The organism is Streptomyces iranensis (genome assembly GCF_017874715.1).
Lineage (GTDB): Bacteria > Actinomycetota > Actinomycetes > Streptomycetales > Streptomycetaceae > Streptomyces > Streptomyces iranensis.
On the sequence record NZ_JAGGLR010000017.1, the window covers coordinates 1 to 55860 of the forward strand.

The following is a 55860-nucleotide window of genomic DNA, read 5'->3' on the forward strand; positions in this document are numbered from 1 at the left end:
CAGCCCACTGCCCGTCAGAAAGATCCCCTCGTCCCACACCGAGATCATCACGATGCGGGACGAGGAACAGAGCCGACCTTCAAAACACGGCCTAGGCGATGGACGCCGTGTGACACCTCACCGAGGCGAGGCCGTCACACGGCGTCCGCGCACTCCATCCCGGGCAAGGGCCGACGCCCAACACCCCTACGCCCCGCCCTCCACGGGATAGGCGAACCGGGTCAGCAGATCCTTCAGCCGCTCGGCCTCATCGGACCCCAGCTCGCCGACCAGCCGCTCGGCCAGCGGCTCCGCCGCCACATGGGCCGCGTCGAAGAGCTCAAGCCCCTGAGGCGTGATCTCCACCGCCCGCACCCGCCGGTCCCCCGGCACGGCCTTGCGCACAACCAGCCCCTTGCGCTCCAGGTCGTCCACGACGCGCATGATCCCCGCCTTGTCCGACCCCGTCGCCGCCGCCAGGTCCCGCTGCACCGTGGGCCCGCAGTCGACCAGCACGATCAGCACGGCGAAGTGCCGCAACTCGATGCCGAGCGGCCGAAGCGCCTCCGTCATCACCGCCGCCGCCCGCCAGTGCGCCCGACGCAGCAGCAAGCCGAGCGCGAAGGGCGAGGTGTCCCCGGCACGGCCGGTCGCCCGCGAGGCGGTGGTGTGGTGAGGGAGGTCGGCGCTCATGGGGCCACGTTACCGCCATTCATTCGTTCGATACGGTATCAATTGAAACCAAATCCTCGTGGCCCCCAGCACAAGCACACGCCCTCGCGACCCGGTCCAACGGCAACTTCCGACCCGCCTGCCGGCCCGCAGACTCCACACCGGGTAGCGCCCGGCCCCGGTCCATGCCGGGTCTCGTCCCGCTCAGGTGGCGGGTGGCGTGGTGCGGTCCTGTTCGCCGGGCAGGTGGAGAGCCGTGATGCCGGTGAGGACGAGGTCGACCCCGGCGAGGAACTGCTCGCGGTCGTCGTGCTCGCGCATCTGGGCCGCGACGGCACGGATGAACGGGTAGTCGTCGGGGTCGAGCTCTCCCCATGCCTTCGACGCGGCGTCGAGGAACTCTTCGCGGTCCACGTCGGGCGCGAGGGTGCGGGCGCTCGCGGTGTTCGCGGCGTTCGCGGCGTTCGCGGCGTTCTGGCCGGTGGCGCCGAGGATGTAGTGCACCAGCGCCGAGGTCGCCGTGAACCAGTGACCCTCGGGCACGCCCAGCGCGCGGACCTGACGGCCGATGCCTTCGAAGATCTGCGGCGTCACCGACCCCCAGGGGCTGCGGGAGAGCTGGAGGGCGAGCTGCGTGGGGAGCCACGGATGGTCCTCGATCGCGTCGAACAGGCCGAACGCGATGGCGCGGATCTTGTCCTGCGGCGAGTCCGGGGATTCGGCGGGCTTGGCCAGCTCGGCCGCCTCAGCGTGCGTCGCCGGTTCAACGGCCAGTGCGGCGGCGACTACCGCGCCGGTCGCGGCGTCGAGCAGCTCGTCCTTGTCCGCCACATGCCAATAGATCGCCCCGGGCCCGGTGGCGAGGCGCTCGGTCAGCGCCCGGAAGGTCAGCCCGCTCTCGCCGGCCGTGTCGAGCAGTTCGACGGCGGCCTCGACGATGCGCTCGCGGGAGAGCGCCTCTGTGCGCCGCTGTGACCGGCGTGTCCGTGGTGCCATGCCGCCATTTTGACATAATTGGAGCGTTGTTCCAACATGGAGCGACGTTCCACTATGGAGCGGTGTTCCAATACTGGAATGGCATACCAGCGAGGTCGGCCGGGCTGGCACCGGGCGGTCTCGATTCCGAAGGTTCCGAAGGAGTAGTCACGATGCGCACTCCCGTCACGATCATCGGCGCCGGACTCGGCGGGCTCACGCTCGCCCGCGTCCTGCACGTCCACGGCTTCCCGGCCACTGTCTACGAGGCGGAGGCCTCCCCGATGGCGCGTCCGCAGGGCGGGATGCTCGACATCCACGACTACAACGGCCAACTGGCCGTGCGGGCCGCCGACCTGATGGACGGGTTCCGCGGCCTCGTTCTGGAGGGGCGCCAGGCGATGCGGGCCCTCGACCGGGAAGGGACCGTGCTGTTCGAGAAAGCCGACGACGGCACGGGCGGACGCCCCGAGGTGCAACGGGGCGAGTTGCGGCAGATGCTGCTCGACTCGCTCCCGGCCGGGACCGTCCGGTGGGGGCACAAGGTCAGCGGGGCGCGTGCCCTCGGTGAGGGCCGCCATGAGGTGACGTTCGCCGACGGCGGCACCGTCGTCACGAACCTGCTGGTCGGCGCGGACGGTGCGTGGTCACGGGTCCGGCCGCTGCTGTCCACCGCCATACCCGAGTACACCGGCCTGTCGTACGTCGAGACGTACCTGTACGACGCCGACACCCGGCACCCCGCCGCCGCCAAAGCGGTCGGCGGCGGGTCGATGATGGCGCACGCGCCGGGCAGCGCGATCCACGCGCACCGGGAAAGCGGCGACACCCTGCACACCTACGTACTGCTCCCCAGGCCGCAGGACTGGTTCGCCGCCATCGACTTCACCGATGCCGCCGCGGCCACCGCGCGGATCGCGCGGGAATTCGACGGCTGGGCACCGGAGCTCATCGCGCTGATCACCGACGGCGACACCCCGCCGGTCCCGCGCCCCCACTACGCCCTGCCGATCGAGCACCGGTGGGACCGGGTGCCGGGGGTGACCCTGGTCGGCGACGCCGCCCATCTCACGGCCCCGAACGGCGAAGGCGCCAATCTGGCCATGCTCGACGGCGCCGAACTCGGCAAGGCCCTCGCCGCGCACCCCGACGACGTCGAGGCCGCGCTCGCCGAGTACGAGCGGACCATGTTCCCCCGCAGCGCCGAGGTCGCCGCCGAAGGTGTCGGCAGCGACGAGCTCATGTTCGGCGACGACGCGCCCCACGGCCTGGTCAGCGTGTTCAGCGAGTTCATCGGAAACGATCACGCCAAATGACCCCGTGACCGCGGAAGCGTTCGGCCGCGGTCGCGCTCCGGACGGCCGGTCCGGCTATGAGCTCCTGTGTGACCGGGTGACCGGGTGACCGGGTGACCGGGTGACCGGAAGCAGGCGCGTACTGGACCTCGCCTTCGCCGACGACAGCTTCGACGCCTGCGTTTCCCATATGGCGCTGATGCTGATGGGCGAGATCGAGCAGGTCGCGGCCGAGGTCGCCCGAGTGCCGTGTCCCGGAGGGGTTCTGGCGTGTGTGGTGGGGGGCGGGGCCGTCGGCGGCGAGTCGTACGACCGGTTCCTCGGGCTGCTGCGGAGGACGATCGATGAGGTGCCCGCCGCGCGGCGCATCCCCGCACTGGGCGACAGTAGGACGCGCAGCCGCGACGGGCTCGACGAAGTGCTCGGGCCGGCGGGCTTCGGCGCGGTGGGCTGGGAGACCGTTCCCATCGATCTGAGCGGCCAGGTGGAAGACGTATGGGCTGCCGTCTCCGGCCTGTATGACCTTGGCCCGCTCGATGGCGCGGCATAGCCGCGCCGCCGGGCGGAGGAGTCATATGAAGCGTATCGTCGTATGCGGACCTTCGGAGGGGTGGCTGTCCCTCTGCGCCGCCCTCGATATCGGGACCGGCAGGCGGAGCATCTGGCGTGTTGCCGACCAGACTTCCGGATCCCGGCGGCATCTGGACAATTTTCCGGCTTCGGCCAATTCCTCAACTGGTTAACCCTGTCGCCATGCGGACAGTCACCAAGTCACCAGAGAGGTCAGGGATGGTCATGGCTACGATAAGCAGCGTCCGGTACGTTTCCCCCTTCTCCTGGGTCGCTCTCAATACGAACGAGGCGCTGGAGGTCTTCGCCCGCGGTTCCGACGGCACCCTTCAGCACAACTGGCAGACGGCCCCCAGCCGCAACGAATGGTCGGGGTGGTCCTCGCTCGGCGGCAGTCTGGAAAGCGACCCGGTCGTGGCCACGAACCTCGATGGCCGAATGGAGGCTTTCATCCGCGACACCGACGGCGCTATCCGGCACGCCTGGCAAACCACCCCTCACAGCGGCTCATGGTCGAGTTGGGGATCGCTCGGCGGCTTCGGCGACAGCAGACCGGCGGGCACCCCGACCGTCGCCAGGAACTTCGATGGCCGACTGGAGGTTTTCGTCCGCGCCTCGGACGGTTCCGTCCAGCACGTCTGGCAAACCGCCCCGAACAATGGATGGGAACGCGAGTGGAAAGCTCTCTTTGACGACCAAGTGATAGGCGACGTGGCCGTCATACCGGACGCCGATGGCCGACTGGAGGCTTTCGCCCGCGCATACTCATACGAAGGGGCGCTCACCGTTCTGCATGCCTATCAGCGTCCCCACGTCAGCGGATGGGCCTTCGGCCAGCTCGAAGGCACCCCGCAGGGTGACCCGACCGCCGTCTTGAACACCTCCGGCCAGCAGGAGGTCTTCGCCATCGGTCCGGACGACTCCGTCGAGCACATCTGGCAGACCAAACCCGGTAACGGCTGGGCCCCGGGCTGGCGGTCGATCGGCGGCGACACTCCGGTAGGCACCCCTGCCATCGGCGTGAACCCCGATGGCCGACTGGATGTCTTCGCCCGTCAGGAAGGCGGCACCCTCGAGCACAAGTGGCAGACCAACCCCGCCCCCGACGGCAAATGGTCCTCCTCTTGGGTATCGCTCTACAGCGGCAGCCCGCTCCTGATCGGCGACCCGGTGGTCGCCTCGAACGCCGATGGCCGCCTGGAGGTCTTCGCCCTCTTCGGCGACGGCACCATCAGGTGCGCCTGGCAGAATGTCGCGGGCAACGACAACGACTGGTCGGCCTGGCATTCCCTCGGCGTACCCGAAAGCTCGCAGGGTGGGTGAGCCCGAGGCCCTGCGCTGAGGGGCCGCCGTGAAGAGTACGTTGCTCGCATTGCCCGCGTTGCCCGCGCGTCGGCGAATGACGCGCGGGCAAGGCCATGTGGCGATTACTCCCTACTCCCCCATTCCCTTACTCCTCTACTCCCCCTCGGCTTCGAAATCCTCCACGAAGTAGCTGTCGTGCCGGATCCGAAAGCGCTTGAGTTCCTCGCCACCGCGCTGCGACATCTCCGCGACCCGCTCGAAGTATTCCTCGCGTGGAGCGCCCGGGGAGAAGAGCAGGAGCATGGACATGGGCTCGTCGGTCACATTCTTGAAGGCGTGCAGTCCGCCGACCGGTACATACAGGAAATCGCCCTCGCGGCCCGTGACCCACCTCTCGCCGTTGAAGAGCTCCAGCTCGCCGGAGAGAATGTAGAAGGACTCCGACATCGCCTTGTGGAAGTGCGTCTTCGCTCCGGCGGCCCGCGCACCCAACTCCAGCTTGTACAGGCCGAATTCACCACCCGTCGACTCATTCGTGGCGAGGTAGTGCGTAGAGCTGCCGCCGGGCGAGGAGATGTCGGGCGGGGTACGGGCCGGGCGAAAGGCCGCGTTCACCTCGCCCTTGTCACCGTGGTAGCGGGGCTCCGGGTATTCGAGGAATTCCGGGTACGACATGATGCGCTCCTCTTCGCAGGTCTCCACCAGCATGGTGGCTCCCGCCTCGGGAACGCGGCATCGGACCCACGAACGATCTCGGGTCGGCCCGAGCGGAGGGCTGCGGACCTAGGACGCGCTACGATCGCCATCGGACGTTCCACCGTCGCCGCGTTCGCCCTGCGGCTGGCCGTGGATGTGGACCACGACCTCAACTCCGGGTGGTGGGACTGGGACGACGAGAGGCCACCGCTCGGCGAAAACGCCTTTTGCGGATGGACGACGGGGCCTGCTTCTACGGGTCCAGAGAACCCAGCACAGTGAGCCGTTGAGCCCTGCCGCCACCGTCAACATAAATGTTGAGACGAGACCGGACCGAGCCCATAGGGTCCACCCATGGTGATTGCGACTGTCCGCGAGTGGAGCGATGAGGAGGGGTGGGGCGTGCTCGATTCCCCCGAGACTCCCGGCGGCTGCTTCGGCCACTTCTCCGACATTCAGGTGACCGGATACCGCACGCTGTCGCCCGGACAGCAGGTGGACCTCACATGGGAAGCCCCCGGCTTCAAACAGGACGGGTACGACTACCGCGCGATCAGCATCGTGCCCCGGCCCGCCGACCGCTGACTCGCCCACGGGCCACGGGCCACGGGCCACGGAATGCCGACAAGCCGGATCGGGTGTCAGCGGCGGGTTTCGATCTTCAGATCGCCTTGGGTCACATTGCGGATGTGGTCACTGGCGAGCAGCCCGTGCGGGGCGCCGAGTTCGATCGCGCTGGCCTCGTCGAGGCGGGCCGGTTGGGAGGCGGTGAAGTCGACCTCCAGGGCACCCAGATTGCTCTCCAGCTGCGCGGGGATGCGTGCGCCGATGATCGGTGCTGTCACGCTCGGGTTCCGCAGGGTCCAGGCCAGCCCGACCTGGGCGGGTGTGTGGCCCAGTTCCGTGGCGACCTCCTTCAGCACATCAGCGATGGCGAGGTTACGTTCGGTGAGCGTGCCCAAGGTGAAGTTGAAGCTCTTGCGGGTGCCGTCGCCTGATGCGACGTTCGTCGCGGTCAGGTCGTCGTGGCTGTACTTGCCGGTGAGCACCCCGCCGGCCAGCGGTGAATACGGGACCACGCCCAGCCCCATCTCGCGTGCCATGGGGATCAGGTCACGTTCCCCGGTGCGCTCGATCAGGTTGTATTCGATCTGCAGCGCGACCAGCGGCGACCAGCCGCGCAGGTCGGCGATCGCCTGCATGCGCGACACCTGCCAGGCCGGGGCGTTGGAGATCGCCACGTACAGGACCTTGCCCTGCCGGACCAGATCGTCCATGCCGCGCAGGATCTCCTCGACCGGCGTCGTGAAATCCCACACGTGCAGATAGAGCAGATCGATGTAGTCCGTATTCAGCTGTCGCAGGCTGGCTTTCACCGACGCGAACAGGCTCTTGCGGTGCGGTCCTCCGGAATTCGGATCGCCGGGCCGGCGCAGCGTCGAGTACTTCGTTGCCAGCACCAGGCTTTCGCGGTTGTCGCGGGTGAATTCACCCAGCATGCGCTCGGAGCTGCCATTGGTGTAGGTGGTGACGGTGTCGATGAAATTGCCGCCGCGCTCGACGTAGCTGTCGAACAGCTTGCGCGCCTCGTCCCGCTCGGCGCCCCAGCCCCACTCGGTGCCGAAGGTCGCCGCGCCCAGCGCCAGCGGTGAGACCCGTAGCCCGGAGCGGCCCAGCAGCCGCTAGGTGTCGAGGGTGAGCGACATCGTGTCCTCCTGAAGTTCCTGGGAACACCAGTCCTACCCTGACTGTTGGATCGAACATGACGACCCGCACCGTGGACGCGACACAGGAGCTGGCCGCGTTTTTGCGGACCCGGCGCGAACGCCTGAACCCGGACGATTTCGGCCTGCCGTCGCGTCGGCAGTCCCGGCGGACCCCGGGGCTGCGCCGCGAAGAGGTAGCCGAACTGGCCGGGGTCAGCATCGACTACGTCGTGCGGCTGGAACAGGGCCGCGGGCTGCGGCCCTCAGCGGACGTGGTGGAGGCGCTGTCCCGGGCGCTGCGCCTGGGCCCCGACGAGCGCGTCTACCTCTTCGACCTGGCCCAGCAGCGGCGCCCCCGCAACGCCGACAGCCCCGCCACCACCGCGGTGCCGCCGCTGGCTCAGCTGGTCGCCGACCTGTCGCCGCTGCCGGCCATGCTGATGAACCACCGCTACGACATCCTGGCCTGGAACGGCGAAATGGCGAGGCTGCTCCTGGATTTCGGCACCCTCCCGCCGTCGCAGCGCAATTCGATGTGGCTGTGCCTGATGCATCCGCGGATACGCGAGTTCTATGTCGACCGTGAACTCGTCGTGCGGCAGGGGATCGCCCATCTGCGTGCCGCGTGGGCCGCGCATCCGGAGGACAAGGCGCTGACCGACCTCATCACCGAATTCACCACTCATGACGAGGAATTCGCGCGCTTGTGGGCCGAGCGAGACGTCAAGGTCAACGGCCGCGGACACAAGGTGATACGGCATCCTGACGTCGGTGTGCTCGCACTGCGATTCGAAGTACTGATGCCACTTCAAGATCCGGACCAGCGGTTGCTGATCTACCGTGCCGCGGACGATGAGAGCCAGTCGGCATTGAACCGGTTGTACGCACGGTGATGTCGAATCGTCCATTCGCGCACTGAGTCGAGCCGACGTTCCGGCGTATTTCAGGGGGTGGTCACGGTGCGGCGGAAGTCGCTTGGGTTGACGCCTCGGACCCGTTTGAACGCCGCGCTGAACCCGAACGGGTCGGAGTAGCCCACGGTGCGGGCGATGTCCGCGACGGTCGCGGCCTCCCGCTCGACCAGGAGGTCCGCCGCGAGCGTCATGCGCCAGCGGGTGAGGTAGGTCAGCGGGGGTTCGCCGACCAGGTCGGCGAACCGCTTGGCCAGCGTCGAACGCGACACCCCGGTGCGCTCGGCGAGCGCGGCGACCGTCCAGGGTGCCGCCGGTTCGGCGTGCAGCAGCCGCAGGGCGTGGCCGACCACCGGGTCCCGCTGGGCGGCCCACCAGGCCGGGGGCTCGCCACCGGGCCGGTCGAACCACTCGCGCAGCGTGCAGACCAGCATCCAGTCCAGCAGCCGGTCGAGGACGACCTGCTGGCCCGGCGTGTCGACGGCGACCTCGGCGGCGAGGTGGTCCAGCACGGGGTCGGCCGTGCCCCCGGCGTCCACGCGCAACACGATGGGCAGCGCGTCCAGCAGTCGGCGGCTGATCTCGCCGCGTACGGGGTAGGCGCCGACGATCAGCGTCGTCGCACCCTCGCCGTCGCTGTCCTTCCCGCTGCTGCCGTTCCCGCTGCTCTCGTTCCCGTCGCTGTCGTTCCCGCTGCGGTCATTCCCGCCACCGGCGTCCCCGCCGTCGTCGTGCCAGCCACGCCGATGCCTGGTCCCGCCCTGCTCGGGCGTGGCGCAGTGCTCACCGCAGGCGATCGGTTCGGCCCGGGTGCCGACCTCGTCGACGAAGGTGAACGTCCCAGGGCCGCGTACGACGATCGTCTCGCGGGCGCGGAGCGGCTCGGGCGGACAGTGCTCCGGCACGATCCAGCCCGACCCGGTGAGGACGGTGCACAGGGTCAGCGGCGCGCCGTCCACGAAGTGGAGTGCCCAGGGCGGGGACAGGGTCGAGCTGCCGAACAACGAGCCGTGGGCTCGCACCCCGCGGATCAGGTCACTGAACGCGTCCACCTCAGTGAGTTTAGACGAATACACAGGTGATCCAGCTCTTCACCTATGGGGTCGTCCGAACCGGCCGTGTTCAATCGGCGTCATGAGCAACGACACCACTCTCGTCCTCGGCGCGACCGGCAAGACCGGCCGGCGGGTCGCCGCCCGGTTGCGGCTGGGCGGCACGCCGGTGCGTGCCGCCTCCCGGTCGAGCCGGATCCGGTTCGACTGGTCCGACCCCGGCAGCTGGGACGCGGCCCTGCGGGACATCGCCGTCGCCTACGTGGTGGCCCCGCGCGTGCCGGGCCCGGTGCACGAGTTCGTGGCCCGGTCCGAGGCCGCCGGGGTGCGGCGGCTGGTGCTGCTCTCCGGGCGCGGCGCCGACACCTGGGGCGACTCCACGTTCGGACTGGACATGCGCTCGGCCGAGGATGCCGTGCGCGGCTCGGCGCTGGAGTGGACCGTCCTTCGGTCGTCGAACTTCGCCCAGAACTTCGACGAGGACGTCTTCCACGCCCCGCTGGTCGCCGGGGAGCTGGCGCTCCCGGCCGGCGCGGTACCCGAGCCGTTCATCGACGTCGAGGACGTCGCCGACGCCGCGGCCGCGGTGCTGACCGAGCCCGGTCGGCACGCCGGACGGGTCTACGAGCTGACCGGACCGCGTGCTCTCACCTTCGGTGAGGCCGTCGAGCTGATCTCCCGGGCGTCCGGGCGGCCCCTCACCTACCGGCAGGTCTCCCCCGCCGAGTACGCCGCGGCGCTGGTCGAGGAGGGCGTGAGCGAGGACGACGCCCACCACGTCGCCGAGATGTTCGTACTGATGGAACGCGGGCTGCTCGCCGGGACGACTGATGACCTCGCCACCGTACTGGGACGGGCACCCCGGTCCTTCGAGGACTACGTCGTACGGGCCGCGGCGTCGGGAGCTTGGCGGCGCCCCGACAGCGGTTGACCGAGCCGCTTGACCATCGTCCTCCGTCCTCGGAACGGCCCCGTTCCGCCGTTCCCTCTCACCTGTTGCACCTATCGGAAGGGTCGTGATGAGCACCGACGCCAGTTCGCTGACCGCCCAGGACCTCGAGTTCCTCCGCCGCCCCCTGCACGGGTTCCTGTCCGTGGCCGACGGACCGATCCCGCCACAGCCCCGGCCGGTGTGGTTCGAGGCCACTGCCGAGGGCACGATCCAGCTGTTCACGGCCCCGGACTCGCTCAAGGTGCGGCGCCTGCGCCGCGACCCCCGCGCCTCGATCGTCGTCGCCGCCCCCGTGGGTGAACGCGAGCGCTGGCTGTCGGTCGCCGGCCGCACCACGGTGGAGTCCGGCGGAGCACCCGAGCTGTGCGCCCGGCTGGCCGCTCGCTACTGGGACCTCGACGACCCGGCCCGCGCCGATGACCTCGCCGAGATCCTGGCCACGGAGCAGATCCGGCTCGTCATCCACCCGGAGACCGTGAGTCGCTTCGCGTACTGACCTCCGCGACGGCCTGTTGGGGCCACGACGCCATGTCGGGCGTCGTATCGGAGACCGTGTCAGGGGCCGTGTCAGGGGCCGTCAGGGGCCGTGTCAGGGGCCGTCAGGGGCCGTGTCAGGGGCGTGACAGGCGGGTGTCAGGCCCGGCCGGGACCGTGTTGGGCATGAAGAGTTCGGCAATCGCAGTTTCCGGGCTGCGCAAGGCATATGGCGACAAAGTCGTGCTCGACGGCATCGACTTCGAGGTCGCCGCGGGATCGGTTTTCTCCATGCTCGGCCCGAATGGGGCGGGCAAGACCACGACCGTGAACGTCCTGACGACGTTGATGAAGGCCGACGCCGGGACGGTGCGGGTCGCCGGGCACGACGTGGTGACCGGGATCAAGGAGGTGCGCGCGGTCATCGGCGTGACCGGTCAGTTCGCCGCCGTGGACGAGCTGCTGTCGGGCCGGGAGAACCTGCAGCTGATGGCGGACCTGAAGCGCGTGCGCTCCGGCGACCAGGTGGTCGGGCGGCTGCTGGAGCGGTTCGACCTGGTGGAGTCGGCGGACAAGATGGCGGCGACCTACTCCGGCGGTATGCGCCGGAAGCTGGACCTGGCGATGACGCTGGTCGGCAACCCTCGGATCATCTTCCTGGACGAGCCGACGACCGGTCTTGACCCGCGCAGCAGGCGCGCGATGTGGGGGATCGTCCGCGAGTTGGTGGCCGACGGCACCACCATCTTCCTCACCACCCAGTACCTCGACGAAGCCGATCAGCTCGCCGACCGGATCGCGGTGCTCGACCAGGGCCGCCTGGTCGCCCAGGGCACCTCCGAGGAGCTCAAGCGCCAGGTCCCCGGCACGCATGTCCGGCTCCGGTTCGCCGGTCTCCGCGAACTCAACGCGGCGGCGCAGGCCCTGCCCGGATCCACGTGGGACGACCAGGAGCTGACCCTGAGGGTGCCCAGCAACGGCGACTCGAAGTCGCTGCGGGCCCTGCTGGACAAGCTCGATGAGCAGGCGATCACCGCAGAGGAGTTCTCGGTGCACACACCGGACCTCGATGACGTCTTCTTCGCCCTGACCGGTCACGCCACACAGACCTCGGACACCACACGGGCCGCGGACACCACACGGGCCGCAGACACCACACACGCCACCACGGAGGCGATCGCGGAATGAGCACTGTCTCGACGTCGTTCGGCGACGCGGCGATCATGCTGCGTCGCAACTTCAAGCACACGGTCAGGAATCCGGTCACGGTCTTCCAGGCGGTCCTGTTCCCCGTCGTGATGATGCTGATGTTCGTCTACGTCTTCGGCGGCGCCTTCAAGGTCACCGGCGAGTACGTCGATTACGCGGTGCCCGGCCTGACCGTCATGGCCATCACGTACGGGTTGGGCCCGACCGCTGCGGCCGTGAACGGCGACATGACGAAGGGCATCAACAACCGGTTCAAGGCCATGGACGTCTCCCACGGCGCCGTGCTGGCCGGTTATGTCGTCTCCACCACGGTGCGCAGTCTGATCGCCGACGCGGTCATCATCGGCGTCGGCTTCGCGATGGGGTTCCGTCCGCACGCCGGCCTCCTCCAGTGGCTCGCCGTGATCGGCCTCATGCTGTTGCTCGCCTTCGCGACCAGCTGGCTCACGGTCGCCATGGGCCTGGCCGCGAAGACCGTGGAGTCGGCGGGCATGGCCACCGTGCCGCTGATCATGCTGCCGTTCCTGAGCAGCGCGTTCGTGCCCGCGGACACGATGGGGGCTGGTGTGCGGCAGTTCGCGGAGTACCAGCCCTTCACCCCGATCATCGAGACGCTGCGCGGGCTGCTGTCGGGCGGCCACCCGTCGACCGGCGACGCGTTCGCGGCCGTCGCCTGGTGCGTCGGGTTCGCGCTCGTCGGGTACGTGTGGGCGATCGCCACGTTCAGGAAGCGAGCGTGACCTCGACCAGCTGGGACCAACTGGTGCGCGTCCCGTCCCGAGTCGCCTCGGCGAACTTCGCGTCGCCGAGGCGGCACCGCGCGGCCCGCTCGATCCGGGCCAGGTCCGGGTGAGCGCGGTCCCGCAGCCCGCGTACGCCCGCGCTCGCCGCGAGCAGCCGCGCGGCCTGCTCGTGCTCGTCGCGGCGCAGTGCCAGGTCCGCGACCCCGACGAGCACATGCGCGATCACCAGCGCGTGTCCCACCTCGGACGCCGCCTCGCAGGCCGCCGCGCGGTGCGCCCGGACCTCGTCGAGGTCGTCGGCGAGGTAGCCGAGCAGATCGTGCGTCACCGCGCGGACGTCCGCCCGCTCCGCCTCGTCGCCCAGCATGGCCGTCGCGAGGCCGAGTTGCCGGTGCGCCTCCTCGGCGTCGCCGTCCCACCGGGCGAGTTCCGCCCTCGAGAAAGCCAGTTCGGCCAGCGCGTCCGGCCAGGTGACCCGGTCCGCGCACCGCTGCGCCTCGGCGATGGCGGCCGCACCGGCGTCCTTCTCGCCCAGCAGCCAGTACAGCTGCGCCTGCCGCGACCGCATCCGGATGACGTCCTCGGTGGCACCGACCTCGCTGACGACCGCGATCGCCTGCTCGTAGCGCTCGCACGCACCGGCGAAGTCGCCGCGTATGGCGAGCAGGTTCGCCAGCTCGGTCAGGGCGAGCGAGATCCCGTACCGCTCGCCGAGCGCCCGGAACTCGGCGAGCGCCGCCTCCAGGTGAGCCTCCGCGGCCGGGCCGTCCTGGCCGTCGTGCCCGCCCCGCCCGAACACGATCCGCATCTTGCCCATGTGCCACCGGGCCAGCGCGCGCACCCAGGGGTCCTCGTCGTCCAGCAGCGGTGCGAACGCGGTCAGGGCCACTTCGGGCGCGTGCAGCATGCGTTCCAGGACCGCGATGAACTTCACCCCCGGGTGGGGGTGGCCGTGCCGGCTGAGCCGGTGCGCCTCGTGGATCCACTCCGCGGCCTGGCGCTCGTCGCTCCGCCCGGAGGTCACGAAGTGCACGATCAGCGCGTACACCATGGCCCGTACGTCGTCGGGCACCTCCCCGGGCGTCCTGGTGGCCGCGGTGATCAGCTCCAGGCCCTCGGTCCTGCGCCCGCCGAGCCACCAGTACCAGCCCGCGCCCGCCGCGAGCCGCATCGCCGCCCACGCCTCGCCCGCCGCGAGCGCGCCGCGCATCGCCGCACCGATGTTGTCGTGCTCGGCCTCGAGCGTGGCCAGCCACTCCACCTGCTCGGCGCGGCGCAGACGCGGCTCCGCGGTCTCGGTGAGCTCGGTGAAGTGGGCGAGATGCGCATGGCGCGCCAGGTCCGACTCCCCCGCCTCCGCGAGCCGGTGCCCGGCGTACTCCTTGATCGTGCCGATCATGCGATAGCGCGGGGCGCTGCCGCCCTCGGCGACCAGCAGCGACTTCTCGGTCAGCGCGGTGAGCAGCTCCAGCACCTGCTCCTGTTCGACTCCGCCGCCCGCGCAGACCCGTTCGGCGGCGTCCAGGCTCGCCCCGCCCGAGAACACCGAGAGTCTCCGCAACACCATCCGTTCGGCGTCGGTGAGCAGCTCCCAGCTCCAGTCGACCACCGCGCGCAGCGTCTTGTGCCGCGGCAACGCGGTACGGCTGCCGCTGGTCAGCAGGCGGAACCGGTCGTCGAGCCGGTGGGCGAGCTGGTCGATGGACATGGTGCGCAACCGGGCCGCGGCCAGTTCGATCGCCAGCGGCATCCCGTCCAGCGCCCGGCAGACGCGGACCATCGTCGCCAGCGTGTGGGCGTCCGCCGCGAGGCCCCGGCGCACCGCCCCGGCCCGGTCCCGTAGCAGCTGGACAGCGGGCGCGGACCCGATCCCGTCCGGGCCCGCGTCCCCCTCCGGCAGGGCCAGCGGCTCGACCGGCCACAGCGCCTCCCCGGTGATGCCGAGCGGTTCCCGGCTCGTCGCCAGGATCCGCAGCCGCCGGCACTCCCCGAGCACCCGGTGGGCGAACATCGCCGCGGACTCGATCACATGCTCGCAGTTGTCCAGGATCAGCAGCGCCTCCCGCTCGCGGACTGCGGCGATGAGCCGGTCGGTCAGCTCCGCGTTCGGGGCCGCGCCGAGCAGGGCGTCCCGGAGGCCGAGCCCGGTGAGCGCGGGCTGCGCCACGTCGCCGTCCGCGCCGATGGCGGCGAGCTCCACCAGCCAGGCCCCGTCCGGCAGTTCGCCGAGCAGCGTGCGCGCGGTCTCCGTGGCCAGCCTGGTCTTTCCCGCGCCGCCCGGCCCGATCACGGTGGTGAGCCGGTGCTCGGCGATGAGCCCACGGACCGCGGCGACATCGGCGCCTCTGCCGACGAAGCTGGTCAGCTCGGCGCGCAGGTTGCTCTTACGGTTGGTCTCCCCACGCCCCAGCTCGCCACGGCCCAGCTCGCCGCGCCCCAGCTCGCCCCGCAACAGCGCGATGTGCAACGCGGCCAGCTCCGGCGAGGGGTCGACGCCCAGCGCGTCGGCCAGCGCGTCCCGCGCGCGCTGGTACACCTGCAGCGCCTCGCTGTCCCGACCGGCCGCGACGAGGGCCCGCATCAGCGCGCCGACGAGCCGCTCCCGCACCGGGTGCGCGGCCACCAGGTCGGTCAGCTCCGCCACCAGCTCCGCACCCCGACCGAGGGTGACCTCCACCTCGGCCCGCTCCTCCGTGGCGGTCAGCCGCAACCCCTCGAGCCGTACGACCGCGGCCTCGAAAGCGGCGCTGTCCCGCAGACCGACGTCCTGCATGGCCGCACCGCGCCACAGCTCGAGGCCCTCGCGCAACAGCCGCGCCCGCCGGGCCCCGTCCCCGGCACGGGCGGCCTGACCCGCGGCGACGAGCCGTTCGAACCGCACGGCATCCACGGCATCGGGGGCCACCATCAGCCGATAGCCGTCCGTCTGCCCCTCGATCACCCCGCCCGGCAGCGCCTTCCGCAGCCGGGAAACCAAACGCTGCAGGGCGTTCGCCGCATCGGCGGGCGGCTGCTCACCCCAGATCCAGTCGACGAGCGACGCCTTCGGGACCACCTGCCCCGGCCTGAGCGCAAGGGCGACCAGCAGTCCGCGCAACCGCGCCCCCGGCACGTCGGCCGAGCCGCCGTCGTCCGTGCGAACCTCGAGTGGCCCCAGCATCCCGATCTGCACCCGCTGATTTTGCCACGGGCGTGTCGCGAGGCATCTCGGGCCGCCGACGGGCTTGAGGAGGCAGCCTGATAGTTCGCGCACATGGGAGGATCGGGCCATGTGCCCACCGCCGCCGTTCGGGGAGAAGCTGCGGGCCGAACTGGGTTCGCCCCGCCGGGCCCGCAGACTGGACAGCAGTCCGCGATCGCAGGTATGGCGGGCCGAGCTGTCCGGCACACCGGTAGTGGTCAAGCAGCTCATCGAAGGCCCGGAGGCCGCCGGGAGATACGCCCGCGAGGTGGCCGCGTTACGGCTCGCGTCCCGGGTCGACCCGCCCGTCGCGCCACGGCTCCTCGGCACCGACCCCGACGAACGGGTGCTGGTCCTGGAGGACTTGGGCGATCAACCGCCGGCCGACGACTGGGTGATCGGCTACGCCGAGGCGCTGGCCCGGCTCCACGCGGCCACCAGCCCCGACGACGTCGGCCTCCTCCCCGCCTGGTCCGGCCCCGCGAGAGAGGACATCGGCTCCTTCCTCGGGCTCGCCCAGACCCTCGGCCGCACGGTGCCATCCGTTGTACGGACCGAGCTGGACGACCTCGTGAACCGCCTGACCCACGCACCCGGTCACGCCCTGCTGCACGGCGACCCCTGCCCCGGCAACGACATCCACACCGGCGACGGGGTCAGGTTCATCGACTTCGAACAGGCCGCGCTCGGCAACGGGCTCATGGAACTCGCCTACCTGCGCATCGGCTTCCCGACCTGCTGGTGCGCCACAGCCCCGGCCCCACCACTGCTGGACGCGGCGGAGGCCGCCTACCGCACGGCCTGGCGCCATGCGACAGGCGCCGACGTCCAGGACGATCTCACCGACGCGTGCGCGGGCTGGCTGCTGCGCGGCGACGCGCTCGTCGAGCGGGCTCACCGGGGAATCGCCGACCACCTGTCCAAGGTCCCCCACAAGGACTGGCGGTGGGGCACGGCGACGGCCCGCCAGCGGCTCGTCCACCGCCTCGGGACCGTCGGCCGGATGACCACGAGCGGCGGCGAACTCGAGCATCTGGGCCGGCTCGCCATGGCCATGCGCGCCGCGATGCTCACCCGTTGGCCCGCGCTCCAGCCACTACCCTCGCGGCGGCCCTAGCGCGGCGCGGTCAGCCGGGTACGTCCACGCGCCGCGTGCCGATCACCGACAGCAGCCGCAGAACCTCCTCCACCGGGGAGCCGGGTCGGCCGTGTAGCTCACGACTCGCTGGTCCCGGGCGTGATCGACCAGCTCAACGCCCACACCCCGCTGCGCCGCGCCGCCGAGCCCGAGGAGGTCGCCGAGACCGCCGCCTGGCTGCTGAGCGACCGCGCCTCCTACGTCACCGGAGTGGTCCTCCCCGTCGACGGCGGCATGCGGGTCTCGTGAGCCGAGGAAGCGTTCTGGCTTTCGCTCGTAGCGGCGCTGCGGCCTGCCACCGGCGTATCAGGCCATGCTCGGCGTTGCGATGGTTTCGTCAGGCATCCTGCCCGCCTGTGAGACCCATGGGGTAGTTCTCTCGGATCAGCAGGCTCAGGTGTTCCCGAGCGCTGCCGAGTTGGGCCGCCGTATCGGCCGCCTCCTGAATCAGGTACTCCAGTCGTTCAGGACGAATTCCCCCCTGGAGGGCTTTGTTGACTTCTTCTCGATTGGCCAGCATCCAGGAGACCCGGGCGTCCACAGCCCTCTCGAACTCTTCGAGCAGATCGGCGCAGTAGAGACGCATAAGGCCAAGCAGCGTACGGCGGGCCGCCTGGCGTCGCTTCGCGGAGCTCCAGCGCTGCGCCAAAGGTGCCGACGGGCGCATGATTTCTTCGATATCCCGCTGCGCCGCCTCGACGTACCCGGCCTTGAGGGGAATTTTGAGGAACGGTACACGGATTGGCGTGCCTGCGTTGTTGGGGCCACAGACGCTACCCGTAGATCGCCTGGTCAGGTGGTGGGATCTGAGCCGCTCGAGCGCTTCGCTGGTGTTGGCCGCGGCCTGGCACCACTCATGCAGGATCTCGTGCAGCTCCATCAGGGCTTCGTGCATGTTCGGCCATACTGGCTTCCCGTTGGCATTGTCCGAGACTTTGTGCAGCATGCTGCCGACTGCCTTGGCGACGACTGTTGCCTCAGGACCTACTGGCATTCGGGACCCCCACCCTGAATGGTCAAGTCTCCATACGTTAGACGCGCTCCAGAGCGTGCGAGGGGCAAATCGTCGAACGCAGGGGGTGCGGGTCAAGCGGCCTCGCAATGGTGTGCCCGGGGCGCCACGCGCCACTTGACCCAGGCCGGGTCAGCGAGCGGTCCCTCAGCCTCTCCAGTCCGGCCCGGCGCAGAAACTCGACGACGTCCGCGTCCGGGAGGCCGAGGGTCTGCCCGTGCAGTCACCCGCTGGCAAGGGCAACAGTAGCCATCAGGCCATGCTCGGCCTTGGCCGCCCACACAACCCGGAGGGGGCTTTCGTCGTGCCCAGCTGTCGTCGGGATGCCGTACGGCCTTCTTGACCGCGGACTCGATCTGGTTGCGTGGTGTGCCGGTTGCTTGGGCGTACTCGGTGACGGCGGCCGTCTGGAGTTCGACGAGTCTGCCGGGGATTTCCACACGGTGGGTGACAAGCCACGCTCTCGGTCAGTCCCGGGTAGCGCCCTCCGGCCAGATCACCCGAGAACGGACACCGGTGCGCTCGGCGTAGGCCACGACATCGGCCGTTCCGCCGTACCCGCGAGCTGGCTGCCCGTCACACAGCGACCAGCTCATCCACCACGCCCACCAGAATCTCGCTGCCGGCCATGTGCGCCTGGGAGTCCGACTCCACCATTCCCGTGCGGTGGATGTCAGCGGCTTGTTGGGTGAGACGGTCATAGGTCGGGTGGTGCTCCTCCGGCAGGCCCTCGCGGTACTTCTCCGCAGGGACCACCACCTCAAGGCGGCCGCCGGCCTCCAATACCAGCTCAGCGAACCAGGCGTCTGGGCCGTCGGCAATACACGAGACCCCGACCAGATCAGGTCCGTGGCGCGCGACTTCCTCTTGAAGTGCTCGGCGGACCAACTGCTCAGTCTCTGCGGGCAGGCCGCGGTGGCCGGTGATGCCGAGGCGCATGGGCCGCTCCTTTCGTGATCACAGGTAGATGCCGTGCAGTCGGTCGTCGAACTCGCGGACAACCCTGGAAGGAGTCGTCGAAGTGTAGGACCGCCGGAGCCCACGGGCGCGCTCGATGATCCGGCCTGACCGATACCGTGCCCCTGTCTCAAGTGCCCGCCCGGCCAGAGCGAACGCACCATCCAACCGACCAGTCGCCAGCTGCGCGGCGGCCAGGTCGAGCGTGAGCAACGCACGCTGCTTCTCGTGGCTTGTTGTGAGGGCCGCTGCGGCTGCGTCCTGGGAGGCGGCCACCCATCCGGGGAGGCCGAGCCGTGCGCCGCAGGTGAGCCGGGTCGCTGCGACCTTGGTGTGGGTGAAGGTGAACACCCATGGCCACGGTGGCGGCTGTTCGTCCTGGACGGCGTCGGTGCTGCGGACAGCCTGGTCGAGCGCGCTTCCCGCGGCGGGACGGTTCCCCGCCGCCGCGTGTGCGAGTGCCTCGATCGTCCCGAGCCACGCGGTGGCGATGGCCGGTGCTGCGTCGCCCAACTGGCGATGGGCTTTGTCCGGCGGTCGGTGAAGGGGTCGGCCGGGTGACGTACGGGGTCCACCGTGACGACCTCCCGGCCTCTTCCCCGGGCGAGGCCGCCGACCGGGCCGCCTGACCGTCTACTCCCTGGTCTACCTGCACGTCCACCGCTCATCTACCGCCGTCTACCTGGCGCTCTACCACCCCGTCTACCCGCCGAGAGGAACCGAGATGACGCAGGACGAGAAAGCCGCCGCCGTACGCGAGGCCGCGCGCGAGGTGCTGGCGCACGGCGGCCCCGAGTGCCTCACCGACCCCGCACCAGGTCATGCGGGCAGTCGGCCGCGCGCTCGGCGCAGGCGCCTCCAACGAGGACATCAAGGCCGAGATGCGCCGCCAGCGCGGCGAGAGCTGAACCCCCGGGGGCGGCCGCCATGCCGCCAAGCCGTCGACCGCCCCGGTTCCCCATCCGGAACGAGACGAGGAGCCACATCATGGCACTCCGCAGAACCGCTGCCCCAGCCCGGCAACGGCCGCCCTCCGCGCGCACGTCCGCACCAGCGGCCCCGCGTCCACCTGGACCCCCGAGCAGCGTAAGGAGCACGCTCAGCTGTCCGACGCGGCCATGCGCGAGCAGGCCGGAGTCGACAACCCAGCGCCCAGTCAGCACGCCAGCCAGTGACGGACGGATCGAACACCACATCTCAGACCCGTCACACCTCTATCCACAGCGCACCACATGCGCTGAAATGCCACCACCAATGTCCTTGGGGGGAAATTCCATGAGTAATCCGTACCAGCCCAGCCCCAGCCCGTACGTCACGGGGCCCATGCCGCCCGCTGGTCGGCCGAAGATGTTCAACACCCGGGCCGCACAGGTCCTGTGGACCCTGCTGCCCATCGTGAGCCTCGGCCTCGCGGGGGCCGTTCCGCTCGTCGCCGCCGCCGTCAAGGGCGTGGTGAGGCCCGTGGTGCCAGCGGTCTACGTCGCGGCCGAACTGGCCGTGTTCGGGGTCGTCGTGGCCCTCGGCGACGGTGACCACCCGGTCGCCGGTCTCGTGCTCATCCTGTTCATCATCGCCGCGGCGACGCACACGGCTCTGCTGGACAGTGAGCGGGTCACCTTCGGTAAGTAGTACCGCCTGACACACTGGAAGCTACGCGCCGGGTAGCGCCCGGCCGAGGCCCCGCCGCGACCACCCCCGCGGTGGGGCCTCGGGCCACTCACGATGCCTCAGAGCCCTCGTCCAGCTCGCCGTGCGCATCCAACTGCCAGCGCACCCCGTTCGCGTCCGTGAAGTACAAGTCCGGCCGCGCATTCTCCAAGAGAACTTCAGGCATCCGCTGTGATCTGAAGGTGAACTCGCGCCCGGGGCCTATGAGATGCACACGTCCGGGGCCCCATCCCCTCTGGCCAGCGGTTGTTGCGTCGCGGGCATCGTAGGTATCACCGAAGCGCACCAGCACATCTCGGATCGGCTCATCGCTTGTGTTGATGACCCGAACCTTCCAATGATCATTACGCCCTCCGAAACCCTCGGCGTCATTTGTCCACGAAAGGCTGTGCTTCATGGACACGCGTCGCGCCTGAGCCGTCCGCCGTTCTTCCGCCTGCGCGAGCAGTTCGGCACGCTCCAGCGCCAGCGTCGCCGACTGCTCGGCGATGAACTCCCGCTGCTCGCGGATCTGCTTCTGCTGACTCCGTAGCGTCCCCCGGGCGTAGTACGCAGCAGCAGCCGCGAACGCGCCAGCGACCCATGTTGGGGCGTCCCCCCAGTCGATCCCACCCATGCGCGCAGCCTACGGCCGGGCGACGGTCAGGTCGCCGCCGTACGCGGTCTCGTCCCTTACCCGAACTGCGTGGGCTACGCGGCTACTCGGGCAGACCGCCCCGTCGACCACCGGCGGGGCGGCGGCACTTCACCCACGGGAGGCACCGTGAAGCTCTGGCCCCGCCGACGCCCACGCCCGCCCTTGAGCGCCCGCGCGCGAACCCCACCCGCGTCGCCGTCCTCGAACACGACCTGCTGGGTATCCCGCCCGAGCCCGGGAGCCCGGCCGCGCTCACCATCGCTCTCCGCCAGGCGGGCACCTGCTTCGAGCACGACCCGGTCGACACCAGCGCGATGGCCGACCCACACCCGACCGGGCAGTGCGCGCGCTGCGGGCGGCTGATGATCCAGGACACCGAAGGCCGCCGACAGGCCGCACTACAGACGTAGTTGCGCGGGCGGCGGATCGTGCCGCACACTGGCCCCACGTCCGGCGTGCCTGGACACAACGACTCCTCGGCCCTCGCCCATCATGGCGAGGGCCGTCTTGCGTCACAGACCAATCACGGCCCACACAACTCCCTCACGTTTACGTCGGACATCGGACACCATCACCCCCATGCCACGACACTTCACCATCATCGCCATAGCGGCCGCCTGCCTCCTCGCCCTCACGGCCTGCGACGGCGACGACAAGGCCGACAACAGCAAGGCCAGCGCCACCCCGTCCGTCGACACGAGCAAGATCGAGAAGGACTTGGGTATCCCACCCGAGCCGACCGGCGCCAAGCGGACCGCGCTGATCGCCGCGCTCAAGGCCATCGATCCGCAGATCGTCGCCGACGAGGACAAGGCCATCAGCAACGCCCGGAACCAGTGCCAGGCGCTTCACCACGGCGGCCAGAAGCCGGACTACTTCGCGGCCCAGCGCTTCGGCAATGACCAGCACCCGGTCAGCGAGGCGAACGGCAAGCTCATCAACGCCGCCTTGCGCAAGACCCTCTGCCCCTGAGCCACCCCCGGCCCGGCCGTCTGCACCGCTGCGACGCCGGGCCGACGTATACCCGGAGGTGGCCCATGGCCCGAGCCACAGCGCGTCGGGTCACCGAGTGGGCCCAGGTCGACCACGAGCGCGAGCGCGCACAGCGGCGAGAGGACCAGGCGCGCTGAGGCTGACCGCCGCGGCGATGCAGTGGCCACGCTGGCGACGGACGTACGACGGCTGCGGACCCAACTCCGTGGTGAGGGGAAGACGCCGGTGGCCCCGGATCCGGCGGATGCGGTGAAAGATCTCCCTGACCGGGCCGAGGTACCGGTGCCGCTCCCGGGTGAGAAGGGCGACCCGGGCGCTCCGGGCGAAGCCGGAAGTGACGGGGCGCCCGGTAGGCCCGGAGCCACGGGCCAGCCCGGTAAGGACGGCCAGCCAGGCGCGTCCGGTGTCCCGGGCCAGGACGGGGCGCCCGGCCGGGACGGAGCCCCGGGCGCGAAGGGCGATCCCGGCCTGCCCGGACGGGTACTCGCCGCAGGCGCCGAGCTGGGATCCGGATGCGCTGGTGTGCAGGAAGGACGGTGCGCCGCAGCCTCAGCCGTCGGACAGCCCGAGCACCCCGGCCGCGCTCACCCCGGATCGACGACGTCTCTGATTCTGATCGTGAATGCCCCCTCTCGGCTGCGGCCGGGAGGGGGGCGCTTCGTCATGCTCAGCCGTCGTCGGGATGCCGTACGGCGCGCTTCACTGCGGCCTCGATCTGGTTACGCGGCGTGCCTGTCTCCTGGGCGTGCTCGGTGACGGCGGCCTGGATCGTCGCGGCGGCCTCGAACCAGCGCTTCCACTGGGCGGCGTGCTCGTCGCCGTCCAGTACGGCGAGCTTGTCGCGCTCGGAGTCGGCTGTTACTGGAGCGAAATGAGTCTGTCGGGGATGCCCACGGCCGGATCATAAGCCGGTCACCACGCGCCCCCTCGTCTGGCCATCGTGCCGGGCGTGGGGGAGCTTTCGTGTTCAACCTCCCCTGACCCTGCCTGCCCGGCGTACCGTGGCCAAAAGACCTTCTGGCGGGGGTACACATCATGAATAGCAAAACCATCGGCGACCGCCTGGGCGAAATGCGGGAGTACCGCGACATCACTCAGGAAGAGCTCGCAGACCGTGCAGATGTCCACGTCGACACCATCCGGAAGCTGGAGCAGAACACCCGGCAATCGGCGCGCCTATCCACCCTCCGAAAGCTGGCGAGGGCCCTCGACATTGAGCTGAATCGACTACTGGGGCAGCCCACCGTGACCACAGACCTCCCAGACGACGACGGCGGACTGATCGCCTTGCGCGACGCCATCCAGGACATCAGCGCGCTGCCCGGCGTGCCTACAGACGATCTCGACGAAGAGCCGCCCTCAGCAGAGACGTGGATGGGCCAGGTCCGGGCGGCCACCACGCTCTACTGGGAAGGGGCGTACAGCGGTCTCGCCGGCTCCCTCCCTCTCCTCCTTCGGGACGGGCGCGCCGTGGCCCGGGAGACAACGGGCTCGCTCGTCGAACAGGTCTGGAATCAGCTCGCGCTGTCGTATCAGTTGGCCGCCAGCCTCGCGACGCAGTCTGGGCATCCCGACTGGGCGTTCGAAGCCGTGGAGAAGCAACTGCATGCGGCCCAGCGGGCGTCCGATCCGTTGATGGAGGGGATGGGCGTCTCCACGTTGTCGTGGGTGCTGCTGCGGCAGGGCCGGTGGGAGGAAGCACAGTCGGTCGCGGAGCGGAAGGCGGACGTTTTGGAGCCGTCAATGCGGCGCGGTACGAGCGCTCAGTACGCGGTGTATGGGAACTTGCTGGTGGCGGCGGCTACGCCTGCGGCGCGGCGGGATCAGAAGGACGAGGCCGACGGGTACCTCAACTTCGCTGAGGCTGCGGCTGTCCGGTCTGGGGCTGTGCGCGTGTACGGGACCGCATTCTCTCCGGTCGACGTCAAGACACAGATCGTCAACATCGCCATGGCAGGCAGCGAGCCGGACGCGGATAAGGCTCTGGAGGCGTCCGGGGATGTGCGCCGCGACTTGATCAAACGCCCGGTGCATCTGGCCGCCCACCGCCTGGACGTGGCTCAGGCCCAGTATCAGACGGGCGACAGCGAGGGAGCACTGGATACCTTGCTCGAAGTGGAGGCTGACCAGCCTGAATGGATCCGGTATCAGATGCTCGCGCGGGCCACGGTGTTGGAGATGCGTGAGGAGGAGAGGCGGCGGAATACTCGGCTTCGGGGGCTGGCTGCCCGACTCGGGGTTGAGCCTGCTCTCTGACTAGGACGTGACGTCCTAGTCACGTCATAATCGGCTCAGCGTCTGGTGCACTTCGTCACTGGGCTGTGATCGCGCACATACCTAGCGTGATCTGCATCACGGCGGCGCTGGGCCACGCTCCCGCCAGGACACTGGCCAGCGCCGCCCCTCGCAGATCCGCAGGGGAGCCCCGACGTGACGACCAGAGCCTTGCCGTGGACACCGCCGAACACCGAAGACGTCGAGGCGTTACCGGTCGGCAAATGGTGGGACGCCGTTCGCACAGCCCCGATCGTCGGCCAACGCGCGCTCAAGGCTCTCGGCGATAAGACCGGTGCCGTCATTCAAGACAAGCACGGCCCCCTGTACTGGCTCGTCGCCGTAGGCTCGGCCACGAGCTGGCACCTGCGGCAGGTTCGCGTCTTCGCTCGCCTCACCGACGAGATCACCTACCTCGGCATCCCGCCCGTCTCCTGGACGGAAGGCCCCAGCACCCACTGGCGCGTGCCGGTCTCGGCCGACCACTACCTCACCGACGCCTTCAAGCTATGGGGAGCGCTGGCCGAGGCCGACCGCGCCGAGTACGGCCGCGCACCCGAGGGCCGCCAACTCTGCTACCGCTGCCAGCTGCCCACCGACGAGCCCATCCCGGTCGAGGTGGAGGATGGCCGCAGCGATGTCGGCAAGGTCACGTACGCCTGCCCTCCGCACGCACCGCTCTATTCGAAGCGCTGGCCGCGGAGCCTCACCAGCGCGGCCGCGGCCGAGCACGAGGGGCGGCGGCCCCGATGATGGGAAGCCAGACAGCGGCCACCGCGCGACCGGGCCCCGCCGGGATCGACCCGAACGCGCTGACCTACCAGCAACTCCAGGGCTTGAACTGCACCCTGTGCGGGCTGCCCCTCGGCGCGGACCGACCGCTCGGCACGGTCACGATCGCACGGGGCGCAACGCACACGACGTACGAGGTGCGCGGCTGCGCTCCCTCCTGCGCGGAGACCTCCACCGGCCCGGCCGCCGAGACCGAGTGGCGCGCCGCCCTGGAGCACGCCGCGGGCTGCCGGGCCTGCCAGACCCTCGGCGGTGGCTGCTCGGAGGGCGAGCAGCTGCTGAATGCCTACGAGGAGGCCGCACGGCAGGCCCGGTCAGGGGGCAGCGCATGATGGGGCATCGCAAGACCGCTCCCGCCGAGCGGGCGGCCAGAGCCGAACAGATCCTGCGTGATGCCGAATATCGGCCTCTCGTCCCGTATCCGGGCCTCGCCAGCTCTCCCTGGGCAGCGGTGTGTACGTCGTGCGACACCGTCCGGTACCCCACGGTGACGGAGGTGCTACAGGACCAGTGCAAGCACGTCAGGCGCGAGCAGCCACCCCCGCCCCGCCGGGAGAGGCGGAGTCCGGGAGGCACCGGATGAGGCACGGCCGAAAGCCCCTCGCGGTGAGGGCCGGGCTGCTCACCTTCCGCGCCGCCCGAATGGGCCTGCTGCTCGCCGCGGTGCCCGCGCTGCTGGTGCTCGCGGTCTGGCTCTGCTTCGCAAGCACCCCCACCCCATAAGCCGGGTGGGCCGCCGGCGGTCCGGTGCCCCCGTACCGGACTCACCGGGTCGGCGGCCCATCCTCCAAGCCCCCTGCCGGTCGATACAGCCAGGCACAGTCACCGACAAGGCAGGGGTGAAGGGACTCCGGTACCGGTCTGCACCGCCGGGCCGGAGTCCCGTCCAGCAAGGCCAGACCAGGTCATCCAACACAGGAGGCAATGTGACCGTCACCGTAGAACGGCCGCTCGGCACCGCCGCCGACCCCAGGTCGCTCCTCAACGCAGATCTCCTCGGCCGGCTCGCCGCACGCATCGTGAAGGACCACGACATCGCGCTGCCACTCGCCGAGCGGATCGCAGCCCAAACCGCGGCCTTTCTCGCCGTCTGCGCCAACAACACCAGCCAGCCGCTGACGCCCAGCAAGGCCATCGACATCGGCTGGCACACCTTCATCCTCCACACCCGCGACTACGCCGACTTCTGCCAGCACGTTGCGGGACACTTCATCCACCACGTCCCCACAGATCCAGAGGAAGGCGAGCACGGCACAGCTGCGGCAGCGCGGCAGCGCACCCTCGACGCCATCGCGACCGCCGGGTACGCGGTGGACACCGACCTCTGGCCCGAAGCGGCCGACTGTAGCCAGTGTCACGCGGGTTGCAGCGACAGCCCCAACAGCGGCAAGAAGTGACGTAAGCACGCCGCCAGCCGCCCGGCACTGCCGTCGGGCGGCTGGCTCACAGGAACGGAGAGCGCATGGCGGAAACCGCCTGGGACACCTACGCGCAGCAGAAGCCCCAGCGGCGGCCCGTGAACGCCGCCGGAGAGACGACGTGGTTCAACTGGACGCAGTACCCCGACCACGGGCCCGGCGCCGAGATCCTCGGTATAAGCCGCGGCTCGGCGGTGTTGGAGCTCGGCTGCGGTAAGGGTGGCAACCTCGCGCACGTCGCAGCACTCGGCGCGCGGGCCGTAGGCGTGGACTTGTCCATGGCCCAGCTCAAGGCCGCCAGCGCCGGATGGGCCGACACCGTCCAGTTGGAGCTGCACCAGGGGGAAGCTCTCGACTTCCTGGCCCACTGCACGGACACCTTCGACGCGGTGTTCTCCGTCTTCGGCGCGGTGTGGTTCACCGACCCTGTCCAGCTGCTGTCGGCGATTCGTGAGCGCCTCCGTCCGGGCGGCGTGCTGGCCTTCTCTCAGCGCCCGCCTGTCGAGGGCTGCTATGGCTGTCAGGCGTCGTACATCACCAAGTCTGAGGATGAGGACCCGCTGGTGGTGAAGCGTTGGGATTACGAAGCACCGCGCTGGGCGCAGATCCTGCGCGAGCACGGGTTCACCAGTGCGACCGCGCGGGTGCTGCCTGCGCCGCCAGGCCTTCGGCAGATCGGCACCATGCTCGTCCGCGCCACGGCCTGAGCCTGCCCCGCCCCGTCGGCGCCCCCCTTTGTGCGGGTGGGGCTCGGGCCAGCAGTTGCTGTCTCACCTCTCGGGTACAGCCGGTAACGCCTACGCGCCGGTAGTCGCTGACCTAGCCGGAATCTGATTGGGCACTGCACTGATCGGCAAGGCTCAAGGATCACAGTCGTGGAACAGCCGGTAAGAGGGGACGCCGAGGGCACGGGCCAGGCGGGCGATCTGGTCGACCGGGAAGCCCGGAGAGCCTGTTTCTTGCTTCTGCTCCTATGCGCCAGAACGTCCCGCAGGGGCACCTGAAGGGGGCTCCTACACCGTTAACCTAAGCCTTTCACTGGAACCGACCGACTGTGCCTGCGGCGGCACGCACCGGCTGGTTGCCTGATGGTGGCCGTGGAAGGCCAGATCTACCAGGCCATCGATGAGCGCTGCCCGGTTCACCCGACACAGTAGGGCTGCCTACTGGTGTCATCTGCGGATGTCAAAGACCCCCAACCGAGATCGACTGGGGGTCTTTTCGCTGGTGGGCACAGACGGGTTCGAACCGCCGACATCTGCCTTGTAAGGGCAGCGCTCTACCGCTGAGCTATGCGCCCCAGGGGGCTGTCAGCCTACAGGGTTTCCGGGGTGGTGCCGCAATCATGGGGGAGGGTGGGGAGGGGGCCGCCGAGGGGGCGGAGCCGGGTTGGAGAAATCCGCAGATCGCGAACCGAACCGAGCGCTGTGTTCGTCAGTGTCGGGTGGGAGAATGACATTCGGACCTGGGCGATCCATCGGGAGCGGGAAGTGGCGGCGTCATCTGCAGAGTCTGCGCGTCCAGCGCGCCGTCCGCGTCGTCCGGCCGACCGTATTGCCTCATTCATCGCTTTTGAGCGGATTATCCGTGCGCGTCGGTCGCGTCAGTCGCGTCCGTCGCGTCCGTCCCGTCAGCCGCGTCGGCCCTCCGTGCTCGGGCTGGTGCTGCTGCCCGTGCCGTTGTTGGTGGCGGTGAGGTCGTTGTCGTTCGCCGGTGGGGGCGGGGGGCGGCGGTGGTTCGGGGGGCGGGGGGAGAGTCAGCGGGCGGAGGCGCAGGCGGCGAAGGATGCCGCGGCGGCGGCTTTCTATGAGCTGGACACCGCGCAGCGGGATCTGCGGATCTCCATCGAGACGATCACCGCCGTGGACGATTCGCCCGCCGCGCGCCGGACGGCGGCCGACTTCTCGGCGCTGGAGCGGCGGATCGACCAGGTCAGCCAGGACTACATCACGGCGGTCGACGCCCATGATCTGGACCGGGACGATCTGGACGCGGCGACGGCCTCCCGGGCCCGTGCCGATCTGACCAGGGCGAAGGACGCGCTGGAGCGGACGAAGGCGGATCTGGACCGGTTCGCGCAGGGGCTGGGGTCGCTGCTGGAGCAGGCCGAGACGCGGCTGGCGCGGTTGGCGCCGGCGGTGGAGCGGGCGCGGCAGGCGCTGCTCGCGGCGAGTAACGCGCTGGACGCGGTGCGTGCGTCGGGGCTGCGGGCGGACGATCTGGCGGCCCGGCTGGCGGCGCTGTCGCCCGAGCTGACCAGGCTCAACCAGGGGGCCGGGCAGCACGGTGTGCAGGAGACCCTGCGGCGCGCCGATGATGTGCTGCGCAGGGCCGAGGCGGTGCGCGGGGAGGCCGAGCGGCTGCCGGAGCGGGCGGCGGAGATCGACAAGCGGCTGGTGTCGCTGCGCACCCGCGCCCAGGCGATCACCACTCGGGCGGCCGGGGTCGAGCCCGTCCTCAGCGAGCTGCGCCGCCGTTACACGGCGGCCTGCTGGCAGGATCTGCAGCCCGTCCCCGCGCAGGCGGCGCGGGATGTGGCGCAGGCCGAGGAGAAGCTCAAGGAGGCGCAGGCGGCGCGCGAGGAGCAGCGCTGGCCGGATGCCACCGCGCTGCTGGCCACCGTACGGGCGCTGCTGAACAGTACGGATGAGGCCGTCTCGGCGGCCGGGGACCGGCTGCGGCGGCTGGACGAGGTGTCGTACGACCAGCAGAAGGAGATCGAGCGCACCCGGTTCGCGATCCGTGACGCGCAGCGGCTGGCCATGGCCGGGCGCAGCACCCCGGATCCGCGCCACGCGCGCCCGCTGGACGACGCCGTGGAGCGCCTCGACCGGGCCATCGCGGGTCTTGAGGGGCGCCATCCGGACTGGTGGCACTTCCTCTCCGAGACCGAGGCCGTACGGCAGACCGTCGGCCGGGTCGTCCAGGAGATCCGGGACGAGCGGGGCGGGGGGCATTGAGCCCGCGCAAAGCCCAGGGCTCATTCGGGGGGGCTGACCTGCGGTCCGGTGGCTATGCTCCTGCCATGCCTCGCTATGAGTACCGCTGCCGCGCCTGCGGCACCACCTTCGAGCTGAACCGGCCCATGGCCGAGTCCTCCGCTCCCGCGTCCTGCCCGGACGGGCACGACGACACGGTGAAGCTGCTGTCCACCGTGGCCGTCACCGGCGCCGCGTCCTCGTCGTCCTCCGCTTCCTCGGCCCGGCCTCCGTCCGGCGGTGGCGGTGGCGGTGGCGGCTGCTGCGGTGGCGGCTGCTGCGGTTGAGCCTTGGGGGGCCGGGGCGGATCCTGGAGATACGTACCCGTGCCGCGCCTCCGGTTGTGCGCGCGCACGTCGTGTAAGCGCCGGTGACGTGGCGGTCCACGGGTACGGCCTCGACCGCGGAGAGCGCGCGGCCGAGGTCCGGCGCCAGCAGCAAGGAGGCCGGAGATGGCTACGGGCCGCCCCTCCCCCATCGGTCCTCATCCCGCCGGAGTCGCACGGCACTTCCCGGAGCGGATCGGCGCGCACACCACGCTCGATGAGCATCTGCCCGTCGATCACCGGCTCAGCAAGGTCTATCGCGTCGGCGCCGGACTCATGGGGCTGGTGCTCGTCGCCTTCGGCATCCTGGGCCTGATCCACCGGGTCGGCTTCTTCGACACCGGCAGCAACACGGTCGCCGGGCTCAACACCAACGGCACGCTGAGCGTGCTCTCCATCGTCATCGGGCTGCTGCTGTTCTTCGGCATGCTCATCGGCGGCAACTTCGCCTCGTCGGTCAACATGGTGCTCGGGCTGCTCTTCCTGCTGAGCGGGTTCGTCAATCTGGCGCTGCTGGAGACCTCGTACAACTTCCTGGCGTTCCGGATGCAGAACGTGCTGTTCAGCTTTGTGGTGGGGCTGCTGCTGATGTGGTTCGGGATGTACGGACGGGTCAGCGGCGGGCTGCCGCATGACAATCCCTACTGGGTGACCCGCCACCCCGAGCAGGCCGAGCGCGAGGCCGCCCACGCGCGTGAGCTGGTCGCGGCGCGGGAGCGGGCCGCCGAACGGGGCGGTACGGCCCTCCAGCCCGGGGCCCCGCTCCAGCCCGGCGCCCCGCTCACGCCCGAGGCCCCGGGCGCCCCGGGTGGGCCCCTTGAACGCGCCCCGGGTGAGCCACTTGAACGGTCCGGTCAGCCGCCCGGCAAGTGGGGCAAGCTGGATCAGCCCGGCGGCGGCGCCGAGCCCACCGACCAGCCCATGGGGCGCTGGGCCCGGGTCCGGGAGCGGATCCGCGACCGGCGGCTCAGCTGACCCGGCGCGCGAGGGTCAGGCCGTCGGCGACGGTGAGCATGACCGCCTCCATCCGGGCGTCCGCCGCCACATGGTCGTTGAACGCCTGGATCGCGGCGCCCCCGGGCGACGGCGCCGCCTCCATGACCTGCGCGTGGTAGAAGACGTTGTCCGCGACGATCAGACCGCCCGGGTTCATCCGCGGGACCAGCTCCTCCCAGTACGGGATGTAGTTCTGCTTGTCCGCATCGAGATAGGCGAGATCGACATGGGGCTCGGCGGGCATCGCGCGCAGCGTGTCCAGCGCGGGCGCGATCCGCAGGTCGATACGGCCCTCGACACCGGCCTTGGCCCACGCCTTCCGCCCGTACGCCGTCCACTCCTCCGACACATCGCAGGCGATCAGCCGGCCGTCGGCGGGCAGCGCCTGGGCCATGGCCAGCGCGGAGAAGCCGGTGAAGGTGCCGACCTCCACGATGTGGCGGGCGCCGGTCAGCCGGACCAGGAAGGCCAGCAGCGGGGCCTGCTCCTCGGCGGACTGCATTCCGGCGTGGCCGGGGAGATTCCGGTGGGTGACCTCGACGAGCTCGCGCAGGACCGGGTCGAGCGGCGGATTGTGCCGCAGGACGTAGTCGTACAGCTCGGCCGTGATCGGTGTGCTCTTGCTCTCGGCCATCACGGCCTCCCTTTCGGATCCTCGGCTCCCCGAGCGGTTCCGGTCCGGTCCGGCCCGCTCCGGTCCGGCCCGTTCCGTTCAGCTTCAGCTTCAGCTTCAGCTTCCCAGATAGCGCAGTACGGCGAGCACCCGGCGGCTGTATCCCGCGTTCCCCGGCAGTTCGAGCTTCTCGAAGATGGCGTTGATGTGCTTCTCGACCGCGCTGCGGGACACATACAGCCGCTCGGCGATCGCCGCGTTGGTGTGTCCCTGGGCCATCGCGTCGAGCACCTCCCGCTCGCGCGGGGTGAGGCGGCTCAGCGGGTCGGTGCGGGTGGAGCGGGCGAGCAGTCCGCGGACGACCTCCGGGTCGAAGGCGGCGCGGCCCGTGGCGACCCGTTCCAGCGCGTCGAGGAACTCGTCGACCTGCACCACCCGGTCCTTGAGCACATAGCCGACTCCGCCGGACCGCGCCCTGGGAGCCCCGAGCCCGCCGGTCTCGGCCGCTCCCTCCCCCGTCAGCAGCTCCGTCGCGTACCGCTTCTCCACGTACTGCGACAGCACCAGCACGCCCACCCCCGGCCACCGCCGTCGGATCTCCAGCGCCGCCCGCAGCCCCTCGTCCGTATGCGTCGGCGGCATCCGTACGTCCACCACCACCGCGTCCACGTCCGGTGCCGTCTCGACCGCCGCCACCAGCGCGGCGCCGTCCCCCACCGCCGCCACCACTTCGTGCCCCTCCTCGGCGAGCAGCCGCACCAGGCCCTCGCGGAGAAGGGTCGAGTCATCGGCCAGGATCACCCGCACACCACACCGCCCAGGGACGGGGCGGGCAGCTCCGCGGTGACGGTGGTGGGGCCGCCGGGCGGGCTCACCACGCTCAGCCGGCCGTCGAGGGCGGCGACCCGCCGGGCCAGGCCGAGCAGACCGCCGCCCGCCGGGTCGGCGCCGCCGGTGCCGTCGTCGGTGACGCGGACGGTCAGCGTGCCCGGGGCCACGGCCGTCAGCGCGACGTCGACGCGGGCCGCCCCCGAGTGCTTGAGGGCGTTGGTCAGCGCCTCCGCCACCACGAAGTACGCGGCGGTGCGCACCGCCGTGACCGGCTCGGCCGTGAGCCCGTAGTCGAGCCGTACGGGGATGGCCGAGCGCTCGGCGACCGTCTCCAGGGCGATTCGCAGCCCGGCCTCGTCCAGCGCGGTCGGATAGACCCGCCAGGCCACCTCGCGCAGCTCGTCCAGCGCCTGGCGGCTCTCCTCGTGGGCCTGCGCCAGCAGGGCGCGCGCCTTGGCCTGGTCCTGGCTGCGGCGGGCCCGGCCGAGCAGCATGCCGAGCGCCACCAGCCGCTGCTGTACGCCGTCGTGCAGATCGCGCTCGATGCGGCGCCGTTCGTCGTGGACCGCCTCGACGACCCCGGCGCGGCTGGCGGCCAGCTCCTCGATGCGGTGCCGCAGCGCGTCCTGGGTCTCGGGGCCGAGGACGTCGCGCGCCAGCCGCGCCTCGAGGTCGGCCACCCCGAGGACCCCCTGGACGGCGAGGAACAGCAGGAAGAAACCGCCGATGCTGCCGGTGACGATCCCGGCCACGTCGTGGAAGCCGGTGCCGAGCAGCCAGCCCCAGAGGGGGAAGGCGCCGTAGGCGAAGCCCACGAGCCCGGCCAGCAGCACAAGACCGCCGAGCAGCCCGACCGCGGTGCGTACCGCGAGGTAGCGCAGCGCCTGGCGGTCGCCGTAGCCGGAGGTGACCTCGATGTCCAGGAACCGGGCCAGTCTGCGGCGCTCCAGCTCGGTCAGCCGCGCCGCGCCCGCCGTGAACGGCCGCAGTACGCACTGCCGCGCGCCCGGCCAGGGCACGGACAGCAGGGTCAGCCCCACCGCCGCCAGGAACGGCAGCGCGACGAGCGCCGTACCGGCCCCCGCCAGCAGCCCGGCGGCGCGCCGCGCCGCGCGCCGCGGCCATCTCCCCGTGGTGGCACTCATGGTGGAAACGCTAGCGGCCGGGACCGGCCGGGACACTGAGGATTTCCGCAGGTTGCCGGTGCGGTGGACGGCCGGGGAACCGGAGGGTCGGCCTCATGGCCACCGGGTGCGGCCGGTTCCTAGCGTTCCGGCCATGACTGATCGGATCACCGACTGGGCCACCGGCCTGATGGACGCCCTCGGGGCGCCGGGCGCGGGCGCCGCCATCGCCCTGGAGAACCTCTTCCCGCCGCTGCCCAGCGAGGTGATCCTGCCGCTCGCCGGATTCGCGGCGGGGCAGGGGCGGATGAGCCTGGTGGCCGCGCTGCTGTGGACCACCGCCGGTTCGGTCGTGGGCGCGCTCGCGCTGTACGGGGTGGGCGCGCTGCTCGGCCGGGAGCGGACCGTCGCGATCGCCGAGCGGCTGCCGCTGGTCAGGCCCGCCGATATCGACCGGACCGAGCGCTGGTTCGGGCGTCACGGCACCAAGGCGGTCTTCTTCGGCCGCATGGTGCCGATCTTCCGCAGCATGATCTCGGTTCCGGCCGGTATCGAGCGGATGCCCCTCCCGGTCTTCCTCGCCCTGACCACCCTCGGCAGCGCGATCTGGAACTCCGTGTTCGTCCTGGCCGGTTACGCGCTGGGCGACAACTGGCGCGACGTCACGGACTACGTCTCGGTCTACTCGAAGGCGGTGCTGGGCGCGGCCGGGCTCGCGGTGCTGGGATGGGTGGCGGTGCGGCTGGTCAGTCCCGGCCGCGGGAGACGGCGCGGATGATCTGGCTGCGGGCGCGCGCCCAGGTGACGGAGGAACGTGTCCCCAGGGCGCGGACGATGACCTCGCCCGCCGCGACGCCCTTCTCCTCGACCACGGTCAGCTGGGGCGCCGACCAGCCGATGTCGGCCAGCTCGCCGTGGCCGGGGCGCCAGGCGCGGTCGGCCGCGAGCAGCAGATCGGTGTCGAGCAGCGAATCGCCCGCGGCGAGCACCTCGTCGGCTCCGGTGCGGCTCTTGATCTCGGCGACGGCCGCGCTCTTGGTGAGCGGCTTGGGCACGGCGTAGATCTTGCGGCCCTGGAGGGAGACCGTCCAGCCGCGCGGGTCGGCCCACTGGGTGAGCTCCTTGACGTACCCCTCGGGCAGCAGCTCCCGCCTCACCACGAGATAGACGAACAGCTCCTCGGCCACCCGCTCCTTGAGCAGCCAGGCAGGGTCGGCGGTGGCGCCGAGGTGGGCGCGCACCTCCTCCAGGGGGGCGCATCCGTCGTCGAGGGCGGCGCGCACCCGCTGGTGCCAGTCGGCGTCGGGCTCGCCGTTGACCAGCAGCTGGCCGCCGTTGGCGCAGATCGCGAAGCGGGGGGCGGGGCCGGGGAGGCGGATGCGGCGGTACTGCTCGACGGTGCGGGTGGTCGTGGGGACGAAGACGGAGGTGCGGACCAGCTCGGCGAGCAGCCCGGCGGCGGTCTCGGTCAGGTACGACAGCGGCTTGCCCTCGTACGTCTCGACGCACAGCAGCCGCGGGGCCTCGGCGTCCGGCATCTCGAGGCCGAGCGCGGCCGCGGAGTAGATCAGGGTGCGGTCGAGGTCGCTTGCCACCAGAACGCTCATCGTGCCGCCGCCGTTCTCTCGTGTCTGCCGGCGGCGATGCCCGCCGTGTCCGCCGTGTCCGCGGTGTTCGCCGTGCCCGCGGTGTCCGCCGTGCCCGCGGTGTTCGCAGTGTCCGCGGTGTCGGCCGTCTTCTCGGAAGCCGTGCCGACCGTCTTTCCGTCGGCCCCGGTGGCGCCCCGGGTGTAGCGCGGGTGGATCAGCCCGACGCAGGTGTACGGGAGGTCGTCGGCCTCCTCGACCGGCACTCCGCGCTGCTCGGCGAGCAGCCGCACATGGTCCAGGTCCGCGCCCGCGCCGCGCTGGGCGAGGATCTTCCACGGGACGCGGCGCAGCAGCACCCGGGTGGTCTCGCCGACCCCCGGCTTGACGAGGTTGACGTCGTGGATGCCGTACTCCTGGCTGATCCGCTCGACCGCGGCCCAGCCCTCCCAGGTGGGGGTGCGGTCGGTGGCCGCGAGCCGCCCGGCGTCGGCCAGGGCCGCCTCGGTGACCTCGGCGAAGCGGGCCGAGACGGTGTCCAGGAAGTGCTCGGAGACATCCGAGCCGGCGAGTTCGCGGTAGTACTTCGCGCCGTGGAAGTCGTTCGGGCCGACGAGGTCGGCGCGGAGCACGGTGCGCGATATCAGCCCGGAGACGGTCGAGTTGAGGCACGCGGAGGGGACGAGGAAGTCGTCCCGGGTGCCGTAGGTGTCCACACAGCGGCCGGGGTCGGCGAGGACCGCGATCCGCGGATCGAAGTCCGGGTACGGGGCGACGGCGTCCGACAGCTCGCGGGTGATGGCGCCCTTACCGGTCCAGCCGTCGACGAAGACGACGTCGGACGGGTCGTGGTGGTCCGCCAGCCAGCGCAGCGCGGCGGTGTCGATGCCGCGGCCGCGCACGATGGAGATCGCGTAGTGCGGGAGGTCCAGCCCGTGGGCGTGGCGCGCCCAGCGGCGCATCAGCACCCCGACGGGGGTACCGGCGCGGGCGAGCGAGACGAGGACGGGCCGCGGGGAGCGCTCCGCGAGCACGGTCTCGGTGACCGCGCCTACCGCGCGGGCGATCCGGGCGGCGGAGGTGTCGAGGGCGGCCCGGAACAGCTCCTGGTAGCGCTCGTTCGGCTGGTACTCCACGGGCAGCGACTCGGCGTAGTGCGCACCCCCGCTCTGGATCGCCTCCTCCCGTTCCTCGGTGGGCGCCTCGAGGGTGACGTGCGAGAAGTCCTGGAGCAGCCAGCCGACCTCTTCGGGCGCGTAGGACGAGAAGTCCGGTCCGCGCAGGGGGCACCTCCCGCGGAACGCAGGGAGAGGCTCGTTCGACGGTTGGTGCATGGGCGGTGCCTGTCGTTCGGGGACGGTGCGGGGGGTGGGTGGGGTCTGGGGGCGGTAGGACGGCACCACGGCCAGCACCAGCCGGTCCGTGTGCGCGCTCAAGCCGGTGAGCAGCCCGCCGGGGGCGTGCAGCGCGGGTGTGTCGGCGGTCGAGTCGACGACGGCGACGACGGCGTCGAAGCGGCGGCCGGGGTCTGCGCCGGGCGCCACGTTGTACGCGTAGCGGGGCCCGGGGCCGTCGGCGGGGTCGTCGTGCGCGGGGAAGGTCAGCCGGGTCCTGATGGCGTACCCGGGGTCGTCGACGGCGAGCACGGGCGAGCGGGTGGTCGTCGAATACCGCACCTCGACGCCGTCGAGCACCTCGTCCAGCGCCTCCGCGATCCGCAGCGGCGCGTACATCAGCTCCTCGAACCCGAGGACGAGGACGCGACGGAGGGGGCGGGGCGGGGCGGGGGTGCCACCGGCGCCGGAGCCGCCCGCGTCACCACCCGGCCCGCCCGGGGCGGGTGCGGCCCCGGGCGAGGCTGCTGCGGAGTCGTCGGCGGGCGCGGGCGGTGCGTCCGGCGCGGCCGGGCGGTCCGGGTCGGGGTCCGGGTCCGGGTCCGGCACGGTGTGTCCCGCAGGCGCCGCCGGGGCGGTGTCGCCTGGCGCAGCAGAGGCGTCCGGCGCTTCCCCCAGCGCCAGCGCCGGCGCGAGGCGGGTGGCCAGGGTGGGGAGGGCCGCTTCGAGACGGGTGCGGTGGGCGGGGGTGAAACCGTGGCGGCCACCGTCCGGGAGCCCCTCGGGCCAGCCGAGGTCCACGCGGACAGCGGGCGCGGGCGCGCCCGCGCCGGGGGCGGTGGCGGTGGCGGTGGCGGTGGCGGCCTTACGGTGCTCGGGTGCGGCCTTACGGTCCTCGGCAGCGGCCTTACGGTTCGCGGGCGCGTCCTCACGGCCCTCGGCGGCCGCCTCGTGCGCGGCCACCAGCTCCGCGCCGCGCTCCAGGACGTCGTCGGGCAGGTGCACCGCTCCGGCCGCGGCGGCGACCAGGTCGACACGGGCGCCGAGGTCGGCCGCGAAGGCGTCCAGGCGGTCGCGGTCCTCCGGCGAGCGCATGTCCACCAGGGCGACCACCACATAGTGGTCGCGGGGGAAGCGGCGGTGGAGGGCGGCGATGGTGTTGAGGACCGTACGGCCGGTGGAGAACTCGTCGTCCACGAGGATCAGCGGACCCGTCGAGGCCAGGAACCCGGGGTCCTCGGGGAGCAGCAGATGGGAGGTGGCGTGGCTGTGCTCCTCCTCGAAGCCGCCCACCGTGGCGACGCCCGGGACCGGGCGGCGGGTGGAGTGGAGGTACGGGGCGAGGGCGAGCCCGTCGGCCACGCTGTGGCCGAGCCCGGTGGCGGTCTCCGCGTACCCGAGCACCACCGCGCGTGCCGCCGCCTCGTCGCCCAGCAGCTCCCGCACCCGGCGGCCGAGCCGCACGCCCGCGCCGTGGACGGTGGCGGGGCGCTGCGGGACATGCTTGCCGAGCACGTTGGAAACCAGCAGATGCGCCCGCTTGGGGTTGCGCCGCAGGGCCAGCCCGAGCAGCTCACGCAGCTCCGCGCCGCCGTCGCCGTTCGGGCCGCCGTCGCCGTACGGGCCGCTGTCGCCGTTCCGGCCGTCGTCTTCGCCCTGGCGGCCCTGGCGGCCCGCGTCGCTGAAGCCGTCGCCGTCCTCGACCCCGGCCCCGGCCCCGGCCAGCCGTACTCCGAGCCGGTCCGCGACCCACTGTCCCGACCACACGTTGTCCACGCTCACGCCGCCCTGCGCCTCGTTTCCATCGTCCCTCGTCCCTCGTCCCCGGCCCCGTGCCGGGCCCGGTTCCCTCTACGTCCGCAGGCTCGCCGCCAGCAGCTCCACAAAGCTCACATCCTCCCGGGCCACCCCGAAGACCTCCGCGCGCCGCAGGGTCCGCTCGGCCCAGGCCCGGTGCGGCTTCACCTCGTTCATTTTGTTGGTGTACGAGGAGCGCACCACACCGCCCCCGCAGCGCTGCGGCTCGAGGATGTCCACCGCGTCGCTGAACTCCTCGTGGCTGACGACGGAGAGCGCGTGCACCGGGGCCACATGGGTGGGGTGGATGCAGGTCTTGCCCTGGAGACCGTTGGCCCGGTCCAGCTCGATCTCGCGCAGCAGCCCGTCCATGTGGTGCTCGATCAGCGCGGTGCGCAGCGACTCGGCGCGGCCGCTGCTGAAGGGGCTGATCCGCAGCTGCGGCTTGAACATCCGCTCATGCGGTTTGAAGTACTCCCACACCGGCCCGGTGATCGTGAAGCCCGTGCCATCGGCCCGGCCCAGCATGTTCACCACGTCCGCGATCACGGACGCGACCAGCTGGACGTCGTAGGCGGTCATGTCGGGAGCCCTGCGCAGCCCGTACGCCGAGCACAGATCGGTGACCCCGAGCCGCAGCGCCAGCACCCGCTCCCGGTATTTGTCGACAATCCGGCTGATGCCGCTCAGGCTGTCGGTGCGCGTTTCGCGGTGCATCAGCTCGGGCGATTCGAGAACCGGCATCGCGAACAGCCGTCGGCCGCCCAACGCCTCGGTCACCTGGGCGGTTTCGGCCGACATCAGCGCCTCGAGAAAGGCCCCGCCACGCTCCTCGGTGAATTTCGGCAGTACGAATCCGGACAGCAGCCGCACGCCCGCTCCGAGCCGGGAGACGAGATCGACGATCTGTTCGGGGGTGCGGACCCGGATGAAGAGCAGCGGCAGCGAGACGCCCGAGTCGCGCCCGGACAGCTCCGCGAACTGCCGTACGAGGTTCTCCTCCGCGCCCGCCACCTCGGCGTCGTCGATGGAGTCCTCCAGGCACAGCACCATGGAGACAACGCCACGACCTGCCTGTTTGACGATATCCTCGGCCAGCCGGGGCCGGGTCGCCGGGCAGTACAGGGTGGCACCGAGGGCGACGGCCAGCGTCCGGGTGGGCGAGTCCACGCCGAATTCACCGGGCTCCCGGTGGAAGAGGTTGGCTCGCACCTCGACAGGCAGATGTTCGAAATGCCGCATACAACTCCCCGTACTGCCGGTACGCCGCCTCGGTCACGCTGACCCGCGGTTGGCCGATAATCGTACGTGCGGCCATGGGTCAAAAGTTCCCCAAGGGCGTGAAAATCACGTAACCCATGTGCGTCCGCGTGGTGTCCGGCATACCCGCCCTGCCGCCCCGTACCACCCCCGCACTGCCGCCCGCCGCGTACCCTGCGTTGTCCCCGCACCCACCGGGAAGGCAGGATTGCCGCCATGACGCAGGCGATGCTGAAGGGATCGAACATCCCGCTGGAGGCCACGGCCATACGCGCGGTGCTGCGCTGGACCCCCGGCACGGACGTACCCGACGTGGACGCTTCGGCGCTGCTGCTGGGGCCGGACGACCGGGTGCGCTCGGACGAGGACTTCGTCTTCTACAACCAGCCGCAGCACCCCTCGGGGCTGGTCCGGCATCTGCCCAAGAAGCCGAACCAGGACGCGCTGACTGACACCATCGAGGCCGAGCTGATCGGGCTGGAGCCGGAGATCCGCCGGGTGGTGATCGCCGCGTCCGCCGACGGCGGCACCTTCGGGCAGGTACGGGATCTGAGCCTGCTGCTCTACGACGCCTCGCCCGGTGCGCCGGACGCGGCGGATGCCGAGCCGGTCGCGATCTTCGCGGTGCTGCCGGACACCGGCAAGGAGACCGCGCTGATCTGCGGTGAGGTCTACCGGCGCGGCGACGGCTGGAAGTTCCGGGCCCTGGGGCAGGGCTATGAGTCGGGGCTGGTCGGGCTGGCCACGGAGTACGGGATCTCGGTGGAGGACGGCGAGGGCGGCCCGGAGGACGGCGCCGCGGCCGAACCGGAGGCCATCGCCGCACCCGAGCCCGCCGCCGTCCCCGAAGCCCCGGCCCCCGCCCCTGAGCCCGCGGCCGCCGCGACCTCCGCACCCGCTCCGGCCCCCGGCACTCCGCCCCCGCCGCCCTCCGACGCGACGACCCAGGCCCACCCCCCGGCTTACGGCTATCCGCACCCGGTGTCACCCGACCCCTGGGATCCACAGCGCACCCAGCCCATGCACCCCGCCGCCGCCCAGGGCGACAGCGGCTACGCCTATGTGCCGTCGCAGGTGCCGCCCCCGCCCCCGCAGGCCCCGGGCACGGGGTATCCACAGCCGCCCGCCCAGGCCCCGGCGCAGCCCGGCTATGGCTATCCACAGCCGCAGCCGCAGCCGCAGCCGGGATACGGCTATCCGCAGCCGCCCGCGTACGGCTATCCGCAGCAGGTGCAGCCGACGGGGGCGGTGCCGCCGCCCCCGCCGCCGATCCCCGCCCAGGTGCCGGACCCCCATTTCGTCCTGCCGCCGCAGGGCCCGCAATTCCAGAACCGATAAGTTCCAGAACCGATCAGTTCCCGAACGGACGAGAGGCGGGGCCGCGCGGCGGACCGGGGTCACACCTTGGACTTGTAGCCCCGGCCCCACTGGAGGCCCCAGCCGTACAGCCGGTCCAGCTCCGCCTGGAAGCCGTAGACGTACTTCACCTCGCGGCGGACCATCATCTCGCCCTTGACGTTCTCGATCAGCACGACGGCGCAGGAGCGCGCCTGCGGGGCGCGCTCGTCGAGCGCTATCTCCACCCGCGGCCCATTGCTCGGATAGAGCGTGACCAGGCCGTGGGTGCGGTCGAAGGCGGGGGTGCCGTCGTAGATGTAGACGAAGACGAGCAGTCGTTTGATGTCGTCCTTGTGGTCCATGTTGACGTAGACCGTCTCACCGGACCCGGAGCCGAACCGGTCGTCGCCGCTGAGCTTGACGTACGGCGCCTCGTTGAGATTGCCGAAGAACTCGCCCAGCGGCTGCACCACGCCCTTGGAGCCGCTCTTCAGCTCGTACATCACCGCGAGGTCGAGGTCGACATTGACCAACGCCGGTCCCTGGGCCTGCACCGGCTGGGGCTTGAACATCTGCAGCGGATGGCGCAGCGAGCCGCGCCTCGCCCTGCTGTTGAAGTCCGAGGTGCGCATCTGCCAGGAGAGGTTGATGCGCAGATTGCCGGTGGCGGCCCCCTGCTTGGTCAGCGAGATCGACGCATGCCGCTTGGTCAGCTCGACCACACCGGACGCGTCACCGCTGTCGAACTGGCGCCATGCGGACCGTCCCCAGTTGTTCCAGAACGCCATGGTGCGCACCCCCACCCTTCGTCGCTCGCTGCCTCTAGGCCGACAGAAGGCTGCCCGGGAAACAGCCCCACAAGCCGCCCGCCACCCGTCACCCGTCACCCGTCACCCGCTCAACTGCCGCGGGGCGGCCGGGAGGTCGGAAGACCTCGGCCGCCCCGCTCAGAGCGTTCCTCAAACACCGCCGCGTCACACCCCGGCGGTCAGACTCCGGAGGTCAGACCCCGGCGGTCAGACTCCGGAGGTGACTTCCGTCTTGGCCTCCGAATCCTCCCCGGCGGCCGCCTCCTTACGGTTGCGCCGAACCGAGGACCAGTACGAGGCGGCGATCAGCACCACGCCCACCAGGCCGGTGATGACCTCGTTGATCTCGTACTTGATCGTGACCAGCAGGATCACGGCCAGCGCGCCGATCGCGTAGTGCGCGCCGTGCTCCAGGTAGACGTAGTCGTCCAGGGTGCCCCTGCGGACCAGGAAGACGGTCAGCGACCGGATGTACATGGCTCCTATGCCAAGACCCAGCGCCATCTCGAAGATGTCGTTGGTGATCGCGAAGGCGCCGATGACCCCGTCGAAGGAGAAGGACGCGTCGATGACCTCGAGGTAGAGGAAGAGGAAGAACGCGGCCTTGCCGGCCAGGCCGACCACGGAGGCGCCGCTGGAGCCACGGCCGCCGCTCCCGTTGAGCTGAGCGTTCGTGGCCGCCTTCGCGCCCTCGTCGCTCTCGCCCTCGGCCTCACCGGCCTCGTCGCCCTCGTCTTCGTCCTCCTCCTCTTCGAGCTTGTCCTCGAAGTAGCCGGAGATGCCGCCGACGATCAGATAGGTGAGCAGACCGGCGACGCCGGACAACAGGACGGTGGCGCTCTTGTCACCGCCGCCGTGGGCCACGTCGGTGGCCACGGTGCTGGCGGCGATCAGCAGCCCGACCAGGGCGACCACGATCGAGAACGTGTCCAGCTTGCCCAGCTTGGCGAGCGGCTTCTCCAGCCACCCCAGCCACCTGATGTCCCGCTCCTCGAAGATGAAGTCGAGGAAGATCATCAGCAGGAAGATCCCGCCGAAGGCCGCGATCGCCGGATGCGCCGCCGTGACCAGGTGCTCGTACTGGTTCTTGTCGTTGATCGCGAGATCGACGGCCTCGATGGGGCTCATCTTGGCCGTGACGGCGACGATGATCACCGGGAAGACCAGCCGCATGCCGAAGACGGCGATCAGGATGCCGACGGTCAGGAAGATCTTCTGCCAGAAGGCGTTCATCTTGCGCAGAATGCCCGCGTTGATGACCGCGTTGTCGAATGAGAGCGAGATCTCCAGGATCGAGAGGATCCCGACGATGGCGAGCCCCTGCCACCCCCAGAGGACGCCGGCCAGGGCCAGACCGATCGCCGTGATGGCGAACGACCAACCAAAGGTTTTGAGGAGCACTGCCAACCCAATCCTTCGTCGTAAGGTCTCCCCCGCGCGCTTTACGCGGCTTTACGAAACGTTGACTCCGAAGTCTAGAGCGATGCCTCGCAGACCCGACGCGTACCCCTGCCCCACGGCCCTGAACTTCCATTCGCCGCCATAGCGATAGACCTCGCCGAAGATCATCGCGGTCTCGCCGGAGGCGTCCTCGGAGAGGTCGTAGCGGGCCAGCTCCTGGCCGTCCGCCTGATTCACCACCCGAATGAAGGCATTGCTGACCTGCCCGAACGTCTGACGCCTGGCCTCGGCCTCATGGATCGAGACCGGGAAGACGATCTTGTCGACCTCGGCCGGGACCTTGCCCAGATCGATCAGCAGGGACTCGTCGTCACCCTCGCCCTCGCCGGTGAGGTTGTCGCCGGTGTGCTCGACGGAGCCCTCGGGGCTCTTGAGGTTGTTGTAGAAGATGAAGTACTCATCGCCGAGCACCCGCCCCGACTGGCACAGCATGGCGCTGGCGTCGAGGTCGAACGGCGCCCCGGTGGTGGAGCGCGCGTCCCAGCCCAGGCCGATGAGCACCTGTGTGAGATTCGGAGCGGCTTTGGAGAGGGAGACATTGCCCCCCTTGGCGAGTGTGACGCCCATGATGCTGTTTCCTCCCCGCGGTGGTGCATGGGTGATACGCGTCCGGCGCCGCACCCCTGCCCCTGGGGCGCGGGGGGTGCGGCGCCGGAATGACTGCCCTGTCGACGGCCTTCGGCGGCCTTCGACGGCCCGTTCGGACGTCGCTCAGACGTTGACGCCGAAGTCCTGCGCGATGCCGCGCAGACCCGAGGCGTAGCCCTGGCCGATGGCGCGGAACTTCCACTCCGCCCCGTTCCGGTACAGCTCGCCGAAGACCATGGCGGTCTCGGTCGAGGCGTCCTCGGAGAGGTCGTAGCGGGCGAGCTCATTGCCGTCGGCCTGGTTCACCACGCGGATGAAGGCGTTGCGCACCTGGCCGAAGCTCTGCTGACGGGTTTCGGCGTCGTAGATCGACACCGGGAAGACGATCTTGGCGACATCGGCGGGGACCCCCGCCAGGTTCACCTTGATCTGCTCGTCGTCGCCCTCGCCCTCACCGGTGATGTTGTCACCGGTGTGCTCCACGGAGCCGTCGGGGCTCTTGAGGTTGTTGAAGAAGACGAAGTTCTGGTCGTTGCCGACCTTGCCCTCGGCGTTGGTCAGCAGGGCGCTGGCGTCGAGGTCGAAGTCCGTGCCCGTGGTGGTACGGGCGTCCCATCCGAGACCCACGACGACCGCGGTCAGGTTCGGGGCTTCCTTGGTCAGCGAGACGTTGCCGCCCTTGCTGAGGCTGACTCCCACGAGTCCTCCCAAAAAAGGTTCGTCAGGAGCACTGCGTGCCCCTTCATCAAAGGTTTCCCATCAGGATCAACGCGTCGATCCTAGTGAGCGGTTCCCGGCCGCTACAGGGTTTCGCCGGGCCTTGGCTACCGGGTTTCGCCGGGCCTTGGCTACAGGGTTTCCAGGGCCTTGGCGTAGTCGTTCAGGTCCCGGGCGTCGGGCAGGCCGTTGACGACCGTCCAGCGCACCACGCCCTCCTTGTCGATCACGAAGGTGCCGCGCACCGCGCAGCCCTTGTCCTCGTCGAAGACGCCGTAGGCGCGGCTGGTCTCGCCGTGCGGCCAGAAGTCCGACAGCAGGGGGTACTCAAGGCCCTCCTGCTCGGCGAAGACCCGCAGGCTGAAGGGCGAGTCATTGGAGACCGCCAGCAGCTGGACGTCGTCGTTGACGAACGTCGGCAGCTCGTCGCGGAGCGCGCACAGCTCGCCGGTGCACACGCCGGTGAAGGCGAACGGGTAGAAGAGCAGTACGACGTTCTTCTCGCCCCGGAAGTCGGAGAGCCTGACCGACTCGCCGTGCTGGTTCTTCAGCTGGAAGTCAGGGGCCTTCGCGCCGACCTCTATCGCCATGGGAGCCATCCCTTCGCTCACGTTCGGAAGATCATGTTTGGCATGATCAAGGTTTGAATTGATCATGAGGTGCGCGGCCCAGCCTACGCTCAGAGCCCCCCTCCGTAAGGGAACGGAGGGGGGCTCTGGGGTGTGGATTCGCCGGCCTCAGCGCTTGCCGCTGCGCGCGGCTTTGGGCGTGACCAGGCGGCTGCCCGTCCAGTCCTTGCCCGCGTTGAAGCTCTTGGTCTGGGACAGGCCGGCAGTGGTCGCCGCCTCATTGATGTCGCTCGGCTCGACATAGCCGTCACGGCCGGTCTTGGGCGTCAGCAGCCAGACCGGTGCGCCGTCGTCGATCATCTGGATGGCGTCCACCAGCGCGTCCGTCAGGTCGCCGTCGTCCTCCCGGAACCACAGCACAACGGCGTCGGCCACATCGTCGTACTCCTCGTCGACGAGCTCCTGGCCGGTGATCTCCTCGATGGACTCGCGGAGCTCCTGGTCGACATCGTCGTCGTAGCCGATCTCCTGGACCACCTGTTCGGGCTGAAAACCCAGCCTCGCGGCAGGGTTGGTCCGCTCCTCCGCGTGGTCCGCGGTCGCGCTCACGGATTGCCTCCTGTCATCTTTCATTCACTCTTCGAGTCTGCGCGCCCCGCGCGCGTACGCGAGGCTTGGGCGTAGTCCACACGGGCCGGGCGGATCGCGCAAGTACCCGGCCAGCGATCCCGCCCAAACGTTGACGTGTCGCCGCAACTCCCATCATGGAGGAACGGTACGCAACGCCGCGCGGTCGACCGGATTGCCCGAGGATGTCCGGCTTACGTGTGTGTCTAGCCACCCTACGCCGCTCCCGTGCCGAACGGTCGTACGCAGACGACCCCGGTCGTGGGCGTAAGGTTGCGATTCGGCCGTCGCGCGTGGGACGGCCGTCCGAAGCGCCCGTCCCACCTGGTGATGGTTACCACTCGGTAGAGGTGACGTATCCCGTACCCGAGGTACACGATGGAGAACGGCGCGACAGCAGCAGAGCACGAATCCATGTCCGTGCACAGCACGACCGAAAAGCGAAGGAATAGCGTGGCTTCCGGATCCGATCGCAACCCGATCATCATTGGCGGCCTTCCCAGCCAGGTCCCGGACTTCGATCCCGAAGAGACCCAGGAATGGCTCGACTCGCTCGACGCAGCCGTCGATGAGCGAGGCCGGGAACGTGCCCGCTACCTGATGCTTCGCCTGATCGAGCGCGCCCGCGCGAAGCGCGTCGCCGTGCCCGAGATGCGCAGCACGGACTACGTCAACACCATCGCCACCAAGGACGAGCCGTTCTTCCCCGGCAACGAGGAGATCGAGCGCAAGGTCCTCAACGCGACCCGCTGGAACGCGGCGGTGATGGTCTCCCGGGCGCAGCGCCCGGGGATCGGGGTCGGTGGGCACATCGCCACCTTCGCCTCGTCCGCCTCGCTGTACGACGTGGGGTTCAACCACTTCTTCCGCGGCAAGGACCACGACAGCGGCGACCAGATCTTCTTCCAGGGCCATGCCTCCCCCGGCATCTACGCCCGTGCCTTCCTGCTCGACCGGCTGAGCGAGGACCATCTGGACGGATTCCGTCAGGAGAAGTCCAAGCTCGGTCACGCGCTGTCCAGCTACCCGCACCCGCGGTCGATGCCGGACTTCTGGGAGTTCCCGACGGTCTCCATGGGCCTGGGCCCGCTCGGCGCGATCTTCCAGGCGCGGATGAACCGCTATATGGAGGCGCGCGGCGTGGCCGACACCTCCAACTCCCACGTCTGGGCGTTCCTCGGCGACGGCGAGATGGACGAGCCGGAGTCCCTCGGCCAGCTCTCCCTGGCCGCCCGTGAGGGCCTGGACAACCTGACCTTCGTGGTCAACTGCAACCTCCAGCGGCTCGACGGCCCGGTGCGCGGCAACGGCAAGATCATCCAGGAGCTGGAGTCGCAGTTCCGCGGCGCCGGCTGGAACGTGATCAAGCTGGTCTGGGACCGCACCTGGGACCCGCTGCTGGCGCAGGACCGCGACGGCATCCTGGTCAACCGGCTGAACACGACGCCGGACGGTCAGTTCCAGACGTACGCGACCGAGACCGGCTCCTATATCCGCGACCACTTCTTCGGTGACGACCAGCGACTGCGCAAGATGGTCGAGGGCATGACCGACGACCAGATCCTGCACCTGGGCCGCGGCGGTCACGACCACAAGAAGATCTACGCGGCGTACTCGGCGGCCAAGGCTCACAGGGGCCAGCCGACGGTGATCCTCGCGCAGACCGTCAAGGGCTGGACGCTCGGCCCGAACTTCGAGGGCCGCAACGCGACCCACCAGATGAAGAAGCTGACGGTCGACGACCTCAAGCGCTTCCGCGACCGGCTGCACCTGCCGATCCCGGACCAGGAGCTGGAGTCCGGCCTCCCGCCGTACTACCACCCGGGCCGGGACTCGGAGGAGATCCAGTACATGCACGACCGCCGCAAGGCGCTGGGCGGCTACGCGCCGACCCGTGTCGTGCGCGCCAAGCCCCTTCAGCTGCCGGGCGACAAGACCTACGCCACGCTGAAGAAGGGCACCGGTCAGCAGCAGATCGCCACCACCATGGCGTTCGTACGGCTGCTGAAGGACCTGATGCGGGACAAGGAGATCGGCAAGCGGTTCGTGCCGATCGCGCCCGACGAGTACCGCACCTTCGGCATGGACTCGCTGTTCCCCTCGGCGAAGATCTACTCGCCGCTGGGCCAGATGTATGAGTCGGTCGACCGTGAGCTGCTGCTTGCCTACAAGGAGTCGCCGACCGGTCAGATGCTGCACGACGGCATCTCCGAGGCGGGCTGTACGGCCTCGCTGATCGCGGCGGGCTCCGCGTACGCCACGCATGGCGAGCCGCTGATCCCGGTCTACGTCTTCTACTCGATGTTCGGCTTCCAGCGCACCGGTGATCAGTTCTGGCAGATGGCCGACCAGCTGGCGCGCGGCTTCGTGCTGGGCGCGACCGCCGGTCGTACGACCCTGACCGGTGAGGGTCTCCAGCACGCGGACGGCCACTCCCAGCTGCTGGCCTCGACCAACCCGGCGGTCGTCGCGTACGACCCGGCGTTCGGCTTCGAGATCGCCCATATCGTCCAGGACGGTCTGCGCCGGATGTACGGCGAGAACAGTGAGGACGTCTTCTACTACCTCACCGTCTACAACGAGCCGATCCAGCACCCGGCCGAGCCTTCGAGCGTGGACCGCGAGGGCATCCTCAAGGGCCTCTACCGCTACCGGCAGGGTGAGAAGGGCTCCGTACCGGCGCAGATCCTCGCCTCCGGTGTCGCGGTGCCGTGGGCGCTCGAGGCCCAGCGCATCCTGGCCGAGGACTGGAACGTCAAGGCGGACGTCTGGTCGGCCACGTCCTGGAACGAGCTGCGCCGGGACGCCGTCGAGGTGGAGCAGCACAACCTGCTCCACCCGGAGGAGGAGCAGCGCGTTCCGTACGTCACCCGGAAGCTCGCGGACGTGGAGGGCCCGAAGGTGGCCGTCTCCGACTGGATGCGTGCGGTTCCCGACCAGATCGCGCGCTGGGTGCCCGGCACGTACCAGTCGCTGGGCGCGGACGGCTTCGGCTTCGCCGACACCCGTGGCGCGGCGCGGCGCTTCTTCCACATCGACGCCGAGTCGATCGTGCTCGGCGTCCTGACGGAGCTGGCCCGCGACGGAAAGATCGACCGCTCGGCCCTCAAGCAGGCGATCGACCGCTACCAGCTCCTGGACGTGGCCGCCGCCGACCCGGGCCCGGCAGGCGGCGACGCGTAGCCGTCTACGACGGCCGTAAGCCGCCCACGACGGCAGCAAACTGAACGCGGGGCGGGCTGGACCTTCCAGCCCGCCCCGCGTCGTCGTGTGCCCCGCCCGGTCAGCGTTCCCAGATTTTGAAGGCGCGGACCTGGTAGGGGGTTTCGGGGGCCCAGGTGCCGGTGGGGTAGGTGTGGAACTCGGCCGTCTCGGCGCATTCGCGGCTCTGATAGGCCGTCACCGGGCGGCCCGTGCGGTTCGCCAGGGACGCGGCGGTGGTGCCGGACGGCAGGGGGACACAGCTTTCGATGTCGACGTCGGCCAGTTCATGGGTCTGGCGCGCCCCCGTGAAGCCGCCGCTCCGCCACAGGCACAGCTGCCCGGCGGCGCAGTTCCCCAGCCGCGGTGGGGCGGCGGGCCGGGCCGCCGCGGCCGCGGCGGCGGCGGCCGGGGCGGCGGCGGCCGGGGCGGCGGCGGCCGGGGCGGCGGCGGCCGGGGCGAGGGTGGCGGTGAGGGCCAGAGCCGAGACGGCGGCCGTAATGATCTTGCGCATAACGCTTTCGCTCCCCGTGTGGAAAGAACAGAACGGGAGCCAGCCTGTCCGCCGGCTCCCGTTCGCCACCATGGGGTCGATCAAGGTCCACCCTGATAGGGGGTTGACCGCGAGGGGTCAGATGTGGACGGCGCCCCCGGACGCCTCCGCGTTCTCACCGCGCTTGGTGAAGGCCGCCACCAGGGCCGCGACCACCGAAACGACGGCGGCCACCGTGAAGGCGAGCCCCATCCCTGACACGAAGGTGTCATGCGCGACGGCCGTGATCTTGCCCGCGACCTCCGGCGGAGTGCCCTTGGGGACGGGGGCGATGCCGACCTCGACCGCGTCCGACGCCTTGGACTCCGCGCCCTTGGGCATCGGCGGCAGCCCGGCGCCGGCCCACTTCTCCGGCAGCGCGCTGTCCACCCGGCCCGCCATGACCGCGCCCAGGACGGACGTGCCGAGGCTGCCGCCGACCTGCATCGCGGCCTGCTGGAGGCCGCCGGCCACACCGGCGTGCTGGATCGGGGCGTTGCCGACGATGACCTCGGTGGCGCCGACCATCACCGGCCCGAGGCCGAGGCCCAGCAGGGCGAACCACACGGCCATCTCCACGCCACCGCTGTTCACGTCGAGCCGGGACATGCCGAACATCGCCACGGCGGTGATCGCCATGGCGATCACCAGCGGCGCCCGCGGCCCGAACTTGGTGATCAGCGCACCGGCCAGCGGCGAGGCGACGATCATCATCGCGGTGAGCGGCAGCAGCCGCAGCCCGCTGTCGACGGGGCTCATCCCGTGCACGTTCTGCAGATAGAAGGTGACGAAGAACAGCCCGCCCATGAAGCCGAAGGCCATCAGCAGCATCAGCACGGTGCCCGCGCTCAGCGGCACCGAGCGGAACATGCTGAGCGGCAGCAGCGGCTCCGCCGTCCGGTTCTCCCAGAAGACGAAGACGGCGAAACAGACCGCCGCCAGGCCCAGGAAGAGCAGCGTGCGCTGGTCCGTCCAGTGCCAGTCGGCGGCGTTGATGAGCGCCCAGATGAGGCAGAACATCGCGCCGGACAGCAGCACGATGCCGGGGATGTCGAAGGACCGCGGGGCGTGCTCGGCGCGGTGGTCCACCAGGAGCAGCAGGCCGAGGACCACGGCCAGCACGCCGACGGGCGCGTTGATGAAGAAGACCGACTGCCAGTTGACGTGCTCGACGAGCAGTCCGCCGACGATGGGCCCGGCGGCGGTGGAGGCGCCGATCACCGCGCCCCAGATGCCGATGGCCATGTTGAGCTTCTCGGCGGGGAAGGTGGCACGCAGCAGCCCGAGCGCCGCCGGCATCAGCAGCGCGCCGCACAAGCCCTGCAGCACCCGGAACGCCACGACGAGCGACACCTCGCCGGAGAAGCCGATGGCGGCCGAGGAGAGGGCGAAGCCGACGACGCCGATGAGGAAGGTCTGCCGGTGGCCGAAGCGGTCACCCAGCTTGCCCGCCGTGATCAGCGCGACGGCGAGGGCCAGCAGATAGCCATTGGTGATCCACTGCACATCGGCGAGCGAGGCGCCGAGGTCCTTCTGGATGGCTGGGTTGGCGATGGCGACGATCGTGCCGTCGAGGGCGACCATCGTCACGCCGAGGGCGACGGTGAGAAGCGTCAGCCATGGATGACCCCGAAGCCCCTTCGGGGCATCGGCTATGGGAGGTTCCGACGCCGAATCGGCGACGGTGGTCGAAGAGGTCATGACCGGAGGCTAATGTCAGCGTCTGACAATTGACAAACCGATTCATCCGCCGGTAACTGACGTTTTAGTCACAGGTATCCTGAGCAGCCGCAACGCGGCCCCACACCGGTAGAAAGCGAGCCGATAGGTGACGACGGACGAGGCAGTGGCGGGCACGACGACGCCACCACCACCGGCCGGGCTGCGCGAGCGCAAGAAGCAGCGGACGCGAAGCGCCCTGGTGCGCTCCGCACTGGAGTTGTTCACCCGTCAGGGATACGAGCGGACGACGGTCGACGAGATCGCCGAGGCGGTCGAGGTCTCCCAGCGCACCTTCTTCCGGTACTTCGCCAACAAGGAGGAGGTCGCCTTCGCGAGCCAGGAGGCGGCCGAGTGCCACTTCTTCGCCGCCCTGTGCGGACGCCCCGCGGGCGAGGCGCCGCTGGCCGCGCTGCGCGGCGCGATCCTCGGCGCCTGGGGGAGCATCGGGGAGGCCATCGAGCAGCTGGTGTCGCCCGAGCTCCATATGCGGATGTACCGGGTGATCGAGTCCACGCCGAGCCTGCTCGCGGTCCATCTGCGCCGCACCGCGGAGATGGAGGAGCGGCTGGCGCGCGAGATCGCCCGCCGCGAGGGGCTGGACATCGACGCCGATCCGCGGCCGCGGCTGGTGGTCGCGATGTTCGGCGGGGTGATCCGGGTGGCCGGGAAGCTGTGGACCGAGGGTGAGGAGGACAGCGTCGTCACATTGCGAGACCTCACCGCGTTCCATCTTGATTACGTGGGTCCCACTCTCGCCGAGAAATGGGATAAATAGCATCAATTCCGACATAGCTCCCAAGCATTCCCGCTTTCAAACGTGATATGAATCACGGGATTTGGCACGCGACGCCGCGCTTCTCCTAGGGTGTCCCGCGGTGACTTCCTTCTCGGAGCTCGGCTCCCCCTCTCCCGGTTCCACCGCCTGGCGCGCCCTGCTCGCGCTGGCGGTGGTCTTCGTCCTCCTCGCCACGACCGGCTGGACGGCCGTACGGAGCCACAGAGGAGCCCCGGACGCGCTCTCCGCGTCGATGGACGCCTGGCGCCACGGATCGCTCGGCGGCCGCGCGCTGCCCGACCCGTACGGCTCGCCGCGCACCCTCGGCCGCTGGTTCGGCTCGCTCACCAAGACCCAGACCGACCGCGTGGTGCGGCGCTATCCGCTGGCCGTGGGCAATCTCAACGGCGCGCCGGTGACCCTGCGCTACCGCGCCAACCGTGTCGCCCTGTTCAAGGCGCGCGCCGACGAGCGCAAACGGATCCACGACACCCGGCTCACCCCGATGGGCCGCTCGGACGCGACACGCCGGATGCACCGCTACGAGGACCTGCTGGGCACCGGGCGGCAGATCCTCGCCTTCGACCCCTCGGGCGCCGGCCGGGCCGCCGAGGTCTTCGGCGACCTCGCCCACGCCAACCGGGTCTCGATCGTGGTGCCGGGCGTGGACACCGACATCCTGACGTTCCAGAAGACCGAGCGCCCGTACACCGCCACGGTCGGAATGGCTCGGGCGCTCTACGACAACGAGCGGGCCGATGCCCCGGACACCAAGACGGCCGTCATCGCCTGGGCCGACTACACCACCCCGGCCGGGATCGGCATGGACGCGGCCACCGGCAAGCTGGCCGCCCAGGGCGCGGTGCGGCTGCGCGCGCTGGTCAACGCGCTGCCCTCGCTCTCCCGGGTCTCGCTGATGTGCCACAGCTACGGCTCGGTGGTGTGCGGGGTCGCCGCCCGCGACCTGCCGCCCAAGGTCACCGATATCGCGGTGGCCGGCAGCCCCGGGATGCGCGCCGGCCATGTCTCCGATCTGGGGACCAGCGCCCGGGTGTGGGCGATGCGCGACTCCGGCGACTGGATCGAGGACATTCCGCATCTGGAGTTCGGCGGGCTCGGCCACGGCGCGGACCCGGTCTCCTCCGGCTTCGGCGCCCGGGTGCTGGCCGCGGACGGGGCGGATGGACACGCCGGATACTTCGAACCGGGCACGACCAGCCTGGACAACTTCGCGCGGGTGGGAATCGGCGCTGTCCAGTCCGTGAGCTGCGGCGACGGCGACGACTGCACCGCGGGGCTGCGCTGACGCCCGGCATAAACACCGGAAACTCTAGTGACGCGCGTAGCCTCAAAGGGGGACGGGCGGGCCACCGCCGCATACGATGAGCCGCATGGGTGATGTGCTGGCCGGTTTTCAGACCGTCTGGGAGTTCGACACCGACTCCATGCTCATCCGCTTCGAACGGGGGATCCGCACGCCGAAGCTGCTTCAGGCGCTCGGCGAACGCCGCATCCCCTTCGAGGCGCTGTCCGGGGTGGAGCTCGTCGTGGGCAAACGCGGAACGGTGGTGTTGCGCGCCGTGCCCAGACCGGGCGCCGACCCACTGATGGACGCCGCCGACGGCCAGCTCAAGGAGGCGTACGACCCGTACCGCCTGGTGCTGCCGGCCGAGCGGGAGACCCTCGCCGACTACTACGCCGAGCGGATACGCGAGTCCCTCGGCCCCGAGGCGGACACCGCGGCCGAGGCGCATCTGGTGACCGTGCCCACGCCGCCGCTGTCCTTCAAGGCGTACGACGGCAAGGCGTCCTTCGACGGCAAGGCCATCTCCTTCCGCTGGTTCTGGACCGGCGCCTCCTCGGAGAAGTGGAAGGTCGGGGACCAGCGCTTCCGGATCGACGAACTCACCGGTGTGGAGTGGCGTTCGCCGGAGAGCCGCGGCTCGGCGGGCACCGCCCCCAAGGAGGGCTCCGCCAAGGCCGGTGGAGCCAAAGGGGGTTCCGGCAAGGACGGCACGGCCAGGAACGGCACCGGCAAGGTCTCCCCCAAGGGCGGTGGCCACGGCCATCTGCGGCTGCTGCGGCGCTCCGCCGAGGACCAGCCCGCCGACCGCCCCGACCGGGACCCGGCGGCCGTCGTGTTCGGGATGGGCTACGGCCTCGTCCACCAGTCGCTGCCGTTCGCCGCGGCCGTCCTGGAGGCCATACGGGCCTCCTCCCCCATACCGTGCGCCGAAGGCGCCCCGGCCCCGAACCGGGCCGCCGCCCCGCGCCGCGACCCCGCCGACATCGCCGAGCGCATCCGTCACCTGGGCGAGCTGCACACGGCCGGGCTGCTGACCGACGACGAGTTCAGCGCGAAGAAGGCCGAGCTGCTGGCGGAGCTGTAAGTGTCCGGTCCCTCCTCCGCACCGGCCGGAGAGGCCGCCGGCGCCGCATCGGCCACCGCCTCCTCCACCGCGCACGAGAGCCTGCCCAAGGCCGCCCGGCGGCAGGCGGGCGGCCTCGCCCGCGCCCTGGTGACCCCCAGCTATCCGGCGACACCGCTGTTCGCCCAGTCGCCCAGGAGCTGGCTGCGCAGGGTGCCGTACGGCGTGGCGATGATCCTCACCACGATCCTGGTCCCCACCACCGCCCAGATGCTCTCCCATGACTACGGGGTGGGCGGCGGCGTCGCCACGCTGCTCGGCATCGTCCAGGGCAGCCCGCTGCTGCTGTCCGTCACCCGCCCCCTGCAGGCGTGGTGGATCGTCTTCCTCTCCGACCTGGTCTGCGCCCTGGTGGTGCTCGGCACCGCGGACCATCTGGAGAACCGGGTCTGGCCCTGGCTGCCGGGCGCCATCATCGGCTATCTCTTCCTGCTGCTCGCCCTCGCGCTGCGCGAACCGCGCCGCACCCTGGTGGCGGTGTGGCTGGTCACCGGCACCGCGGGACTGGCGCTCGGCATGGCCTTCCCGGACAAGAGCAACGGCAGCAATGTGGTGCTGTTCGTGCTCAGCGGCGTGGTGCTGCTCGTCGCCGGGGCGCTGCGCGAGCGCGGGGACGCCCAGCGGCGGCTGGCCGAGCAGGAGACGATCAGCGAGGCCGAACGGGCCCATCGCACCCTGCTGGAGGAGCGCACCCGGATCGCCCGTGAACTGCACGATGTGGTCGCCCACCACATGTCGGTGATCACCGTGCAGGCGGACAGCGCCCCGTACCGGATCGGCGGTCTGCCGTCCGAGGCGGAACGGGAGTTCTCCACCATCGCCGCCACCGCCCGGGAGTCGCTCGCCGAAATGCGGCGGCTGCTGGGCGTGTTGCGCAGCGAGGAGACGCGCGGGGAGCGGGCGCCGCAGCCGGGGCTGCGGCAGGTGCCGCAGCTGGTCGAGGCGACGGTACGGGCCGGGATACCGACCACGCTGACCATCGCGGACGACGTGGCCGAGCTCGAACCGCTGCCCCAGGCCGTGGGGCTGTCCGCGTACCGCATCGTGCAGGAGGCGCTGGCCAATGTGGTGCGGCACGCGCCGGGCGCCGCCACCCGGGTGGCCATCTACGCCGAGGACGGCTCGGCGCTGACCCTGCTGGTGGTCAACGGCCCGGCCGACAGCGCGCCCACCAAGCCCCTGGAGACCAGCGGCACCGGCCACGGCCTGGTCGGCATGGTCGAGCGGGTACGGCTCGTCGGCGGCATGCTCGACACCGGCCCGCTGCCCGACGGCGGCTTCCGCGTAGCGGCCCGCCTCCCCCTGGTAGACCTCGAAGAGACGGACCCGTCATGACCATCAAGGTGATCATCGTCGACGACCAGGCGATGGTGCGGGCGGGGTTCGCCGCCCTGCTCGCCGCGCAGAGCGATATCGACGTCGTGGGCGAGGCGCCGGACGGGCGGGAGGGCGTGGAGGTCAGCCGCCGCAGCCACCCCGATGTGGTGCTGATGGACGTGCGGATGCCCGAGATGGACGGGCTCGAGGCGGCCCGGCAGCTGCTGGACCCGCCGCGCGGGGTCACCCACCGGCCCAAGGTCCTGATGCTCACCACCTTCGACGTGGACGACTACGTCTACGAGGCGCTGCGCGCCGGGG

52 protein-coding genes, 1 tRNA gene and 3 pseudogenes (1 of these 56 only partly in view) are annotated in these 55860 nt (G+C 70.5%); 30 read left to right on the forward strand and 26 right to left on the reverse strand.

Annotation, left to right across the window (positions count from 1 at the left end; genetic code table 11):
• Positions 1-186 precede the first annotated feature (186 nt).
• Both J2Z30_RS51065 and J2Z30_RS28850 read right to left on the reverse strand, forming a co-directional pair.
• A complete protein-coding gene (locus J2Z30_RS51065) occupies positions 187-672 on the reverse strand; it encodes a MarR family winged helix-turn-helix transcriptional regulator (RefSeq protein ID WP_044576049.1) in 486 nt (161 codons plus the stop codon).
• Positions 673-855: 183 nt separating this feature from the next.
• Positions 856-1647 (reverse strand): TetR/AcrR family transcriptional regulator, encoded by a 792-nt coding sequence (locus tag J2Z30_RS28850; protein WP_044576046.1) that lies wholly within the window; start codon positions 1645-1647, stop codon positions 856-858.
• Positions 1648-1799: 152 nt separating this feature from the next.
• Between J2Z30_RS28850 and J2Z30_RS28855 the strand changes: the two genes are divergently transcribed.
• The 3 genes from J2Z30_RS28855 to J2Z30_RS28865 all read left to right on the forward strand — a co-directional run bounded on the left by J2Z30_RS28855 (position 1800) and on the right by J2Z30_RS28865 (position 4814).
• The gene (locus tag J2Z30_RS28855) at positions 1800-2942 is read left to right on the forward strand and encodes an FAD-dependent oxidoreductase (RefSeq protein WP_044576043.1); all 1143 of its coding nucleotides are present in this window, start codon (positions 1800-1802) and stop codon (positions 2940-2942) included.
• Positions 2943-3042: 100 nt separating this feature from the next.
• On the forward strand, positions 3043-3471 hold the full coding sequence (locus J2Z30_RS49940) for a methyltransferase domain-containing protein (RefSeq protein WP_052701611.1): 429 nt from the start codon (positions 3043-3045) through the stop codon (positions 3469-3471).
• A gap of 203 nt (positions 3472-3674) precedes the next feature.
• Complete coding sequence (locus tag J2Z30_RS28865) at positions 3675-4814, forward strand: PLL family lectin (protein WP_078956912.1); 1140 nt, start codon at positions 3675-3677, stop codon at positions 4812-4814.
• A gap of 135 nt (positions 4815-4949) precedes the next feature.
• Here the strand turns inward: J2Z30_RS28865 and J2Z30_RS28870 are convergent, their stop codons facing one another.
• A complete protein-coding gene (locus J2Z30_RS28870) occupies positions 4950-5471 on the reverse strand; it encodes a cupin domain-containing protein (protein WP_044581994.1) in 522 nt (173 codons plus the stop codon).
• Positions 5472-5846: 375 nt separating this feature from the next.
• Between J2Z30_RS28870 and J2Z30_RS28875 the strand changes: the two genes are divergently transcribed.
• Entirely contained in the window at positions 5847-6077 is a 231-nt protein-coding gene (locus J2Z30_RS28875) for a cold-shock protein (RefSeq protein ID WP_044576041.1), read from the forward strand.
• A 56-nt stretch (positions 6078-6133) separates the two neighbouring features.
• Here J2Z30_RS28875 and J2Z30_RS28880 read toward each other — a convergent pair whose 3' ends face one another.
• The gene (locus J2Z30_RS28880; RefSeq protein WP_308280116.1) at positions 6134-7171 is read right to left on the reverse strand and encodes an aldo/keto reductase; all 1038 of its coding nucleotides are present in this window, start codon (positions 7169-7171) and stop codon (positions 6134-6136) included.
• An 83-nt stretch (positions 7172-7254) separates the two neighbouring features.
• Here J2Z30_RS28880 and J2Z30_RS28885 point away from each other — a divergent pair, with 83 nt between their 5' ends.
• Positions 7255-8091, forward strand: coding sequence for a helix-turn-helix transcriptional regulator (locus tag J2Z30_RS28885; protein WP_044576038.1), 837 nt, complete (start codon positions 7255-7257; stop codon positions 8089-8091).
• Between the two features lie 50 nt (positions 8092-8141).
• Here J2Z30_RS28885 and J2Z30_RS28890 read toward each other — a convergent pair whose 3' ends face one another.
• Positions 8142-9161 (reverse strand): AraC family transcriptional regulator, encoded by a 1020-nt coding sequence (locus J2Z30_RS28890; RefSeq protein ID WP_044576035.1) that lies wholly within the window; start codon positions 9159-9161, stop codon positions 8142-8144.
• An 82-nt stretch (positions 9162-9243) separates the two neighbouring features.
• On the opposite strand from J2Z30_RS28890, the gene J2Z30_RS28895 reads away from it, so the two are divergent.
• From J2Z30_RS28895 to J2Z30_RS28910, 4 genes are all read left to right on the forward strand, one after another.
• Positions 9244-10092, forward strand: coding sequence for an NmrA family NAD(P)-binding protein (locus tag J2Z30_RS28895; RefSeq protein ID WP_044576032.1), 849 nt, complete (start codon positions 9244-9246; stop codon positions 10090-10092).
• 88 nt (positions 10093-10180) lie between these two features.
• Positions 10181-10609: a pyridoxamine 5'-phosphate oxidase family protein gene (locus J2Z30_RS28900; protein ID WP_044576029.1), complete on the forward strand. Its 429-nt coding sequence runs from the start codon at positions 10181-10183 to the stop codon at positions 10607-10609.
• Between the two features lie 164 nt (positions 10610-10773).
• Positions 10774-11775, forward strand: coding sequence for a daunorubicin resistance protein DrrA family ABC transporter ATP-binding protein (locus J2Z30_RS28905; protein ID WP_044576027.1), 1002 nt, complete (start codon positions 10774-10776; stop codon positions 11773-11775).
• Positions 11772-12536 carry an ABC transporter permease gene (locus J2Z30_RS28910; RefSeq protein ID WP_044576025.1) on the forward strand — a complete coding sequence of 255 codons (765 nt, stop codon included), beginning with the start codon at positions 11772-11774 and terminating at the stop codon, positions 12534-12536. Before J2Z30_RS28905 ends, J2Z30_RS28910 begins: the two co-directional genes overlap by 4 nt.
• On the opposite strand, the gene J2Z30_RS28915 is transcribed toward J2Z30_RS28910, so the two are convergent.
• A complete protein-coding gene (locus J2Z30_RS28915) occupies positions 12520-15711 on the reverse strand; it encodes an AfsR/SARP family transcriptional regulator (RefSeq protein ID WP_044576024.1) in 3192 nt (1063 codons plus the stop codon). The two genes, J2Z30_RS28910 and J2Z30_RS28915, sit on opposite strands and share 17 nt — an antisense overlap.
• A gap of 97 nt (positions 15712-15808) precedes the next feature.
• Here J2Z30_RS28915 and J2Z30_RS28920 point away from each other — a divergent pair, with 97 nt between their 5' ends.
• The gene (locus J2Z30_RS28920; protein ID WP_044576022.1) at positions 15809-16837 is read left to right on the forward strand and encodes a phosphotransferase family protein; all 1029 of its coding nucleotides are present in this window, start codon (positions 15809-15811) and stop codon (positions 16835-16837) included.
• Positions 16838-16847: 10 nt separating this feature from the next.
• Here the strand turns inward: J2Z30_RS28920 and J2Z30_RS51790 are convergent.
• Positions 16848-16963, reverse strand: a pseudogene (locus J2Z30_RS51790) (transcriptional regulator); the annotation flags it as partial.
• Between J2Z30_RS51790 and J2Z30_RS28925 the strand changes: the two are divergent.
• Complete coding sequence (locus J2Z30_RS28925) at positions 16958-17107, forward strand: SDR family oxidoreductase (RefSeq protein ID WP_372453322.1); 150 nt, start codon at positions 16958-16960, stop codon at positions 17105-17107. The pseudogene J2Z30_RS51790 and the gene J2Z30_RS28925 overlap by 6 nt on opposite strands.
• Before the next feature lie 88 nt (positions 17108-17195).
• Here J2Z30_RS28925 and J2Z30_RS28930 read toward each other — a convergent pair whose 3' ends face one another.
• From J2Z30_RS28930 to J2Z30_RS28940, 3 genes and pseudogenes are all read right to left on the reverse strand, one after another.
• Entirely contained in the window at positions 17196-17804 is a 609-nt protein-coding gene (locus J2Z30_RS28930; protein WP_209468882.1) for a hypothetical protein, read from the reverse strand.
• A gap of 533 nt (positions 17805-18337) precedes the next feature.
• Positions 18338-18809 (reverse strand): annotated as a pseudogene (locus tag J2Z30_RS28935) (hypothetical protein).
• Between the two features lie 18 nt (positions 18810-18827).
• A pseudogene (locus J2Z30_RS28940) lies at positions 18828-19343 on the reverse strand (NsdA family TPR-like regulatory protein); the annotation flags it as partial.
• A 759-nt stretch (positions 19344-20102) separates the two neighbouring features.
• On the opposite strand from J2Z30_RS28940, the gene J2Z30_RS28945 reads away from it, so the two are divergent.
• Positions 20103-20456, forward strand: a complete 354-nt coding sequence (locus tag J2Z30_RS28945) for a hypothetical protein (protein WP_044576018.1) — start codon at positions 20103-20105, stop codon at positions 20454-20456.
• 88 nt (positions 20457-20544) lie between these two features.
• Here the strand turns inward: J2Z30_RS28945 and J2Z30_RS28950 are convergent, their stop codons facing one another.
• Positions 20545-21111 carry a hypothetical protein gene (locus J2Z30_RS28950; protein ID WP_044576016.1) on the reverse strand — a complete coding sequence of 189 codons (567 nt, stop codon included), beginning with the start codon at positions 21109-21111 and terminating at the stop codon, positions 20545-20547.
• 600 nt (positions 21112-21711) lie between these two features.
• On the opposite strand from J2Z30_RS28950, the gene J2Z30_RS28955 reads away from it, so the two are divergent.
• From J2Z30_RS28955 to J2Z30_RS28990, 7 genes are all read left to right on the forward strand, one after another.
• On the forward strand, positions 21712-22104 hold the full coding sequence (locus tag J2Z30_RS28955; RefSeq protein WP_044576013.1) for a hypothetical protein: 393 nt from the start codon (positions 21712-21714) through the stop codon (positions 22102-22104).
• 1056 nt (positions 22105-23160) lie between these two features.
• Complete coding sequence (locus J2Z30_RS28965) at positions 23161-24381, forward strand: helix-turn-helix domain-containing protein (protein ID WP_044576011.1); 1221 nt, start codon at positions 23161-23163, stop codon at positions 24379-24381.
• Positions 24382-24555: 174 nt separating this feature from the next.
• Positions 24556-25152, forward strand: coding sequence for a hypothetical protein (locus J2Z30_RS28970; RefSeq protein WP_044576009.1), 597 nt, complete (start codon positions 24556-24558; stop codon positions 25150-25152).
• Positions 25149-25523, forward strand: coding sequence for a hypothetical protein (locus J2Z30_RS49945; protein ID WP_044576008.1), 375 nt, complete (start codon positions 25149-25151; stop codon positions 25521-25523). Before J2Z30_RS28970 ends, J2Z30_RS49945 begins: the two co-directional genes overlap by 4 nt.
• Before the next feature lie 247 nt (positions 25524-25770).
• A complete protein-coding gene (locus J2Z30_RS28980) occupies positions 25771-25914 on the forward strand; it encodes a hypothetical protein (protein WP_209468883.1) in 144 nt (47 codons plus the stop codon).
• A 203-nt stretch (positions 25915-26117) separates the two neighbouring features.
• Positions 26118-26588: a glycine-rich domain-containing protein gene (locus tag J2Z30_RS28985; protein ID WP_044576006.1), complete on the forward strand. Its 471-nt coding sequence runs from the start codon at positions 26118-26120 to the stop codon at positions 26586-26588.
• Between the two features lie 65 nt (positions 26589-26653).
• Positions 26654-27316 carry a class I SAM-dependent methyltransferase gene (locus J2Z30_RS28990; protein ID WP_044576004.1) on the forward strand — a complete coding sequence of 221 codons (663 nt, stop codon included), beginning with the start codon at positions 26654-26656 and terminating at the stop codon, positions 27314-27316.
• A 518-nt stretch (positions 27317-27834) separates the two neighbouring features.
• On the opposite strand, the gene J2Z30_RS28995 is transcribed toward J2Z30_RS28990, so the two are convergent.
• Positions 27835-27909: transfer RNA gene (locus J2Z30_RS28995), tRNA-Val, on the reverse strand.
• Between the two features lie 349 nt (positions 27910-28258).
• Here J2Z30_RS28995 and J2Z30_RS29000 point away from each other — a divergent pair.
• The 3 genes from J2Z30_RS29000 to J2Z30_RS29010 all read left to right on the forward strand — a co-directional run bounded on the left by J2Z30_RS29000 (position 28259) and on the right by J2Z30_RS29010 (position 30888).
• A complete protein-coding gene (locus tag J2Z30_RS29000; RefSeq protein ID WP_044576002.1) occupies positions 28259-29569 on the forward strand; it encodes a coiled-coil domain-containing protein in 1311 nt (436 codons plus the stop codon).
• A gap of 65 nt (positions 29570-29634) precedes the next feature.
• Positions 29635-29874, forward strand: coding sequence for an FmdB family zinc ribbon protein (locus J2Z30_RS29005; RefSeq protein WP_044575999.1), 240 nt, complete (start codon positions 29635-29637; stop codon positions 29872-29874).
• Positions 29875-30039: 165 nt separating this feature from the next.
• Entirely contained in the window at positions 30040-30888 is an 849-nt protein-coding gene (locus J2Z30_RS29010) for a DUF4383 domain-containing protein (RefSeq protein WP_052701607.1), read from the forward strand.
• On the opposite strand, the gene J2Z30_RS29015 is transcribed toward J2Z30_RS29010, so the two are convergent.
• From J2Z30_RS29015 to J2Z30_RS29025, 3 genes are all read right to left on the reverse strand, one after another.
• Positions 30881-31543, reverse strand: coding sequence for an O-methyltransferase (locus J2Z30_RS29015; protein ID WP_044575998.1), 663 nt, complete (start codon positions 31541-31543; stop codon positions 30881-30883). The genes J2Z30_RS29010 and J2Z30_RS29015 overlap by 8 nt on opposite strands.
• 96 nt (positions 31544-31639) lie before the next feature.
• On the reverse strand, positions 31640-32329 hold the full coding sequence (locus J2Z30_RS29020; protein ID WP_044575996.1) for a response regulator: 690 nt from the start codon (positions 32327-32329) through the stop codon (positions 31640-31642).
• Positions 32320-33498, reverse strand: a complete 1179-nt coding sequence (locus J2Z30_RS29025) for a sensor histidine kinase (protein ID WP_044581991.1) — start codon at positions 33496-33498, stop codon at positions 32320-32322. The genes J2Z30_RS29020 and J2Z30_RS29025 overlap by 10 nt, the downstream gene beginning before the upstream one ends.
• A gap of 133 nt (positions 33499-33631) precedes the next feature.
• On the opposite strand from J2Z30_RS29025, the gene J2Z30_RS29030 reads away from it, so the two are divergent.
• A complete protein-coding gene (locus tag J2Z30_RS29030) occupies positions 33632-34255 on the forward strand; it encodes a DedA family protein (protein ID WP_044575994.1) in 624 nt (207 codons plus the stop codon).
• Here the strand turns inward: J2Z30_RS29030 and J2Z30_RS29035 are convergent.
• From J2Z30_RS29035 to J2Z30_RS29045, 3 genes are all read right to left on the reverse strand, one after another.
• On the reverse strand, positions 34224-35084 hold the full coding sequence (locus tag J2Z30_RS29035) for an HAD family hydrolase (RefSeq protein ID WP_044575991.1): 861 nt from the start codon (positions 35082-35084) through the stop codon (positions 34224-34226). The two genes, J2Z30_RS29030 and J2Z30_RS29035, sit on opposite strands and share 32 nt — an antisense overlap.
• Positions 35081-37978 carry a phosphoribosyltransferase gene (locus J2Z30_RS29040; protein ID WP_063791114.1) on the reverse strand — a complete coding sequence of 966 codons (2898 nt, stop codon included), beginning with the start codon at positions 37976-37978 and terminating at the stop codon, positions 35081-35083. Before J2Z30_RS29040 ends, J2Z30_RS29035 begins: the two co-directional genes overlap by 4 nt.
• A gap of 270 nt (positions 37979-38248) precedes the next feature.
• Entirely contained in the window at positions 38249-39436 is a 1188-nt protein-coding gene (locus J2Z30_RS29045) for an HpcH/HpaI aldolase/citrate lyase family protein (protein WP_044575989.1), read from the reverse strand.
• A gap of 234 nt (positions 39437-39670) precedes the next feature.
• Between J2Z30_RS29045 and J2Z30_RS29050 the strand changes: the two genes are divergently transcribed.
• Complete coding sequence (locus J2Z30_RS29050) at positions 39671-40792, forward strand: TerD family protein (RefSeq protein WP_044575986.1); 1122 nt, start codon at positions 39671-39673, stop codon at positions 40790-40792.
• Between the two features lie 59 nt (positions 40793-40851).
• Here the strand turns inward: J2Z30_RS29050 and J2Z30_RS29055 are convergent, their stop codons facing one another.
• From J2Z30_RS29055 to J2Z30_RS29080, 6 genes are all read right to left on the reverse strand, one after another.
• On the reverse strand, positions 40852-41580 hold the full coding sequence (locus tag J2Z30_RS29055; protein ID WP_044581989.1) for a TerD family protein: 729 nt from the start codon (positions 41578-41580) through the stop codon (positions 40852-40854).
• 228 nt (positions 41581-41808) lie between these two features.
• Positions 41809-43002 carry a DUF475 domain-containing protein gene (locus J2Z30_RS29060; protein ID WP_044575984.1) on the reverse strand — a complete coding sequence of 398 codons (1194 nt, stop codon included), beginning with the start codon at positions 43000-43002 and terminating at the stop codon, positions 41809-41811.
• A gap of 51 nt (positions 43003-43053) precedes the next feature.
• Complete coding sequence (locus tag J2Z30_RS29065) at positions 43054-43629, reverse strand: TerD family protein (RefSeq protein ID WP_044575983.1); 576 nt, start codon at positions 43627-43629, stop codon at positions 43054-43056.
• Between the two features lie 144 nt (positions 43630-43773).
• Complete coding sequence (locus J2Z30_RS29070; RefSeq protein ID WP_009718272.1) at positions 43774-44349, reverse strand: TerD family protein; 576 nt, start codon at positions 44347-44349, stop codon at positions 43774-43776.
• Positions 44350-44498: 149 nt separating this feature from the next.
• Positions 44499-44957, reverse strand: a complete 459-nt coding sequence (locus tag J2Z30_RS29075) for a peroxiredoxin (protein WP_020871584.1) — start codon at positions 44955-44957, stop codon at positions 44499-44501.
• A 147-nt stretch (positions 44958-45104) separates the two neighbouring features.
• The gene (locus J2Z30_RS29080) at positions 45105-45545 is read right to left on the reverse strand and encodes a DUF3052 domain-containing protein (protein WP_014060347.1); all 441 of its coding nucleotides are present in this window, start codon (positions 45543-45545) and stop codon (positions 45105-45107) included.
• Positions 45546-46016: 471 nt separating this feature from the next.
• Between J2Z30_RS29080 and aceE the strand changes: the two genes are divergently transcribed.
• On the forward strand, positions 46017-48746 hold the full coding sequence (aceE, locus tag J2Z30_RS29085) for a pyruvate dehydrogenase (acetyl-transferring), homodimeric type (RefSeq protein ID WP_044575980.1): 2730 nt from the start codon (positions 46017-46019) through the stop codon (positions 48744-48746).
• A gap of 100 nt (positions 48747-48846) precedes the next feature.
• Here aceE and J2Z30_RS29090 read toward each other — a convergent pair whose 3' ends face one another.
• A complete protein-coding gene (locus J2Z30_RS29090) occupies positions 48847-49278 on the reverse strand; it encodes a peptidase inhibitor family I36 protein (protein WP_044575979.1) in 432 nt (143 codons plus the stop codon).
• Positions 49279-49395: 117 nt separating this feature from the next.
• Positions 49396-50997, reverse strand: a complete 1602-nt coding sequence (locus J2Z30_RS29095) for an MFS transporter (RefSeq protein ID WP_044575978.1) — start codon at positions 50995-50997, stop codon at positions 49396-49398.
• A gap of 127 nt (positions 50998-51124) precedes the next feature.
• Between J2Z30_RS29095 and J2Z30_RS29100 the strand changes: the two genes are divergently transcribed.
• From J2Z30_RS29100 to J2Z30_RS29120, 5 genes are all read left to right on the forward strand, one after another.
• The gene (locus J2Z30_RS29100; RefSeq protein ID WP_044575977.1) at positions 51125-51793 is read left to right on the forward strand and encodes a TetR family transcriptional regulator; all 669 of its coding nucleotides are present in this window, start codon (positions 51125-51127) and stop codon (positions 51791-51793) included.
• 100 nt (positions 51794-51893) lie between these two features.
• Positions 51894-53099 (forward strand): alpha/beta hydrolase, encoded by a 1206-nt coding sequence (locus J2Z30_RS29105; protein ID WP_044575975.1) that lies wholly within the window; start codon positions 51894-51896, stop codon positions 53097-53099.
• 85 nt (positions 53100-53184) lie between these two features.
• Entirely contained in the window at positions 53185-54183 is a 999-nt protein-coding gene (locus J2Z30_RS29110; protein WP_044575974.1) for a DUF4429 domain-containing protein, read from the forward strand.
• On the forward strand, positions 54184-55557 hold the full coding sequence (locus J2Z30_RS29115; protein ID WP_044575972.1) for a sensor histidine kinase: 1374 nt from the start codon (positions 54184-54186) through the stop codon (positions 55555-55557).
• Positions 55554-55860, forward strand: partial view of a response regulator gene (locus tag J2Z30_RS29120; RefSeq protein ID WP_044575969.1) — the 5' portion only. 371 nt of this gene lie beyond the right edge of the window; only the first 307 of its 678 coding nucleotides appear in the window; it begins with the start codon at positions 55554-55556; its stop codon lies beyond the right edge, outside the window. Before J2Z30_RS29115 ends, J2Z30_RS29120 begins: the two co-directional genes overlap by 4 nt.

What these genes read in the sequence shown, in the direction of transcription:
- J2Z30_RS51065 (WP_044576049.1), bottom strand. Translation starts at nt 672, where the DNA reads ATGAGCGCCGACCTCCCTCACCACACCACCGCCTCGCGGGCGACCGGC.
- J2Z30_RS28850 (WP_044576046.1), bottom strand. Translation starts at nt 1,647, where the DNA reads ATGGCACCACGGACACGCCGGTCACAGCGGCGCACAGAGGCGCTCTCC.
- J2Z30_RS28855 (WP_044576043.1), top strand. Translation starts at nt 1,800, where the DNA reads ATGCGCACTCCCGTCACGATCATCGGCGCCGGACTCGGCGGGCTCACG.
- J2Z30_RS28865 (WP_078956912.1), top strand. Translation starts at nt 3,675, where the DNA reads ATGCGGACAGTCACCAAGTCACCAGAGAGGTCAGGGATGGTCATGGCT.
- J2Z30_RS28870 (WP_044581994.1), bottom strand. Translation starts at nt 5,471, where the DNA reads ATGTCGTACCCGGAATTCCTCGAATACCCGGAGCCCCGCTACCACGGT.
- J2Z30_RS28875 (WP_044576041.1), top strand. Translation starts at nt 5,847, where the DNA reads ATGGTGATTGCGACTGTCCGCGAGTGGAGCGATGAGGAGGGGTGGGGC.
- J2Z30_RS28885 (WP_044576038.1), top strand. Translation starts at nt 7,255, where the DNA reads ATGACGACCCGCACCGTGGACGCGACACAGGAGCTGGCCGCGTTTTTG.
- J2Z30_RS28895 (WP_044576032.1), top strand. Translation starts at nt 9,244, where the DNA reads ATGAGCAACGACACCACTCTCGTCCTCGGCGCGACCGGCAAGACCGGC.
- J2Z30_RS28900 (WP_044576029.1), top strand. Translation starts at nt 10,181, where the DNA reads ATGAGCACCGACGCCAGTTCGCTGACCGCCCAGGACCTCGAGTTCCTC.
- J2Z30_RS28905 (WP_044576027.1), top strand. Translation starts at nt 10,774, where the DNA reads ATGAAGAGTTCGGCAATCGCAGTTTCCGGGCTGCGCAAGGCATATGGC.
- J2Z30_RS28910 (WP_044576025.1), top strand. Translation starts at nt 11,772, where the DNA reads ATGAGCACTGTCTCGACGTCGTTCGGCGACGCGGCGATCATGCTGCGT.
- J2Z30_RS28920 (WP_044576022.1), top strand. Translation starts at nt 15,809, where the DNA reads ATGTGCCCACCGCCGCCGTTCGGGGAGAAGCTGCGGGCCGAACTGGGT.
- J2Z30_RS28930 (WP_209468882.1), bottom strand. Translation starts at nt 17,804, where the DNA reads ATGCTGCACAAAGTCTCGGACAATGCCAACGGGAAGCCAGTATGGCCG.
- J2Z30_RS28945 (WP_044576018.1), top strand. Translation starts at nt 20,103, where the DNA reads ATGAGTAATCCGTACCAGCCCAGCCCCAGCCCGTACGTCACGGGGCCC.
- J2Z30_RS28950 (WP_044576016.1), bottom strand. Translation starts at nt 21,111, where the DNA reads ATGGGTGGGATCGACTGGGGGGACGCCCCAACATGGGTCGCTGGCGCG.
- J2Z30_RS28955 (WP_044576013.1), top strand. Translation starts at nt 21,712, where the DNA reads ATGCCACGACACTTCACCATCATCGCCATAGCGGCCGCCTGCCTCCTC.
- J2Z30_RS28965 (WP_044576011.1), top strand. Translation starts at nt 23,161, where the DNA reads ATGAATAGCAAAACCATCGGCGACCGCCTGGGCGAAATGCGGGAGTAC.
- J2Z30_RS49945 (WP_044576008.1), top strand. Translation starts at nt 25,149, where the DNA reads ATGATGGGAAGCCAGACAGCGGCCACCGCGCGACCGGGCCCCGCCGGG.
- J2Z30_RS28980 (WP_209468883.1), top strand. Translation starts at nt 25,771, where the DNA reads ATGAGGCACGGCCGAAAGCCCCTCGCGGTGAGGGCCGGGCTGCTCACC.
- J2Z30_RS28990 (WP_044576004.1), top strand. Translation starts at nt 26,654, where the DNA reads ATGGCGGAAACCGCCTGGGACACCTACGCGCAGCAGAAGCCCCAGCGG.
- J2Z30_RS29005 (WP_044575999.1), top strand. Translation starts at nt 29,635, where the DNA reads ATGCCTCGCTATGAGTACCGCTGCCGCGCCTGCGGCACCACCTTCGAG.
- J2Z30_RS29010 (WP_052701607.1), top strand. Translation starts at nt 30,040, where the DNA reads ATGGCTACGGGCCGCCCCTCCCCCATCGGTCCTCATCCCGCCGGAGTC.
- J2Z30_RS29015 (WP_044575998.1), bottom strand. Translation starts at nt 31,543, where the DNA reads ATGGCCGAGAGCAAGAGCACACCGATCACGGCCGAGCTGTACGACTAC.
- J2Z30_RS29025 (WP_044581991.1), bottom strand. Translation starts at nt 33,498, where the DNA reads ATGAGTGCCACCACGGGGAGATGGCCGCGGCGCGCGGCGCGGCGCGCC.
- J2Z30_RS29030 (WP_044575994.1), top strand. Translation starts at nt 33,632, where the DNA reads ATGACTGATCGGATCACCGACTGGGCCACCGGCCTGATGGACGCCCTC.
- J2Z30_RS29035 (WP_044575991.1), bottom strand. Translation starts at nt 35,084, where the DNA reads ATGAGCGTTCTGGTGGCAAGCGACCTCGACCGCACCCTGATCTACTCC.
- J2Z30_RS29045 (WP_044575989.1), bottom strand. Translation starts at nt 39,436, where the DNA reads ATGCGGCATTTCGAACATCTGCCTGTCGAGGTGCGAGCCAACCTCTTC.
- J2Z30_RS29050 (WP_044575986.1), top strand. Translation starts at nt 39,671, where the DNA reads ATGACGCAGGCGATGCTGAAGGGATCGAACATCCCGCTGGAGGCCACG.
- J2Z30_RS29055 (WP_044581989.1), bottom strand. Translation starts at nt 41,580, where the DNA reads ATGGCGTTCTGGAACAACTGGGGACGGTCCGCATGGCGCCAGTTCGAC.
- J2Z30_RS29065 (WP_044575983.1), bottom strand. Translation starts at nt 43,629, where the DNA reads ATGGGCGTCACACTCGCCAAGGGGGGCAATGTCTCCCTCTCCAAAGCC.
- J2Z30_RS29075 (WP_020871584.1), bottom strand. Translation starts at nt 44,957, where the DNA reads ATGGCGATAGAGGTCGGCGCGAAGGCCCCTGACTTCCAGCTGAAGAAC.
- J2Z30_RS29090 (WP_044575979.1), bottom strand. Translation starts at nt 49,278, where the DNA reads ATGCGCAAGATCATTACGGCCGCCGTCTCGGCTCTGGCCCTCACCGCC.
- J2Z30_RS29095 (WP_044575978.1), bottom strand. Translation starts at nt 50,997, where the DNA reads ATGACCTCTTCGACCACCGTCGCCGATTCGGCGTCGGAACCTCCCATA.
- J2Z30_RS29110 (WP_044575974.1), top strand. Translation starts at nt 53,185, where the DNA reads ATGGGTGATGTGCTGGCCGGTTTTCAGACCGTCTGGGAGTTCGACACC.